This window comes from Ruegeria sp. AL2, assembly GCF_056540845.1.
In genome coordinates, this window is record NZ_JBQFXM010000001.1 from 728838 (window position 1) to 777233 (window position 48396).

Here is a 48396-nt window from a genome sequence, read left to right on the forward strand (position 1 = left end):
CTGAATGCGCGACACAGGGCCCTGCCCATCTGGCCCCCTGGCTGGCTATCGAAGCCCACTCGCTGCTTGAAGCTGAACCCCCGCGACATACCCGCCTGAGAGCGCTTGTCATGCGCGCTTTCACGTCGCGGGAAATTTCTGCATTGCAGCCTTCCATTGAATCGCTATGCCACAGTCTTATCGAGACGTTTCCGAATACACCTTTCGACCTGTTGAGTGCCTATTGCACGCAGGTCCCGGTGAGAACCATCTGCCGACTGCTGGGCGTTCCCGAAGACATGGCACCCAACCTGTTGCAGTGGTCGCATGACATGGTCGCCATGTATCAGGCCAACCGGACGCAGGCGACCGAGGATAAGGCGGCCAAGTCGTCTCAGGAGTTCACGGATTTCCTGTTGGGATACATTAACCAGCGACGCAATGATCCCCGTGACGATTTGATCACCCGGCTTATCAGCGCCGAGGAAGAAGGTGAAAAGCTGACCATCGACGAGTTGGTCGCAACATGCATCTTGCTGCTGAATGCAGGTCACGAAGCAACTGTGCATTCGCTGGCGAACGGTGTGAAAACTCTGTTGCAAACTTATACCAGCCCCGGCGTTCTGGCACCGGACCAGATCGACGCAACGATTGAAGAAATTCTGCGCTATGACCCGCCTTTGCACATGTTCACACGTTATGCATATGAAGACGTTGACATATTTGGGCATTCGTTCAGGCGCGGTGATCAGGTCGCACTATTGCTTGGCGCTGCAAACCGCGACCCTGCTGTCTGGGATGAACCCGAAAGGTTTGTTCCGACGCGCTCGATTGAGGTCAACACAAGTTTTGGCGGAGGCATCCACTTCTGCGTCGGCGCCCCTTTGGCAAGGTTGGAAATGCGCATAGCCCTGCCCATTCTGTTCAATAGCTGCCCGAACCTGCGGCTCGCTACAGAGCCAACCTATTCAGACAGCTATCACTTCCATGGTTTGGAACGGTTAATGGTTCAGGTCTGACCTGTATAAGGCGCGGCTCGATCCGGCGTTGGAAGCACCTGCCTTTTACGCCCCTTCAACCAATGCGTTGAGGGGAAGCATCGTTGTGGACTTGATTTCTTCCATCGACAAAAGCGCGGTCACGTTGTGCACTCGCACCTCCGATATCAGCGACTGGTAGAATTGATCATAGGCGCGCGCGTTCTTGACCCGAACCTTGAGTATATAATCAATGTCACCTGCCAGCCGATGCGCCTCTTGCACCTCGGGGTGATCACGCAACGCCTTAAGGAACTTGCGCTGCCACTCAGCCTCGTGTTCCGATGTGCGGATCAAAACAAAGAAAGTCGCTTCAAACCCGAGCGCTTCGGCATCCAGTAAAACCGTTTGCTGACCTATTATTCCTGCACTCTTGAGCTTGCGTATACGATTCCAGACAGGCGTCTTTGAACTGCCGACCCGAGCCGCTATTTCATCCAGTGACTGCCCTGCATCGCGTTGCAGCTCGGCCAGAATTTTCCGATCCGTATCATCTATCCGCACCGACATTCCAATTTCCCTTCCACATCGAAGCTTTCGTTCCATATTTTCGCATATATGGAACGTTTATCCTTATTTGAGCGCCCATATGGCGCTTTGGTGGGAATATTTCCTATATTGAGGGTCAAGTCAAACCACACCCGAGATGATCCGATGCAGGACGTTCGCACAACAGGCCCCAAAGGACATGTCGACTTTGTCGGCGCAGGTCCGGGCGACCCCGAGTTGCTGACGCTCAAGGCGCTGACCGCGTTTGAGCGGGCTGATGTTGTGCTGCATGACCGCCTTATCAGTGAACCCGTTCTGGACATAGCCGGTCAAAGCGCCGCCTTGGTTGATGTCGGCAAAGCCGGGTTCGGCCCATCCTGGAAGCAAAGTGATATTGACGCGCTTTTGGTCGAATATGCCCTGAATGGTAACCGCGTGGTCCGCCTGAAGTCCGGTGATCCCACTGTCTTTGGCCGTCTGGATGAAGAGATCGAGGCCGTCGAGGCGGCTGGCATTTCGTGGCAGATCGTTCCTGGTATCACAGCGGCCTCTGCCGCGGTGGCTGGCATTGGCCAAAGCCTGACTCAACGCGGTCGAAATTCCTCGGTGCGGTTCCTGACTGGGCACGACATGAAAGGTTTTGCCGATCATGACTGGAATGCCCTGGCACGGGCTGGTTCGGTTGCTGCGATCTATATGGGCAAGAAATCTGCCCGCTTTAGCCAGGGTCGCCTGATCATGCATGGCGCCGATCGCGCCACCCCTGTCACGCTGGTCGAAAACGCCTCGCGCCCGAACCAACGGATACTGTCCACCACACTGGATCAACTGCCCGCCGACCTGGCCGCCGCCGAATTGGACGGACCGGCCCTGACATTCTATGGCCTTGCCCCGCGCGAAGCGGCGCAGGCCGTAACCGAATTCAATAAGGAGCTTGCCTGATGGCCCGCGCTTTTACCCCCAAAGTCGTCACCGCAAATGATTTGCTGGTAGGTGACGTCATTTACCAGACCGAAGATGACAGTTGGACGCGTGATCTGTCCCAAGCGGAACTGATCACTGACGAAGCACATGCACAGGTGCGTCTGCTGGATGCGGCGCGTCAGGCAAATAAAGTCGTTGGCGCCTATCTGGCCGATGCCGTTGCTGGCAAGAACGGCCCCGAGCCCACCCATTTTCGGGAAGATTTCCGCCGGACTGGTCCGTCCAACTATGCCCACGGCAAACAGGAAACTTCCCCGCAGCCCCGGGCCTGACCTCTGGCCATATCTCTCCCCTTCAAGGCCCCTAGGTTCGGGGCTGCAAACAAGGACAGCTAGACATGTATCGCTACTCCGAGTTCGACACAGCATTTTTGGCAGAACGTAACGCGCAGTTCCGCGCCCAGGTCGAGCGTCGCATTGACGGCTCGTTGACCGAAGACGAATTCAAGCCGCTGCGCCTGATGAATGGGCTGTACCTGCAACTGCACGCCTACATGCTGCGCGTCGCCATTCCCTATGGCACGCTGAACAGTGCGCAGATGCGTCAACTGGCGCTGCTGGCCGAGAAGTGGGACAAAGGCTATGGCCATTTCACCACGCGTCAGAACATCCAGTACAACTGGCCAAAGCTGAGCGACGTGCCGGATATGCTGGACGCGCTGGCCGAGGTTGGCATGCACGCCATACAGACCTCGGGCAACACCATTCGCAACGTGACCGCCGACCACTTTGCTGGTGCCGCCGCGGATGAGGTCGCTGATCCCCGCCCTTACGCCGAATTGCTGCGCCAGTGGTCGACCGACCACCCGGAATTCCAGTTTATGCCGCGCAAATTCAAGATCGCCATCACTGGTAGTGAAAACGACCGCGCCGTGATCAAGGCGCATGACATCGGCCTGCAACTGGTTGAGCGTGACGGCGTTCTTGGCGCGCGCGTCATTGTTGGTGGTGGCCTTGGCCGTACGCCCATGATCGGCAAGGAACTGTCCGAGTTCGTCGCCTTTGACGACCTGCTGGCCTATCTGGAAGCCACCGTTTCCGTATGGAACCAGATTGGTCGCCGCGACAACAAGTACAAAGCACGTATTAAGATCACCGTGCACGAGCATGGCATCGACGCTATCCGCGCCAAGGTTAACGAACGCTTCCTGAAGGTCCGCCCGCAGTTCAAAGGCGCGGACATGAACCTGCTGGAAGAGATCAAGGGCCACTTTGCACCGCCTGCCTTCCGCCAAGCTTCGATCGCGTCGTTTGAAAGCTCCTATACCAACGATCCGGTTTTCCGCTCGTGGGTCGATACCAACATCGCGCCGCACAAGGACGCGGACCATGCGATTGTCACGATCTCGATCAAGAAGCATGGGGCAACGCCGGGCGATGCAACTGCCGAGCAAATGCGCGTGATGGCCGATCTGGCCGAAGAGTTCGCCTATGACGAGCTGCGCATCAGCCACGAGCAGAACGTGATCCTGCCGCATGTCCATAAATCGGACCTGCCCGCGATCCACGCCAAGCTGAAGGAATACGAACTGGCAACCGCCAATATCGGTCTGATCAGCGATATCATCGCCTGCCCCGGCATGGATTATTGCGCGCTGGCGACGGCGCGTTCGATCCCGGTTGCTCAGGAAATTGCGACGCGGTTCGAGGACCTGAAGCTCGAGCATGACATCGGCCACCTGAAGATCAAGATCTCAGGCTGCATCAACGCCTGCGGTCACCACCATGTCGGCCATATCGGCATTCTGGGTCTGGACCGCGCAGGCGTGGAAAACTACCAGATCACTTTGGGTGGCGATGCGACCGAAACTGCGGCAATTGGTGATCGCACCGGTCCGGGCTTTGCCTATGACGAAATCGTTCCTGCCGTTGAGCGCATTGTCGACACCTATCTGAACCAGCGTGCAAGCGCAGAGGAGACATTCCTGGAAACATATCGCCGGGTGGGCATGGCGCCGTTCAAAGACGCCCTCTACCCCGAGGCCCGAGCAAATGCCGCTTGACCTGATCCAGACGGAACTGGGCCGGGACAGACGCGAACTGACTGAACGTGTCGAAGACCTGAATGCCCGGTTCCGGCACCACAGCGCTCATGATGTCATGCATGGGGCAATTGAAGAGATCGATGAGCTTGCTCTGGTCTCGAGCTTTGGTGCGGAATCTGTCGTTCTTTTGCACATGGCGGCGGTGGTGAACAAGGCAACGCCCGTTCTTTTCGTGGACACGCAAATGCTGTTCACCGAAACGCTGGAGTACCAGCAGGAGGTGAGCGAGCGTCTAGGGCTTACCAACATTCGCATCATCCGGGCCGAGGATGCAGAAGTTGAGCGCGAAGACCCATACGGTGCGTTGCGCCTGCGCGACACGGACGCGTGCTGCAACCTGCGCAAGACCTTCCCGCTGCAAAAAGCACTGGTGGGGTTCGATGGCTGGATAACCGGACGCAAGCGATTCCAGGCCGGCACGCGCGCCGCACTGGAATTCTTCGAGGTCGAGGATGGTACAGGCCGGATCAAGGTCAACCCGCTCGCCCATTGGGCGCCCGAGGATGTGCGGGCCTATATGGAAGAAAACAACCTGCCCCGGCACCCGCTGGTGGCCAAAGGATACCCTTCGATCGGCTGTGCGCCCTGCACCTCGCCGGTCAAAGAGGGCGAAGACCCCCGCGCCGGACGCTGGCGCGACCAGAATAAGGAAGAATGCGGCATCCATTTTGTCGATGGCAAGATGATGCGCGTCGGAGAGAAAACATGAACGTAATCGTAACGGATGAGGGCTTTTCGCCCGATGACTGGACCGACGGCTTTGTCACTTTGGATGACGCCGCCAATGACGTGGTCGCGCTGGACGTGAGCTCGGAGACAGACCCGGACGAACTGTATGACCGGTTGGGCGGCACCAGGCTGGTTCGGGTAGACTTCCCCTCCTTCGCAGATGGTCGCGGCTTTACCATCGCCCGCACATTGCGCCTGAAGGGCTACAAAGGCCGGTTGCGCGCCAAAGGGCATGTGCTTGCCGATCAATACGCCATGGCGCGCCGCAGCGGCTTTGACGAAGTCGAGATCGACGGAGAACTGGCAGACCGCCAACCCGAAGATCAGTGGCTGGCCCGCGCGAACTGGAAAGAGAATAACTATCAGGCCCGCCTGCGCGGCTAATCCCGCACTTGCCAGCTTGTGACGCAAAGGGGGCAATCTGTCCCCTTTTCCTGACTTGGATCAAAGATTAAACGGAGATGTCGGTTTAGCAGACCGGCAGGTAAACGATGACAGAGATGAAGCCCGTGAGCGAAGCAACCGCAGTAAAAGTCCCCGTCCTTCCGGACGCGCAAACCGTAACCGACGTCAAACACTGGACCGACAGCCTGTTTTCTTTCAAGGTGTCGCGCCCGGCCTCGTTGCGGTTCCGCTCGGGCGAATTTGTGATGATTGGTCTGCTGGGTGACAACGGCAAGCCGTTGCTGCGCGCCTATTCCATCGCCTCGCCCTCGTGGGATGAAGAGCTGGAGTTTTATTCGATCAAAGTTCAGAACGGCCCGCTGACGTCGAAATTGCAACATATCAAACCGGGTGATCAGATCATCTTGCGTCCCAAACCGGTTGGCACATTGGTGCATGACGCCCTGCTGCCCGGCAAACGCCTGTGGTTTTTTGCAACCGGCACCGGCTTTGCACCTTTTGCCTCGCTGCTGCGTGAACCACAGACCTATGAGGATTATGACGAGGTCATCATCACCCACACCTGCCGCGAAGTGGCAGAGCTGGAATATGGCCGTCAGCTGATCGACAGCATTCGTCAGGACGAACTGTTGGCCGAACTGATCGGTGAAGGATTTGCCGACAAGATCCGCTATTACCCGACCACCACACGGGAGGAGAGCCCCAAGATGGGCCGCATCACCACCCTTCTTCAGGATGGCACCGTATTTTCCGATCTGGGTATTGATGGCGGCATCAAGCCTGAAACCGACCGTGCAATGGTCTGCGGTTCGCTGGCTTTCAACCTGGATATTAAAGAAATTCTCGAGGGGTTTGGTTTGCGTGAAGGCGCCAACTCGGAACCCAAGGAGTTCGTGATCGAAAAAGCCTTTGTCGGCTAAAGCAACCCTGCGTTCAGGGCTTTGCCGCCCTGAACGCGAAAAACACCGGCAGAAAACAAGTTTTTTCGCATTACCCTGTATTTATGCCGCTTGAAGTGCGGTCTCGCCCGGTTTAAATTCCGGGCTCGAAATTCTGCAATCATCAAAGGAATGAACCCATAGCTCGCAGACCTCACAACGCGCCGCCTCAACGTGAAACCGGCCCGCGCGTAAATGAAAGAATCCGTGCCCCCGAAATTCGGCTGATTGGTGCCGAAGGTGAAAACGTCGGGGTGGTTCATCCCGCCAAAGCCATGCAGATGGCCGCAGATGCAGGTCTTGATCTGGTCGAAATCTCGCCTAATGCGAACCCACCGGTCTGCAAGATCATGGATTTCGGCAAGTACAAGTACGAAACGCAAAAACGCGAAAACGAAGCGCGCAAAAAACAAAAAGTCATCGAAGTGAAAGAGGTCAAATTCCGACCGAACACCGATACGCATGACTATGACGTCAAAATGAAGAACGTCTTTAAGTTTCTGGAAAAGGGCGACAAAGTCAAAGTCACCCTGCGCTTTCGTGGCCGAGAAATGGCACACCAGAACCTGGGTCGCGAATTGCTGGAGCGTGTGGCCGAAGACATCAAAGAGGTCGGCAAGATCGAGAACATGCCGAAGATGGAAGGCCGTCAGATGGTCATGATGATCGGTCCGCTTCCGCATAAGTAATCTGCTTCAAAGACCAAAACGATCAAAGCCCCTTCGCTGCCGAAGGGGCTTTTTTTGTTCAGGTCGCGCGTCTGCTTCGTAACCAGTTGACCGCATCCCTGAAATCGAAAAGCAGGGAAATTACGTCAACGATCAGAAGCACCCAAAGAAACTTGGCAAAGGCAGTGCTCAGGGTCGCATCGGAAAACAACAAAAGCGCCACTACGACAACCAGTGGAACCCAGCACAGAATGTGCGGCAAAGCCATCGCGCCGCTCATCCCGCGCACAACCGCCATGACGGGTATGTTCAGCGCCATGCCGGTAATCGCTAGAACAGCGATGAGCATCCCTTGTGGCTGATCCAGGAAAGCAAGCGGAACCAGATTAACCGGCACCAATATTACGGCCACCCAGATCTGCACCCAAAGGGGAAGTGCACGGAAACTGCGCCAAATATCCAGCACTATTGATTTCGCCTTTTCAGATACTTCTCCCGCGACATTAACAAATAAGCTGCGGGCGAACAGTGCGCTCACGGTAATGTCAAAGCACAGCAGAAAGGGCGCGTTCCAGTTTGCTGACGAGCTCGCCTATCTGTTCCTCTTCAATAATAAAGGGCGGCGCCAGCAGGACATGATCGCCGTTCCGGCCATCCCGCGTGCCAGCCATAGGATAGCAAATCAACCCATCGGCCAGTGCTGCCTTTTTCACCTTACCTGCGATGCCACGTGATGGATCAAAAGGGGCCTTGCTGTCGCGGTCAGCGACCAGTTCAACACCACGGAACAACCCGCGCCCACGGATATCTCCCACGTTCGGGTGCTGTCCGAATGCTGCCTCAAGGGCAGATTGCAGTTTGTTGCCCATGACCCCGGCACGCGCTGGTAAATCCCGTTCGGTCAACTCACGGACTACCGCCAATGCGGCGGCTGTGGCGACCGGATGACCAACATAGGTGTGTCCATGCTGGAAAAACCCTGATCCGTCGCGGATCGCGTTATAGATTTTGCCGGTACACAGCATGGCTCCAATCGGTTGATATCCAGCCCCCAACCCCTTGGCGATACACAAAATATCCGGCGCGATGTCGTCATGATCGCAGGCAAACAGGTGACCGGTTCGGCCCATACCGCACATCACCTCATCCAAAATCAGCAACACACCATAGTGGTCGCAGATCTCGCGAATACGCTTGAAGTACCCTTCAACCGCAGGGACTGCGCCAAGGGTGGCCCCAACCACTGGTTCGGCCATAAATGCCATGACAGTATCAGGGCCCAGCCGCAGGATTTCGGATTCCAGCTCATTGGCCACACGCTGACCATAGTCAAAGCTGCTCTCGTCTTCCGGTTTTTCGGCATATTCGTAGCAGGCAGAGATATGCGTCATCTCGATCAGCATCGGGGCGAATTGTGCCCGTCTCCATGCGTTACCCCCTGCGGACAAAGCCCCCAAAGTGTTGCCGTGATAGCTTTGCTTTCGCGCGATAACGTGACGCCGTTCAGGCTGACCAATTTCAAGGAAATACTGGCGCGCCAGCTTGATCGCCGCTTCGGTCGCCTCGGACCCGCCCGAAACAAAATACACCCGGTCCAGATCCCCCGGCGCGTACCGGATCAACAATTCGGCCAAAGCCTCAGCCGGTTTTGATGTCATGAACCCTGTATGCGCAAAGGCAATCTGTTCCACCTGCTGCTGTACCGCTTGGATCACGGCCTGGTTCGAATGGCCCAGACAAGATACCGCCGCATCACCGCAATCCAGGTAACGCTTGCCCTTTGCGTCGATCAGATAACAGCCATCGCCGCCGACCGCGACAGGAAGGTCCGATTTCGTGTGACGTGGGAAAACATGACTCATTTCTGTGCCCTTCCAAGCAATTCGACTAATGCTGCAACCGAGGCCGCGTTATCTGCCCAAGGCCTGCCATCCGGCCCCGTCAGACTGTTTTCAAACCCAACCCGCACGTCACCACCGCGTCGCGCAGCCTCAGCCAGACAGGCATGTTCTTGCGTTCCAAAGGCGCACACCATCCAACGGGCCGGGCATTCTGGAAAGGCGTCGAGATCGGCAGGCACAGATTGCTGGCCATCGCTGTATCGCCCCAGAACAAGCAAACGATCTGTCTGATCCGCCTGTACGATGCCCAAAGCGAGCCACTGTTCCAGTAAACGTGCGTCCTCAGTATCGTACAAGATATGCTGAACCCGTGTGCCCTGATCCGCACATAGTGCATAGACCCTGGGCGCAAGGTTTAGATCGCGGGCGATTTCACGCACCGAGATCGATGCCCATTCAGGTCGCACCTTTTGCAAACAGTCCAGTTGCGATGCCACGTCGAACTGCCCGGCAGCTTCGGTCGTGATCTGTAGCTCCATTTTTGGAACCTCGCGCTGCAATTCCGCAAGCGTTTCCCGGTACAATCCGGCGTCCAGTGAATGCCGTCCGTCTGCATCCCGAATATGCAGATGCAACCCATCCGCACCTGCGGCATGGCAATCCCGCGCAGATATGACGATCTGATCAACCCTGAGTGGCAAGGCGGGATGATCCAACGCGTTCCGCCGGGCACCGTTTGGCGCAACTAGAACGTAGGGCCTGTCCGAGCTGTCAGTTGTTATTGATGTCATAGCACCACCCAAATCTTTGCCCTCAGTTAGATTCGCTGGATGACGTTTTCAATTTACACAAAAGAAAACATATGTTTCTTTTTGGTATGACACCCACCCTTACAGCCTTGACCAGCCAAATCCGACGCGAGATCGACGGAATGCCAGCGCAGATGCAAGTCGCGGCGAAATATATCATCGACCATCCCGGTGATTTCGGCCTGAACCCGGTCCGAGCGACAGCCGACCGGATCGGCATCAGCACCAGTGTTCTTGTTCGACTGGCGCAGCGTATGGGTTTCGACAGTTTTGACGCCTTTCGCCACCCATTTCGCCTTGCTCTCACAACCGACAGTGAAGACAGGATTGGTCAGGAATGGTTAACCACGTCACCCAGACAAGACCCTTTCAATGACGCACAGGCCAGATTTGCGCGCAATGAGATGAATGTTGTGTCCCGATCCCTGCGCCTGATGGAGCCGCAATTGGCCAAGCGTGCCGTTGAATACATGGTGTCTGCACGTCGTTGTTATGTGACCGCCACAAGGTCCAGTCATGCGCTGGCCTATTATTTTCACTACGCCGGCCGCATGGCCCATCCCGGATTACAGCTGATACCAAGACACATGGGCTCGGCTGTCGATGACCTGGTCGAGGCCACGTCCGAGGATTGTTTGTTTGCCATCACCGTCCATCCCTATTCCGCAGATACGATCCATTCAATGCGTTTTGCCCGCGACCGGGCCATGAAGATTGTGTTGCTGTCGGATAGCGAGGTGATTGCACCCGGCGTCAACCCGGATGTCGTTCTGCCCGTCAGCACCCGCACTTTACATCCGTTTTCTAGCTTTTCTGGCGCGATGGCGGTTCTGGAATGCCTGCTCGGACATCTCTTTGATGCAGGAGGAGACGCCGCACGGGATAGGGTCGAACAGTTTCAAAAAGCCCGGGAGGACACCGGCGCGTATTGGCGGCCCGGCGTATTGCCAAGGATGAGAAAACCCTAGAATATCAATAATACATTGGCCGCAAGTACGGTGTGATACGCCATATCGCGGACCTTGGCGGCGGTCAGTCGTTTCTTTTCGCCCGCGGCTGAGGTCTGGTCGGGATTTCCTTCAACAATCCGCCAACCCCCATTCCGGCAATATCGGCGCCTGTTGTTTCAATCCCGCATGCGACACGCGACAGCACCCAATCCGCCCCATTCAACGCCGGAGAGCGCGCGCATCCCGGCAAGCCGATCACAGGTCGGCCCTGCAAGTCCCCAAGAAACAGCAGGTTTCCCGGATCAACCGGCATACCAAAGCGATCAATCGTCCCGCCAGCCAGCCGAACGGCCGACGGTGCGACATCGTTGGGATCCGAGGTGGCCGATCCCGTCAATATCATCAGAAGATCGCCTTTCCCCATAGAAATCGCGCTGGTCAAGGAATCTGTTCGATGCGGAACAATCTGCACCTCCGCAAGCTCCATTCCCAATGCCTCGACCCGTCCCCGAATGGCCGCAATCCCCTTTTCGTTCGGTGGACCACCGGGAATTTCCGTTACAACAAGACCGGCTGTCCGATGAACAGGCCGCGCCAGACGCACAGCTCCTTGTGCCAGCCCGGCGGCGCGCTGAACATCAGCCTCTGGCACGGCATATGAGATGACCTTAATGGTCGCCACCATGCCGTTCGCACCCATTTGCTGGTACTGCGGAACGGTCGCAACGGTAATCATTGGATTGACCAGATTGAACAATTCAAGTGCACGAACATCGAGCACGGCAACCCCAGGCCCGTCGGCCAAAAGGTTTACCCGCCCGGTAAATGCCTCGGTAACCCGCAAGTTGGCTGATGCCGGATCAGGTGCCAGCGCAGACGCCAGCTTACGTGCCGCCTGATCTTCGTGGCAATCGCCGGAATCCAGTCGGGCAACAATGACCTCGCTTAGACCAGCCTTTTCCAGTTGCGCCACATGTTCCGAGCGCAATTCAAGCCCCTTGCGAAGCTTTCGCCCATCCGCTGTAACCGAATGCGCCAGAATGGCCCCCTCTGCCTGGGACACCGGCACAGGCCCAAATTTCATGCTTTCCCTCGCAGAACTGCAGTGATCTGCGCCAGTATCGCAACCGCGATTTCCGAGGGACCGGCGGCCCCGATATCCAGGCCAATGGGCCCATGAATGCCAGAGATTTGCGCATCGGTAAAACCCGCCGCTTTCATACGCTCAATGCGCTTGGCATGGGTGCGTGTTGACCCCAATGCACCGATATAGAACACATCGGCGGCCAACGCGGCTTGTAGCGCCGGATCGTCAAGTTTTGGGTCATGTGTCAGCAGGACAATAGCGGTCCGCGCGTCCAGTCCCAGCTTCGCAACGGCTTCATCCGGCCAATCCGTCAGGATCGTTTCACCGGGAAAACGTGCTCTGGACGCAAAGGCGTCACGCGGGTCGATAATGGTTGGATCATAGCCCGCAATCCGCGCCATCGGCACCAGAGCCTGCGCGATGTGAACCGCCCCAACGACCAGCAACCTCAGCGGTGGGTTATGTACTGCGACAAAGGTCTGGCCATCCTCTTCGAACCCTGACCGATCCATACGCAGCCTGTCGGCATAAGCATTGCGGCGCAACGCCCTGCGCCCGGTCTCGACATTGACTTCGTAGGCAACGGGCTCACGAGCGGCCCGAGCGGCAACCAGTTCCGCCAACATAGATTCGGGCAGGACTTCTCCTATGGGTTCGACAAGAATGCGTATAGTCCCCCCACAGGCCAAACCAACCGCGAAAGCATCGTCGTCACTGATCCCGAATTCAAGCAAACGCGCTTCGCCTTCATCAATGGCTTCAAGCGCCTCGACGATAACAGCACCTTCGACACATCCACCAGAAACGGAACCTTCTATCCGACCATCGCCACCAATCACCAATTGGGATCCCACCCGCCGCGGTGCACTGCCCCAGGTTTCGACAACTGTAGCGAGCGCCGCGCCGCGCCCGCTGCGGTGCCAGTCAAGCGCCGTTTCAGGACTGTTGTCGAATCGTTCCATCGGAACCTCCGGATGACCTATGACACCAACATAAGCGGGAATTGCGTGATGAAAAGCGCATCAGGCTTACCAAAAGGTCTATATTGAACCCCATAAGGCAACGCCATTGCCCGAGCCATATTCAACAAATCATAGCATTGATTGTTTGTGACCCGAGTTCTAGCCTGTGCAGGCAACCGACTTCAGGTCTGGCTTGCATACCATACAAATCATAGATCGGAGACATGCAGTTGAAACGTATTCTTGCATTGGGCGCGGCAGTTGGTCTTTTGACTTCAACCGCAGCGTGGGCTGACACATTCCAACGCTATGGAGAGGTTGAAGGCTGGAAAGTCTTCATCGACACTGAAAAGAAATCCTGCCTGATCGAGGCGGTGGATGATGCGGAAAACGTCGTTCAGATGGGCCTGACCGAAGATCGTGGCGTGGGATATGTCGGCATCTTCACCAAGGCTGAAACCGATATCAAACGTGGCGAGACGCAAGAAGTCGCCATCCTGCTGGGCGACAACATATATCTGGGTGAAGCGACCGGCATGAAAGGTAACATCACCAAAGGCTATTCCGGTGGTTATGTTCTGTCGGACAGCCCACAGTTCGCGGATGATCTGGCCAAGAAGAAGGTCATGATCGTGTTTCCCGAGACATCCTACGCCTTCACCGTCGATCTGACAGGCACTTACAAAGCCATGGAGATGGCCCGCAAGTGCAATGAAGAACAGCTGTCGTAAGCTGCTAGTCGGAAAGCGCGGCCATCAGCCGTGCTTTCTGCCCCTCATCGTCGGGTTGTGAAATCGCTGCGGCCAAGTCTTCGAGTGAGGCAATCGAATGCCCTGCGCGAAAACTGTCAACATGCGGTAGCATCGCGGCAACCCCTTGCGCCCTGGGCGCGAACCCGTCCCAACGCAACAAGGGATTCAACCAGATCAGGCGTTTTGAGGACAGGTGCAGACGCTCGATCTCTTTCCTGAGGAGCTCGGGATCACCCCGCTCGAGCCCGTCTGTGATCAACAGAACAACCGCCCCCTGCCCCATCACCCGGCGTGACCAGTCCCTATTGAATTGATGCAGGCACTCTCCGATACGCGTGCCGCCCTCCCAATCCTGCGCCTCGGCCCCTGCTGCGGCAAGTGCCGCGTCTACATCCCGTTGGTGCAGGTGGCGCGTTATGTTGGTGAGGCGTGTGCCGAATGTGAAGGCATGGACCTTGGCCCAACCCGCTCCCTTGGCGTTGGACACTGAATGCAGGAAATGCAGGATGATCCGACTGTACTGGCTCATCGAGCCGGAAATATCGCAAAGTGCGACAAGATTTGGCCAGCGTAGTTTGGGCTGTAGCCTGGCAATTTCGCGCAACTCACCCCCTTGCCGCATGGCCGCGCGCAATGTGCGGGCACGGTCGATGCGGTGCCCCAAATGACTTGTCTGCCCGCGGCGTGATTCAATTGGCTTTACCGGCAGTGTCATCCGCGCCAATACGCGCTTGGCCTGCGCGATTTCGGCCGTGCTCATCTGCTCGAAGTCCAGATTGCGCAGCCGTTCCTCGGATGAGGCGGTCTGGGTCGCGTCGATTTCGATCTCGGTTTCGCCTTCCTCTTGCCCGGCAGCGTCCGGCAAATCACGCTCAACCCCGTCCAGCAGTGCCTCAGCCGCGCGCTTTTCACCGGCGTCGGCCTTGCGCTCCTCCTGAACGCCCCGAATTGCAGGAAGCATCATCGCCATCATGTGTTCCATGTAACGCGGGTCTCGCCAGTACATTCGGAAGACTTGCGCAAAAATCACGCGGTGTTCCGGGCGGTTCACGAAACAGGCGTGTAAGGTCCAGTAGAAATCCTGTTTCTCGGAAAAACCTGCCGCCTGCACGGCACGAATAGCGTCGATCACGCGACCGGGTCCGATTGGCAGCCCAGCCTTTCTGAGTGCGCGGGCAAAATGGGTGATGTTGTGCGCCAGCTTTGGGTTGTCGGGTATATCCAGCGGAAGTTGTTCGGCCATCAGACGTTACGGGGGCTCTGCCCCCATACCCCCGGAGTATTTGGAAAAAGATGAAACATCAGACCGGTTCGAGCGTGGCCTTGGCCTCGTCGAGGATGCGTTTTGCCTCGGACCCCTGAAGTTTTTGAATGTCGTCCTGATATTTCAGGATTGCACCCAGCGTATCCCCGATCACCTCGGGGCTGAGGTTCATCACATCCAGCGCCAACAGGCATTTCGCCCAGTCAATGGTCTCAGCCACGCCGGGTTTCTTGAACAAATCCTCGGTGCGCAAACGCTGAACAAAGGCTACAACCTCGCGACTGAGTGATTCCGCAGCTTCAGGCGCACGGGCGTGCAGGATTTCGATCTCACGCTCGAAGTCGGGGTAATCTACCCAATGATAGAGGCAACGGCGCTTGAGAGCATCATGCACTTCCCGCGTCCGGTTCGAGGTGACAATCACGATGGGTGGTTCAGGTGCTTTTATAGTGCCAAGTTCGGGGATGGTGACCTGAAAGTCACTGAGCGCTTCGAGCAGAAACGCTTCAAACGGTTCATCGGTCCGGTCCAATTCGTCAATCAGCAGAACTGGCGCTCCGTTTTCGTCCGGGCGCATCGCCTGCAACAAGGGGCGTTCGATCAGGTATTCGTCCGAGAACAGTTCAGTCTGCAACGCGCCCCGGTCGGCCCCACCCGCGGCCTCGGCCGTTCGGATCGCGACCATCTGCGCCGGAAAGTTCCATTCGTAAACGGCAGAGGACGCATCCAGCCCTTCGTAGCACTGCAACCGGATCAGGCGCCGGTTCAACCCGGATGCCAGAGCCTTGGCGATCTCGGTCTTTCCAACCCCTGCTTCGCCTTCCAGGAACAACGGGCGTCCAAGCTTCAGCGACAGGAACACAACCGTCGCAAGGGCGCGACCGCAGACATAGCCCTGACGACCCAGCATCTGCTGCACGGCATCGATGGAATCTGGCTGTGTCATGGAACCCCTCTCTGCTTTAGGGATAAACAGGTCATGCAAGTGTCTGGGCGTCAAGGCCTCAACCTTGGACAGAGCTACGACGTTCAGGTCGGTTGACAAGATTTTTTTTGTGCCTTGCGCGGACGCAGTTGGTCTTTCGCAACAGCTATGCTAGCGGAAGGCCATGACCGACACCCTTACGCTCCGCCGCCCCGACGACTGGCATCTGCATCTGCGCGATGGCGCGATGCTACAGGCCGTCCTGCCCGAAACCGCGCGCCATTTCGCGCGTGCGATCATTATGCCGAACCTTGTACCGCCGGTTGTGCGCGGCGATCAGGCCGCCGCCTATCGAGACCGCATTATGGCGGCTCTGCCCGATGGTATGACGTTCGAGCCGTTGATGACCCTGTATCTGACCGAAGATACAGATGCCGCAGATGTCGCAGCGGCCCATGCCAGCGGTCTGATCAAAGCCGTCAAGCTGTATCCTGCCGGGGCTACCACCAACTCCGCCTCGGGTGTGCGCGACTTCGACAAAGTGCGCCCGGTGCTTGAGAAGATGGCCGAAATCGGCCTGCCCATGTGTGTGCATGGCGAGGTGACGGATTCCGAGATTGACATATTTGACCGCGAAGCCGTGTTCATCGACCGTGTTCTGGATCCGATCCGCAGATCGACTCCGGGCCTGCGTGTTGTGATGGAACATATCACCACGTCCAATGGTGTGGATTATGTCAAAGCCAACGCGGTTGATCTGGGTGCAACGATCACGGCGCATCACTTGATTATCAACCGCAACCATATCCTGGTTGGTGGCATCAAACCGCATTACTATTGCCTTCCTGTTGCCAAGCGCGAGGAACACCGTCTGGCCCTGCTATCCGCCGCAACATCGGGCGATGCGCGGTTTTTTCTGGGCACGGACAGTGCCCCGCACACGGATGCAAACAAGGAAATGGCTTGTGGCTGTGCGGGCTGTTTTACGGCGACCAACACCATGTCTCTGGTGGCTGAAATGTTTGACCGGGAAGGTGCATTGGAAAAGCTGGAAGGCTTCGTGTCGCTCAACGGGCCGGGTTTCTATCGCTTACCGGTGAACCAGGATATGATTACCCTGACCAAGGGTGAGCCCGTTTCGTATCCCTCAAAGATTGAAACAGGCGATGGACCAGTGACTGTGTTTGACCCGGGCTTTCCGTTGCACTGGTGCGTGGCTTAACCCGCCATACGTTCGGCCAGATCGCGGGCACGTCCCCCGGTGCGCAGCATCGACCAGATCGTGTCCGCCTCATCCGCACCGATCAGCTTGGTCGCTTTGTCGCGCACGCGATCCTCACGGTCCGACAACGACATTGGGTTCAGCAGATCATGCGTCGCTTCGCGGCGAATGCCATCTCGACGCAGCAGGGACAGATGCGCCTGCGTTTCTGACAGGCTGTCATCTGCCTCGACCGTGATGCGGTTGCGCAAAGACGTTATACGCGGGTCGACGCAGACCTTGTCGGTGAAACTACCTGGCAAAGCCGTATCATATCCCAGCGCCTGCATCGCGATCACTGTCCGATAGGAAAACTTGGCCCCCAGTCCGGTTGTCGGTGACAGTTGATTGCACACACTCATCCAGCGCGGATGAGTCTTAATCTGGATCTCGGCGACCTCTGGCTCCGCTATGTCCAACTCCCGCGCGGCTTCCAGAGCGGCGTGAAGACCGTGGCAACAGGCGTGAAACTTGTGGCTGACCGTTTCAAACAGCCATTCATCGCCCAACCCATCCAGAGCTGTTTGATCCGCTGCACCTTGATGCGTTGCCCCAAATCCATAAGGACCCTCCAGCGCGTCGGCGTTGGCCTGAAAACCGCGCTGTACCAGCAAGGCCGTCTCGACCCCTGCTGAAGCGGCAAGTCCGGCGTTATACGGCTTGCCCATGGTTCCGAACTGCGCCTTCAGCCCCGCCGCACGCGTCGCCGTCAGACCCAGAACCATTCGCATCTGGTTTGCGTCAAAACCCAGCAAACGGCCAACAGCGACTGCCGCCCCAAAGGCACCGGATGTCGCCGTCTGGTGAAACCCTGCCTGATAGTGACCGCGCCCCAGCCACAAGCCAATTCGGATTGAGGTTTCCATACCCACCAAAGCGGCTTCGAGAAAGTCGACAAGAATACGGTCATCCCATTCGGCCACCGCAAGGGCTGCAGGCAAAATGGCGACGGAAGGATGCCCGATATGGGCGAAATGCGTGTCATCGTAATCCAGCGCGTGAGACACCGTGCCATTCACCAACGCCGCACCACGTAGCGGCGCCGGGCCGCCGCCAAAGAGATGCGACTGAGGGTTCCCGCCCTCGGAAAGTATCATGTCGCGAACCGTGGTTGAGACGGGTTCGCGCGCGCCTGCCCGGCCCACAGCGACCCAGTCAAGAACAGATAGCGATGTGACGATTCGCGCCTGAGACGACGTAGAAATCGGCCCTGCCGCAAAAGCGGCCAATGATACTGTAAATTCCGTCATGCGCGTAGTCTAGCGTGCGCCTGACAAGGGTAAAGACCTAGCTGTAGAGTTCTTGCGCGCGCGCCTCGAACGCGCGCACGATCCGATGCATGGCTTCGTTGAAAACCACACCGATAATCCCTTGCAGGATGGCGTTCTTGAATTCGAAATCCACATGGAACGAGACGTTGCAGCCCCCATCAGGCGCGTCCTCGAACTGCCAGTCGGATTTCATGTATTTGAAGGGGCCGTCCAGGTATTCGGTGTCGATTTTCTTTTGATCCGCAAACAGGGTTACCTTGCTGCCAAATCGTTCCCGGAAAACCTTGAACGAGATGATCAGATCAGCCTCCATCACCTCAGCCTCTTCCATCGCATAGGTCTTGCGAATGCGGGCAGCAGCGCACCACGGCAGAAATTGGGGGTACTTGGCCACATCGGCAACCAGGTCGTACATCTGCTGGGCTGTATACGGCAGGTGGCGGGTTTCCGAATGGATAGGCATGAGGTCCGGTATTTGCAGGTGACAATGGCGCGTCATGTCGTATGTTGCGCGCCAAAGATCAAGGGGGCTGCGATGACTGACCGCGCATATGTGATAGATGAGATGATCTCGGCAAAGGCCATCGCCGCTCGAATCGAGGAGCTGTGTCGCGACATTTCGGCAGAGTTCAAAGAAACAGACAAGCTGGTGGTCGTGGGTCTGCTGCGCGGCAGCTTTGTTTTCATCGCCGACCTTGTGCGCGAACTTGACCTTCCGATCGAGGTGGATTTCCTTGAAGCATCATCTTACGGAGACGCGATGGAAAGCAGCAGGGAAGTTCGCATTCTCAAAGACTTACGCGGCGCAATTGAAGGGCGCGACGTGCTGGTTGTCGAGGATATCGTTGACACAGGCCATACGTTGAACCATGTCACCAAGTTGCTGCAAAGCCGTAACCCCGCGCGCCTGAAATCCATTGCCTTGCTGGACAAGCCGAGCCGCCGCGAAGTGGATTTTCGATCAGACTGGATCGGTTTTGAGATACCCGACGAATTTGTCGTGGGTTATGGAATTGACTATGCTCAACGCAATCGCAACCTGCCCTATATTGGCAAAGTCCGCTTTACGGACGAATAGCCCGAGCGGGCCTTTTCCGGCCTCGTACTCAGACCCGATTAAAAATTCATTATTTAGAATATCAATGGACAACCATCGCCTCGTCGCTTTACCTTTCAGGTAGTCACAGGAGGATTTTTGATGAAGCGTCTTATCTCGATAGCGGGCGTCTTTTTGGTGATCGTCTCCCTTGCAAGCGCGTCATATGCAAAAGACAACAAGGGCAAAGGACAAGGTGCCAACAAAACCAAAGTAGAGAAATCCATTAAGTCAAACGGCAAGGCTGTTCCGCCCGGTCAAATCAAACGATACACCCGAGGTCAGAAATTACCGGACGACCTGCGTTTTGACTATGTTGACGACCTCGACAACTGGAAGCTCAAACCGCTGAAGCCGGGGCAACGGTATATTCGGGTCGACGACGAAATAATCTCGATATCAGATGATACGAAGACTGTAATAGAAGCTGTTGGAATCGTTGGCGATCTGATGAATTGAAAGCCTCGGTCCTAGCAGTCGCGGCCTAACACAGCTTCGATGGCCCTCAGAAATATCCCGGTCCCAATCGGAATAAGCGCATCCGGGAAATCATAGTCCGGGTTGTGCAACTGGGGTTGGTCACTTCCCGACCCCAACCAGAACATGGCGGTTTTCGCGCTTTTTCCAAACTGGCCGAAATCTTCTGAAAACCGCTGTGGCTGATCGACCAATCTGCAAAAAACGCCCTGCTCCGTGCAGGCCTTGGACAGGATCGAAACTGCTTCCGGGTGATTGGCACAAGCCTCAAACACTTCGTCATAACTGATTTCGACCGCCAGCCCTTCGGCTTTGGCCGTTTCGTGGACCAACGATTCAGCGTCGCTGATCAGCTGCGCCATTCGCGCGTCCGTGACTGTGCGAAGCGTCACCCACAGCTCGGCCTGCCCCGGTGCTACTCCGACCGCGCGCTCACCCAACGTGGCATGTGTGACGGTGGTCAATGCGTAGTCGTCATTCAGATCCCCTCCGCCACCTAACGCGGTCAAAGCCGGCATCAGACTTGCCAGCGCACTGGCAGGTGACACCCCATCTTGCGGAGCAGCGGCATGCGACGTCTTTCCAGTCAAAACAATCTGCATCCCGCGTGAGGCACAGTTAGAAGGACCGTCACAAATTTCGACCGCGCCCAACTCCAGTCCTGGTAAGTTGTGCAAAGACAGTACGAGGTCGGGCGCAACCCCGGCGAACTGGGGATCAGCCCGGAAAGCGATTGCACCATGGCCGGTCTCTTCTGCTGGCTGGAAGATCAATACGACGCGGCCCTTCTTGGGGCGGTGATGTTTCAACCCGTCTGCTACGCCCAGAACCATAGTCATATGCCCGTCGTGGCCGCATAAATGACCTTTGCCCGCGACCTGTGATACATAGGAATGGTCCGCCAACTCCTGGATCGGCAACCCATCCAGTTCGCAGCGAATGCCCAGGGTGGGACCAGGTTGGCCACTTTCGAAAACGGCGGCAATCCCGTGCCCACCTATTCCGGTCAGGACATGGTCAGCGCCTGCGTCGCGCAGAAGTTCAGCCAACCGTGCTGCGGTACTCTCTTCCTGTCCCGAAAGTTCAGGTTGTTGATGCAGCTCGTGGCGCAGATAGGTCAGTCGCGCGATCTGATCAGGTGTCACGCGTGTTGCAGCTTTTCTAGACGCGCCGCGCGCAGCCGGGCAAAATCATCACCAGCGTGATAGGAAGACCGGGTCAACGGCGACGCAGATACCATCAGAAAGCCTTTGCCGTAAGCTGCCTTTTCGTATGACGCGAACTCGTCGGGTGTCACGAAACGATCAACACCGTGGTGTTTCGGTGTTGGTTGCAGATACTGGCCAATCGTCAGAAAATCGATATCCGCCGCGCGCATGTCATCCATGACCTGACGCACCTGCTGTTCGTTTTCGCCAAGCCCAACCATGATGCCAGACTTGGTAAAGATCGACGGATCAAGTTCTTTCACCCGCTGCAAAAGACGCAGTGAATGGAAGTACCGCGCGCCGGGGCGAACCTCGGGGTACAAACCCGGTACGGTTTCCAGATTATGATTGAAAACGTCCGGCTTTGCCTGAACCACAATTTCCAGAACGTCAGCATCGCATTTCAGAAAATCGGGCGTCAGAATCTCGATCGTGGTTTTGGGAGAGCGGTGCCGCACCGCGCGGATGGTCTGAGCAAAATGCTCGGCACCGCCATCACTCAGATCATCCCGATCAACGGAGGTGATAACCACATGGTTCAGGCCAAGTTTTTCGACCGCATGTGCCACCCGGCCGGGTTCAAAGGCGTCAAGGTCGTCTGGGCGGCCAGTAGCGATATTGCAGAATGTGCAGCCACGGGTACAGATCTCGCCCATGATCATCATGGTGGCGTGGCCCTGGCTCCAGCATTCGCCGACATTGGGGCATCCCGCCTCTTCGCAGACTGTGACCAGATTATTGTCGCGCATGATCCGGCGCGTATCTGCATAACCTTTGCCGCCGGGTGCCTTGACCCTGATCCAGTTCGGTTTCTTGGGCTGCGCATTATCCGGGCGGTGCGCTTTTTCCGGATGGCGCTGTTCGGGGATCTTCAGATCTCGCACGGGCAATATTCCTGACTTTAGGTCAATCTTGTCGCTCATAACATAAACAGATGTGCAGTGTTACACCAGCGGCGCATAGCCGCTATGCAACGCCGCCGCGCATGAGCGAAAACGAGATTGTAAAAATCCGTTTCACCGCATGTTTTCAATGAGTAATGAGAAGAGGTTATTAATTCAAAATGCGGCATATCGTCGATTGAAGGCAGTTTAGAACTGTTTTAAGTCACGGCAAAATCACAGGTGAATCACAGGAGCTTGAACATGAAATCCGGCGCAATACTGCCCAACGTGACCTTTCACACCCGTGTCCGCGATGACTCAATCGAAGGAACAAACCCATTCCGTTGGGAAGACAAGACCACCGCTGACTATTTTGCCGGAAAACGCGTGATCCTGTTCTCATTGCCCGGCGCGTTCACGCCCACCTGTTCGACATATCAACTGCCCGGCTTTGAAAACGGATATGGCGATTTCATTGCCCAGGGTGTCGATGAAATCTACTGCATGTCTGTCAACGACAGCTTTGTGATGAACAAATGGGCGCAAGATCAGGGCCTGACCAACGTCAAGGTCATTCCGGATGGATCGGGCGAATTCACCCGTAAAATGGGTATGTTGGTTGACAAGGACAATCTGGGCTTTGGCATGCGGTCATGGCGCTATGCTGCCATCGTAAACGACGGTGTTGTCGAAGCCTGGTTCGAAGAACCTGGCCTGATGGATAACTGCCCCGAAGATCCCTATGGCGTGTCTTCGCCCGAAAACCTGATGAAACATCTTCAGGCGATGGCAGAACCCGAACTGGCTTGAGTAATAACAAGACGAAAAAAGGCCCGTTTTAACGGGCCTTTTTTTGTACCTTCAGCCAATCATGCGGTCGCGTTCAACCTGATCCCGATAGTGACGTTTCAGCCGTTGTAACGCGATCCGCAGAACAATCTTTCCGGATCGTGCCGACCAACCCATGCGTTTTTCCGCCAGTTCCAACCCTTCGAGATAGCAACAACACCGCAGGGCAACATCACTTAGTCCGGGGCCAAGGTCAGACAGGGCCCGCGCCACGCGGTCCCGCGCATCCGATGATCCCTTTCCTCCGTGGCTTTCACTGTCATAACTGCTGCGGCCACCAGCCGTTAGAAACCGCTCCCAGTTCTGTGAAACCTGAGGACCAATCTGCGCCAACTCGAAATCTTCGCGCAACCGCTCTCCTGCGCTGACAAGCGATTCATCCAGAAAAGGCTTGCCATCGCGGTCGCGTCTGCGTGCAAGGGCAACCAACGGGCTTTCCGTGGCGCTATAGCGAATGCGCCTGATCCGGTCAGTCGCCCCACCCGATGTTTTTGCCTGAAACAACGACTGAGCTTCGGCAAATCCGACTTCGGTCCCCACCCGCGCCTTGTTTTCCGCTTTTGCGATCAGGTGGCTCAGTGCCGTTCGGCCAGCCGCAGAAATTCTATACCGTGAAATGCGACCGGGGTTATCGCAGGAAATCCAGCCCTTTAAGGCCAGAGCCTGAGCGATCTCGCAATCGACGACCGCGGTTCTGGTCGCTCCGGCGTTGCCGGTGTCACGAACGACTACCGCTTTGTCCATTTCTTCAGCCACGGCAAGAACCGAACCTGTCTCGCTCAGGCGGCGCAGAATGCGCAATGCCTCTCTTTCGAACGCCTCTTCCTGGGCAGCTTCATCCGCGATCACGACCGAGTCGCCTGCGTCGTCGGGCATGGAAAAATGTGTTTCTGCCAGCGACTGCAACGCCGCATCCACCAAAGGATCGTCACGGCGCATCTCGATACGCCGGATTTGCCGGAGGATGGTTGACGCATGGCAACCTGCCGATCTCGCGATATCGCGGATCGAGCGTCCGGTTTCGGTATGAGCAAGGTATCTTTGCGCCCCCTCTGGAACCCATGCCGGAATGGTGAAAGCCATGTTGTTTTCCATGATTATTTGCCCTCGTCGACAAAACAAAATGTCACTTTTCGCCCTCGGATAGCGGGTTAACCAAATCTAACTAGAGGTCCATTCGTTACTCGTTCGTTAACCGCACAAGGCACGAACCAGATTTGATTCAAAAAGATAAACAGTCGTGAAACCATCGTTCGGAGAGGCTGTTACGCAGGCAACACCCGCTTAGGTTGTGCATTAAATAGTCCGGTAAACCTTCAGACACAGGACACGTAAGATGCAGGACCTGATGACAATGATCTCAACGCTTCACCGCCCACGCATGTTGGCAAGAGCCGCCAATTTCGGAGCGAGAGAGTACAACCGGGACAGGCATTTGCAACGTATTCTGGGATACGGGTCATTGCCGGGTTCAGGTCAGGCCCTACTGCGACTGATGGAGATGGAAAAAGAGGTGAATGAACTGCGCAAAGAAGATGATGCCGCATACTCTCTGGTCCGGCATCTCGACATTCTTATCGCGCTGTTGGGTGAGGCGCGGCTGTATCAGGCCAACCGCGCCCCGGTCCTTCAATAATTAGGAAAACGCATCCGGCATGGAGGCCTTTTTCTCGGCGATATAGGCTTCCAGCGCTGCGGCTGTATCCGGCTCCATATGCGGTTGCTGATAATTCGCCAGCAGGTGTTCAACCCGCACAGAGGCCAGAGCCCGCGTATCACGCGCACCTTCTTCCTGCCAGGTTTCATATGGCTTGTAGTCCAGCAGATCGGACTTCCAGAACGATTCCTTGAAGTTCGCCTGCGTGTGGGCGCATCCTAGATAGTGCCCGCCGGGGCCAACTTCCCGGATCGCATCCATGGCCTGCGCGTTGTCATCATAGGCCACGCCCTTGGCCAGCGAATGCAAAACGCCCAACTGGTCGGCATCCATAACAAATTTCTCGAAGTCGGCCACCAGGCCACCTTCCAGCCAGCCGCAGGCATGCAGCATGAAGTTCACGCCAGCCAACAGACCCATGTTCAGCGAGTTCGCTGTCTCATAAGCCGCCTGCGCATCCGGAAGTTTCGAGCCGCAGAACGACCCTGCGGACCGATACGGCAAGTTCAGACGCCGCGCCAGCTGACCCGCGCCATAGGTGATATGCGAAGCTTCCGGCGTACCGAAGGTCGGCGCGCCAGAATTCATGTCGATCGAGGTCACGAATGCCCCAAAGATCGCGGGAGCACCAGGACGGACGATCTGGCTGTACGCCACACCGGCAAGAACCTCGGCCAGAACCTGGGTCAAAGTACCGGCCACCGAGACCGGCGCCATCGCACCGCCCACAATAAAGGGCGAGATGATGCAGGCCTGATTGTTGCGGGCATAGACTTCCAGCGAGCCCATCATCACATCGTCGAATGTCATCGGCGAGTTGATGTTGGTCAGCGACGTCATCACCGTGTTTTGCTGGACGAATTCCTTACCGAACAGGATTTCGCACATTTCAACCGAATCCTGCGCCCGGCTGGGATCGGTCACCGAGCCCATGAAAGGCTTGTCCGACAGGGTCATGTGCGCCTTCAGCATATCCAGATGGCGCTTGTTCACCGGAATGTCGGTCGGTTCACACACCGTACCGCCCGAATGGTGCAGCCACTTGGACATATAGGCAAGTTTCACGAACTTGTTGAAGTCGTCCATCGTCGCGTAACGACGGCCGCCTTGTGCATCGCGCACGAAAGGAGGGCCGTAAACCGGGGCCAGAACCATGTTCCGGCCACCAATCACGACCGACTTCTCGGGGTTGCGGGCATGTTGCGTGAACTCGCTGGGCGCTGTTTTAATCAGCTCACGAGCAAGGCCGCGCGGAATGCGCACGCGTTCACCGTCGATATCCGCACCCGCGTCGCGCCAGCGTTCCAGAGCGGCAGGGTTATCAACAAAGTTAACACCGATCTCTTCCAACACGGTTTCCGCGTTGTTTTCAATGATCTCCAGTGCCTCTTCGTTGAGGATTTCGAAGTTCGGAATGTTGCGTTCGATGTATTTCGCGGTCTCGATACGAACTGCAGTCCGCTCGGCACGGCGGGCAGCGCCACCGCCACCTCTCGCCCTGCGCCGGGTGTTTGCCTCAGTCATGAGAAGATCCCGTGTTGTTGGTTAGATTGAGCGTTTGATACAGGTTTGCCCGGACGCAAGCATAGGGATTGCGGCAAGTTGGGGGGAAAAGCGACATTGCCGCGCGGCAATCCGGCGAACCGGCCGCCAAGGGTGAAATCTGGAATTGGAAAGCGTACCCTTCTGCCCTGTCCAAGTGCGCCGACGGAGCCACCGGTGTAAACCCTCGAGTCAAAAATTTTTGCAGTGATCTTTTTTGATTCCCGCGCTGGAATCGGACCTCGCTCTTGCGAAATGTGCGGGCTTGCCCTAAGGCGCTGACATGACCCAGACATCCCACGACCGCCTTCTGATCATCGACTTCGGCAGCCAGGTTACGCAGCTTATTGCCCGCCGCCTGCGTGAGCTGAATGTCTATTGCGAAATTCACCCTTACCAGAATGTCACGATGGATTTCGTGCGGGAAATGGCCCCGCGCGCGGTGATTTTCTCGGGCGGGCCGGACAGTGTGACGCGCGAGGGCTCGCCCCGTGCTCCGCAAGAGATTTTTGACTATGGCGTGCCGATTCTGGGTATCTGTTATGGCCAGCAAATGATGATGCACCAGCTTGGCGGCAAGGTCGAAAGCGGCCATGGCACGGCCGAGTTTGGTCGGGCTTTTGTCACGCCAAAAGACAAACTGGCAATTCTGAACGGCTGGTTTGACGACGGGGATGAACAGGTCTGGATGAGCCACGGCGACCACGTCAGTGAAATCGCACCGGGGTTTCAGGTCTTCGGCACATCGCCTAACGCGCCCTTTGCGATCACAGCCGATCCGTCGCGTCACTTCTATGCCGTGCAATTCCACCCCGAGGTGCACCACACGCCGAAGGGCGCGAAGCTGTACGCGAACTTCGTCAAGCTGGCCGGTTTCAAGGGCGACTGGACCATGGGGGCCTATCGCGAAGAAATGATCCGCAAGATCCGCGAGCAGGTTGGCGACAAGAAGGTCATCTGCGGTTTGTCGGGCGGTGTTGACAGCTCGGTCGCGGCGATCCTGATCCACGAGGCGATTGGGAACCAGTTGACCTGCGTCTTCGTCGACCACGGGCTGTTGCGCAAGAACGAGGCGACAGAAGTCGTCGGCATGTTCCGCGACAACTACAACATCCAGTTGATCCACGCGGACGAATCCGAACTGTTCCTTGGCGAGCTTGAAGGGCAAAGCGACCCGGAAACCAAGCGCAAGATCATCGGTAAGCTGTTCATCGACGTCTTCCAAAAACACGCTGACACCATTGAAGGGGCCGAGTTCCTGGCGCAAGGGACGCTTTATCCGGATGTAATCGAATCGGTGTCATTTTCGGGCGGGCCTTCTGTAACCATCAAATCGCACCACAATGTCGGTGGCTTGCCGGAAAAGATGGGCCTGAAGCTGGTCGAGCCCCTGCGAGAGCTTTTCAAGGATGAGGTTCGCGCGCTTGGCCGCGAACTTGGCCTTCCACAGAGCTTCATCGGACGTCACCCTTTCCCCGGCCCTGGTCTGGCAATCCGCTGCCCCGGTGAAATCACCCGCGAAAAACTGGGCATCTTGCGTGAAGCTGATGCGATCTTTATCGACCAGATCCGTAAACACGGCCTCTATGACGACATCTGGCAGGCTTTTGTTGCCATCTTGCCAGTGCGGACCGTAGGTGTCATGGGCGACGGGCGCACCTATGACTACGCCTGCGCGCTGCGGGCCGTAACATCTGTCGATGGCATGACCGCGGACTACTACCCGTTCAGCCATGAATTCCTGGGCGAAACGGCAACGCGGATCATCAACGAAGTCAAAGGCATCAACCGGTGTACCTATGACATCACATCGAAACCCCCCGGCACCATCGAGTGGGAATGACCGGCGGGTGTCTGCGTAAAACTTAACTGATTGAGCGGCAAAACGCCCTACTCATTCAAGCCTTTGTACCGGGCAGTCACCTATGCGACCTTGAATCTGGCGCACCTTCGGCGTTTGATTAGCCGGACGAACCTAGTCTGCTTATCATAAGCGCTTGGCTTTGCGGTCTTTTGGCAGCGCGGCCCCGCGACGAACCTGAGGGACGCTCGAAATGAGCCATGCGCAGAAAGACGTAATCAAGGCCGGTCTATGGATGACCGGCGCGATCGCCTCATTCTCTTCCATGGCGGTTGCAGGGCGTGAACTGAGTTCTGCGCATGATACCTTTGAAATCATGATGTATCGCAGCATCGTTGGGTTCGTTGTTGTTGCAACTGTCCTGACTGTGACTCGCAACTGGCAGCAAGTTTCGACGGAACGGCTGGGATTGCACGCCTTACGAAACACCTTACATTTCACGGGGCAAAATCTCTGGTTCTACGCCGTGGCAGTGGCTCCCTTGGCGCAGGTATTCGCGCTGGAGTTCACACAGCCGCTTTGGGTAATCCTGCTCTCGCCGCTGTTTCTGAACGAACGGTTGACGCCGCTCAGGTTGATAGCGGCGCTTATCGGGTTTTCGGGCGTTCTGATCGTCACGCGCCCCGGCGCTGCCCCTTTGAGCCCCGGCCTTATGACAGCCGCCGCATCCGCAGTATTCTTTGCGTTTACAACGATTACCACCAAGAAGCTCACGCGATTTTCCAGCATTGGGTGTATTGTTTTCTGGCTGACTACAATGCAAGCAGTCCTTGGGGCCACAGCCGCTGGCATCGATGGTCAGATTGCGCTTCCGACAATGCAGACCGCTCCCTATCTGATTTTGGTTGGGCTGGCGGGTTTGCTGGCGCATTTCTGTATTACCAATGCCCTATCCATAGCCCCGGCAACCGTGGTCATTCCCTTTGATTTTGCACGTCTTCCGACAATCGCAGTAATCGGGATGCTCCTCTATCATGAACCCATCGACCATTGGGTACTGATCGGCGCTGCCGTCATCTTTACTGGCATTTTCCTGAACATCTGGTCCGAAAATCGTAACAGTTTGGCAACAGTTCAGAACTGTAGTGGCAACAAGTAACGCACCGTCACCAGTTGACCTTAAACTAACTGAAAAGAAAGTATCGCGCATTACACACGGGTAAGCGCTGGACTCACTCAATTCTTCGCCAGGCAAATACTCGAAAAAAGTTCGGGAGGACAGAATGAAAACAACACTACTCGCAACGTGCGCATTGTGCGTTGGAGCAACGGCTGGTTTTGCAGGCGGTCTGGACCGCAGCGGTCAGGGTATCAACCTGATCTTTGAAGAAGGCTCTGCAGTTCAGTTTCGGTTGGGGTATACCGACCCAAGCGTGACCGGCACGATGCCAGACATTTTTGGTACAAACGGCGGCCAACCCATTAGTTCAGGTGAAGTTGCGAACGACTTTTTTACACCGCACCTTGGGTTCAAAACGGCGCTTACCGAAAAGCTTGATTTCGCACTGATCTATGATCAACCCTACGGTGCCGATATTCAATATGCGGCCGCCTACCCGCTTTCGATCAACCCGGTTAATCCCACAGACCCCCGCGTGTTGCAGGCAACTGCTGACACTGATGCGATTACCGCTTTGCTACGGTACAAATTCGGCGGTGGATTCAGTGCGATCGGCGGTATTCGCGCGCAGCGCGTCGAGGCTTCGATTACTGTTCCCATTACCGCAGGCTATCAGGTGAATACTGACGCAGATACCGCATTCGGGTATGTCGTGGGCGTCGCCTGGGAAAAACCTGAGATCGCCGCGCGCGTATCTCTGACCTATAACTCCAAGATCAGCCACGATCTTTCACAGACAGAATCCAGTGCTTTGACCGGAGGGTTGCCTGTAAACACTTCGAGTGAGATTGAAACACCGCAGTCTGTGAATCTGGATTTTCAAACGGGCGTGGCGCCCAAGACATTGTTGTTTGGCTCGATCCGTTGGGTCGACTGGCCACAACTTGTGTATAATCCGCCAAACTATCCGCCGACCAGCAACCTGGTTGACTATGACGACGCCACGTTCACCTACTCGCTGGGTTTGGGTTATCAGTTCTCGGAAGAGTTTTCTGGTGCTGTGACACTGGGCTACGAAACTTCCCAAGGTACGCCGGTTTCGAACCTCGGTCCGACAGATGGGTTCTGGAGCATCGGTCTGGGTGGCACGTATTCGCTTGAGAAGGCAAAAATCTCGGGCGGTGTTCGTTATACCGACATCGGGGATGCCACCGCGAATGGTGCTGGTCCCGCGGCACGTGGTACGTTCACAGGCAACAGCGCCTGGAGCGTTGGTTTCCAGATCACATACGCTCTGAACTGATCTGAGTAATCTTATGTAACTGTAAAGCCCCGCAGTTTCTGCGGGGCTTTTTCGCATGAACCGGGTCGCCGTTGGTTAACATCAATGAAACAGTGCCCGCATGAACGAACAAAAACACCTCTCTCTCCGCGCCTGGGCCGAGCTTTTGCTCCTTGGACTGATCTGGGGCGCCTCCTTTGTTTCCATCCGGGTCGCTCTGGACACGCTTCCCGTGATGACCTCGGTTTTGCATCGCACATTCTGGGCCATGCTGGTTTTGTGGCTGGTAACTTGGATCAGGCGGATCAAGGTGCCGCGCGCGCCCCGTATCTGGGGCACTTTTCTGGTCATGGGGCTGTTGAACAACGTCATCCCCTTCAGCCTGATGGCTTGGGGGCAGCTTTACATTGACACGGGTCTGACGGCGATCCTGAACGCGGCGACTGCGATCTTCGGCGTTTTGATAGCAGCACTGTTTTTTCGCGACGAGCGATTGACAAAAACCCGGCTACTGGGTGTCTGCCTGGGCTTTCTTGGTGTCTCAATCGCGATTGGATTGCTGAACTTCTTGAGTTTCAGCCTGCAAAGCACCGCTCAGATTGCAGTGTTGGCCGGAACAGTTTCCTACGCATGTGCCGCGGCTTGGGCGAGGCAGACATTATCGCACCTTCCCCCGGTGATTGCCGCCGCCGGTATGCTGACGGCTTCGACAGTGCTGGTATTGCCAATAACATTAGCAGTTGATGGAGTACCCAGCTTGGCGCTACCCGCAATAACCTGGGTGGCCATCGGGTACTATGCGATTGTCGCAACGGCCGGCGCATATCTGCTTTACTACCGGGTTTTGGCAATGGCCGGCAGTGGCAATCTGATGCTGGTCACACTTGTCATACCTCCGGTCGCTATTGTTCTGGGTGCATTGCTGCGCGAAGAGTCCCTGCCCCCTAACGCCTTTCTGGGCTTTGCCGTTCTGGCGATTGGCCTTTTGGTTCTGAATCGTTCGCCCCGGCCCAATTGACGCCGTGCGCTGCCCGATTTAGCTAGGGCAAAAAAGGACAGCGCAAAATGATCTACACCTCAGCCAATGACTGGCGCACGGCAAGCCGAAAGAAAGTGCTGTTCTTTGGCATGTCGGGGTTGGGCAAGACCTACGTATCCAACATCCTCAGAGATTCCGGGAACTGGTTCCACTACTCGATCGATTACCGGATCGGCACGCGCTATATGGGCGAGTACATCACCGACAATGCCAAGGCCGAGGCCATGAAAGTTCCGTTCTTGCGTGAACTGCTGTTGTCGGATTCGATCTATATCGGTTCGAATATTTCATTCGCCAACCTGACACCTGTTGCCGCTTATCTGGGCAAGCCGGGAAACCCCGATCTGGGCGGCTTGGACATGCCGGAATACCGCCGCAGGCAGGAACAGTTTCGCTTGGCCGAAATTCATGCGCTGCTGGACACCGAATACTTCATCGACCGCGCCGAGCGTCTGTACAAATATCCTCACTTTATCTGCGATACGGGCGGATCCATCTGCGAGTGGGTAGATCCCGAAGACCCAAGGGATCAGGTTTTGTCCGAACTCGCGCGGCACACCCTCATGATCTGGCTGAAGGGTGACGAGGGTCACACAGCCGACCTTGTGCGCCGTTTCGACAAGGCCCCAAAACCCATGTCCTATCAGGCTGATTTCCTGACACGTTCCTGGACCGAGTATCTGGATCAACACGGCTGTGCAGAGGCCGAGGTCAACCCCGATGATTTTGTCCGCTGGACCTATGCGCAAGCCCTGGCCCATCGTCAGCCCCGATACGAGGCGATGGCAAAGAACTGGGGCGTGACGATTGATGCCAACGACATCGGCAAGATCCGCGATGCGGCCGATTTCGATGAGTTGATCGAACGCACCCTTGAGGCCAGACGCAATAACGCCTAACTACCAGTTTTCCCTAATCTCTTCGAAGTCAGACACATGCCCATCAAAATTCCCTCTGATCTGCCCGCCTTTGACGTCCTGAACAAAGAGGGCGTTATGGTCATGTCCGAGGATCAGGCAATGCGTCAGGATATTCGCCCCCTGCGCATCGGGCTGCTAAATCTGATGCCGAAGAAGATCCAGACGGAAAACCAGTTTGCGCGCCTGATCGGTGCAACCCCGTTGCAGATCGAACTGTCATTGATCCGTATGACGGAACATCAGACAAAAACCACTGCCGCCGAGCATATGTCCGAGTTCTATCAGCCTTTTCAGGAGGTCAAGGACCAGAAATTTGACGGCCTGATCATTACTGGCGCGCCGATCGAGCATCTGGAATTTGGTGATGTCACCTATTGGGATGAAATCAGCGAGATCTTCGACTGGACCCAAACCAACGTTCATTCAACCTTTGGTGTTTGCTGGGGCGGGATGGCGATGATCAACCATTTTCACGGTGTCCGAAAACACATGCTGGATGCCAAGGCCTTTGGCTGTTTCCGCCACCGCAACCTGAACCCTGCATCACCTTTTTTGCGTGGGTTCTCTGACGATTGCGTTATCCCGGTCAGCCGCTGGACGGAAATGAAACAAGATGAGATCGACGCCGCGCAGGGTTTGACGACCCTTCTGGGCAGCGATGATGTGGGTCCCTGTCTGGTCGAAGATCCCAGCCACCGCGCGCTGTATATCTTCAATCATTTTGAGTATGACAGCGACACGCTGAAACAGGAGTATGACCGCGACGTCGCCAATGACACGCCCATCAACGTGCCGATCAACTACTATCCGGATGATGACCCATCCAAGACACCTCAAAACCGTTGGCGCAGTCACGCGCATCTTCTTTACGGAAACTGGATAAACGAAATCTATCAGACGACGCCTTTTGATATGAGCAAAATTGGCCACTAAGACCTTGATATCCTTTAGCCTCATCATTCTGGGCCTTGTCGCTGTGACTGCGTGGCGCAGCGCCCGGAATGAAGCACAGGCAGAAGCGGCTTTCCCACCCGAAGGCCAGATTCTTGATGTCGACGGAATCGCGGTTCATGCGGTTGTCATAGGGAATGGGCCAGATGTGGTCCTTCTTCACGGCTCAAGCGGCAACACCCGCGACATGACCTTTGCGCTGGCACCTATTCTGGCGGAAAGCTACCGCGTCATCGTTTTTGACCGGCCTGGCCTGGGGTTTTCAGAAAGTTTCAACCCAGACGGTGAAATGATCACGGAGCAAGCGGATATCCTGCAAAAAGCTGCTGCCCAGCTTGGGGCGGACAAGCCTGTCGTGGCGGGCCAAAGCTACGGTGGTTCAGTGGCACTAGCATGGGCAGTCACCAGGCCCGACGACCTCTCAGCACTTGTTCTGATCGCACCCGCCGCCATTCCGTGGGAAACGCCGCTGGATGGGTTTAACCAATTAGCGTCTACCACGCTCGGCAATACGCTCGCCCTGCCTCTGATTTCTTCCTTTGTGCCCGATTGGTACGTAACGCGGGCATTGGACAGTGTATTTGCGCCCCAATCGGCCCCCGCTGGATATGCTGAACATTTTGGGCCCGGCCTGACCATTCGGCGCAGTTCCATGCATGCAAATGCCAAGCAACGGGCCAACCTATTGGATGAGATAACCCAATTGCAGCCGCGATACGGTGAGATTTCAGTGCCAACCGAAATCGTTCACGGCACCGCCGATGACACTGTCGGCCTTGAATGGCATTCGCAACGTCTGATCCAGCAAATCCCGCAGGCCGAACTGGTCGCGTTACCGGGGATCGGTCACATGCCGCAGGTTGTCGCAGCGCCCGAAGTTGCTGCCGCAATTGATCGTGCAGCGCAGCGTGCAGGTTTGCGTTAATCCAAGCTCTAATCCATAGTCGGATATGGGTTTTATCGCGAGGTGACATATGGCTCGGACCGAAAAAGGTTCTATCGAGAAGTATTTTCAGGATAGCGCGCCCAAAGCTATGCGGGATGAGATCGAGAATTCGAAGAAAGGCGATATCCTGAACCCGACCTACCCATATAGCGAGAAGATGAAACCCAAGGACTATGAAGAGCAGATGGAACTGCTCCAGATCGAGCTGGTCAAAATGCAGTCTTGGGTCAAGGACACGGCGCAACGGATCGCCATCATCTTCGAAGGCCGCGATGCTGCCGGTAAGGGCGGAACGATCAAACGGTTTCGCGAAAACCTGAACCCGCGCGGCGCGCGCAATGTGGCGCTCAGCAAACCCTCGGAAACTGAACGCAGTCAATGGTACTTTCAGCGCTACATCCCGCACCTGCCTGCAGCCGGCGAGATCGTGTTCTTTGACCGCAGCTGGTACAATCGCGGCGTGGTCGAAAACGTCTTTGGTTTCTGCACCCGGGAAGAGCGCGAGCGGTTCTTTCGTCAGGTTCTGCCGCTTGAAACGGGTCTGGTCAATGATGGCATCAAACTCTTCAAGTTCTGGCTCAATGTCGGGCGCGCTGAGCAACTAAACCGTTTTCTGGCCCGTGAAACCGACCCGTTAAAGCAATGGAAACTCAGCCCGATTGACGTGGCAGGGTTGGACAAGTGGGACGAATACACACAGTCGATTTCGGAAACTCTTACCCGGTCACACTCAGACATATCTCCTTGGACAATAGTCCGGTCCGACGACAAGAAACGCGCCCGTCTTGCAGCAATTCAATCGGTCCTGCACACGCTGGACTATGATGAGAAGGACGCAAAAAGCATTGGTAACATTGATCCCCTGATCTGCGGTGGTCCGGATGTCTGGGAAGCGTAGGTTGCGTTTTCGCCCTGCCCGGCCAAGGCTTTCAAGGGCAAGTGTTGGACGACCGGGTGTATTTGATCTATCCCCTTGTCTTCCAATACCTAATCGAAGAACCTGAGGCCGGGATGTCGAAACGCGGTTATCATCACGGAAACCTAAAGCAAGCTCTGATCGAGGCAGCCTTGTCCCTGATCGAAGAAAAGGGGCCGACAGGTTTTACGTTATCTGAAGCCGCCAAAACCGCTGGCGTAACACCAGCCGCAGTCTATCGCCATTTTGAAGGGCGCGAAGACCTTATCGCCGAAGCCGCACGGCAGGGATTCGAGATGTTCGCGGACCTGATGCAATACGCTTATGACACAGGCCAACCCTCTGCCCTATCCGCCTTCGAAGCAACCGGGCGGGCCTATCTGGCTTTTGCCCGGAAGAACCCCGGCCACTACATCGCCATGTTTGAAAGCGGAATTTCGTTGAATCGCACCCCAGAATTATCCATGGCCGCCAATCGGGCCAAATCGGTTCTCGAGAAAGCAGCCGCTGACTTGTCGCAACATATTCCACCAGAAAAGCGCCCGCCCGCGTCGATGTTCAGCGCGCACATCTGGGCGATGAGCCATGGCGTGGTCGAATTATACGCGCGCAATACCGGGGCGACGTCTCCCTTCCCCCCGGAAGACCTGCTGGAAAGCGGCATTGGTATCTATCTGCGAGGGCTGGGTCTGATCCCTCAGGACGACTGACACCTTTCAAAAAGTTCGACTGCTTTGCGGTAAGCTCAGCCCGGACGTTACGTTGATAAGATTCATCTCGCCCATTCCCTTTATGTCGACACGTCCCAGGTCCGAGACCTGAAACTCGTCAATCAGGGCGTATTTCATCTCTTCCGGCGCAACGATTTTCATAGGATTGGCGAATATTTGCAGTCGGGACGCGATATTTACCGCCGGACCGAAAACGTCGTAGACGTATTTTTGAATGCCCACGACAGACCCGACTGCGGCCCCCATGCCCAAACCGATCCGGGCCTGCCATTTGTGCGGATGGCTTTCGTTACGGCGTTCGAGATAACGCAGGAAACGTACCGCGCAATGAGCCACTGCAGTCGCGTGATCGGGTGTCGGGTCAGGCATGCCTGAGACCGCAAGATATGCGTCACCTATTGTTTTGATCCTTTCACACCCGAATTGTTCAACGATCCTGTCAAACGCCGTGAAAATGTCGTTCAACTCACTCAGGGTCACTGTCGGGTCGGTCTTGGCCGCGAAATCGGTGAAACCCACAAAGTCCAGCATGACCACAGACACCTGCTTGTAGAGCTGCGGAGTGACAACACCGAATGTCTTGAATTCTTCATAAACCGCCCGTGGCATCAAGTTCAAAAGCAGGCGTTCAACCCGTTCTTTCTCGCGTTCCAGTTCTCGTGTGTTGCGTTCGACCATGGTGGAATAGCTGTCGATCATGCTTTCCAGCTCGCGAATGCGCGTGATGTTCTGGCACTCGACAATCAGAACCTGCTCGGACAATCCGCTTGCCAACGAAACTGCGACCGCAAAGATCAAGGTCCGCCGCTTTGGTTTGATCTGCAACTCAACCGAATATCTCAGGCCCGATTGCTTGACGTCTTCCAGTTCTTTGGGATCAAGGGCAGGCAGAATGTCCGTAAGAGTACTGCCGTTCTCGGGGGTTCCAAACCACTCTGCGAAAGGTCCGTTATGAAACACGAACTGAAGATCCGAGGCGCGCACCACGGCAATGCCGACACCGATGGCGCGTAACAGCTGTTCGTTTATCGCATGAATGCTCATGCCGCGTTTCGGGCGACGATAATTGAACGCTTCCCTTCAATTGCAGCCAGCGCGGTTTTGATATCCTGATCGGACATACCATGCACGCTCAGCGCTTCGCCAAACAGCTCAGCCATCACATCAAATTCGTCGTGTGAAATACCCAGATGCCTGTGAACGGCTTCGATCCTGTCATCACTGAATGACGCCGGTCCGCCAATCAGGGACGATACGAATTTCGTCTGATGATCAATCAGCCGAGGCATGTCGATATCTTCAAAATAATGGCCTATATCATCCGAATCCAACGCCATTTCATAGAAGGTCATCACGACACGGCTGATCGTTTTGAAGCCACCGTATTTGTCATAAAGCGTTTGTGTCACACGAAAACCCAAGCGATACAGAACAAAAACACTATAACTCTATATCAAATTGATATTTTTGTTAATGTTTATAGTGTTTTTTATTTTCCGGCTTAACGGGTGTTCTTTTAAGGGAAAGCAATAGCGACCAGGGTATACGATCCTGGGCTTTCGGAAATCTGGCGTGGTTCACGAAACTGCGTTGCACAGCCAAGACGCCGGGGCAGACATAGTTCTCTGTTAGAAGGAGTAATGGCGGAGGGGATGGGTCTGAAATCGAACGTTCTCCACCCTCTAAGCTATTGTTTTAATTTAGATGACTGATGATTTGAATCGCCATTCGATTCAGTCGCGACTGGCAGCGAAACTCGCGCAAAGGCGCCAACACATCCCACGTTCGGATTTTTCGCGGCCACAACCAGGCCCAAGCATTTTTGGCCTTCCTGAGCGGGGTGCCAAAATGTAAGCGAGGCCCATCACGCTGAAATGGCAGCAATTTTTTATGCGCCGCGGTGGAGCCTGGCAAGATGAATTCGACCTTCTCACTCCTTATCGTCTTCCTGACCCAGCTCTTCATGCCCCGACACAACGCACAGCTGAGGCTGCTCAGGGCCCAAATCCAGATCCTGCGAACCCGCATCCCGACGCAGAGGATTATCCTGTCTCCGGAAGAGAAAGCCGAACTGCTGCGCATCGGAGCGGAGTGTAGGCATGATATCGACGGGCTACTGGAGGTCGCCAAGCCTTTGACCTATAAGCGCTGGCTGGCCCAGATGCGCAGTGGACGCCCCTTCAAGGCCGTGGGCAGACCGCGCCTGACACAGGAGTTGCGCGACGTCGTCATTCGCATCGGGTCGGAAAACCTTCTGTGGGGCTACAAGCGGATCGCCGGGGAACTGAAAAAGCTGGGGCTCTACGCCGGCACCAACTCGGTAAAGCGCATCCTGAATGATGCTGGTATCCACCCGAGCCCTGAGAAGCGCAAGAAAAAGCCAGCCCTGCCATGGACCACCTTCGTCCAGGCACATATGGAAAGCATGGTTGCTTGTGACTTCTTCACCAAGACCGTGCTCACCGCCCGTGGGCCGCTGACAGCCTATGTGCTGATTTTCATCCACATCGGCAGTCGCCGGGTTTATTGTAGCGTCCCGACCTATGCCCCGGACTCGGCATGGGTGACCCAGCAGGCACGCAACACGCTTATGTGGTGTGCAGAGCATGGGATCGCGCCGGGTTTCCTCATCCGCGATGCCGACACCAAGTTCAGCGCCAGCTTCGATACCGTTTGGGCATCTGAAGGTGCCAGGGTGATCCAGATCCCGCACAGGGCGCCAGACGCCAATGCCTTCGCCGAATCTTTCATCGGCACCGTGAAGCGTGAATGTCTGGATTTCTTCGTCTGCTTCAGCCGCTCGCAGCTCGATTACATCCTGCGGGCTTGGGTGCGCCATTACAACACCGAGCGTCCGCACCGTGGACGGGGTATCGGGAACAATGTGCTGCAAGTCGATTTCCGGCCCGTCCGTGACGGCCCGATCCGCCGCAACCGCCAGCTCGGCGGCATCGTCACATCCTACACCCGCGACGCGGCGTGAGTGCTCCCTATCCTGCCGAGATTATGGCGGGAAAATACCACCGCGCCGCCACTGACTGCAGCATGCTACAACGGACTGGAGCAAGCAAAGCTGCAAGTGCGGTTGGCCCCCTCCGCGATTTTGTCGAATTTGGGTGCTACATTCCGGGGAGCTGACGCCTTCTCTTCAGAGCTGCACCCAGAAACACTGACGACGGCATGCGGTCGGCTTCGGCCCAGCGCGAGACAAAAATTTCAACCGCCGGCGCAAAGGCCTTTGCGATTAACCGATCCTCGTCTCCGGGCGTAGATGCCGGCACACTCTCCATTGGTCTCAGCAGCAGTTCCGCAAACTCTTCGTGCGGCAGCTCCTTGGCACCGTCCTTGTTACCAGACGAAGCGATCAACTCTTCCTCTAGTAACTCGCCAGAAAGACCCTGCCAGCGAACCTGATGAACGGCCACCACGTCCTCGTGATCTTCGGCTTCCGTTTGGGCCTCCGCGTACAGTCCGTCGAAAATCAGCCGATCGTTAGCCAGCTCTGAGAGATCACGCACAAAACCGGCTTCGAAGTCCATAGGAACAAGCGACGGGTCAGCGATTGCCTTTGCGTGGTCGGCCGTCAGGCGCACAATGCTGCGACGGCCGAATTCTGGCCAGCGACCGATATCCTCTTCGCCGAGCTCAATCTCAAGCGTCTTTCCGCCATGCATCTCGGCCCTCACGTCGTATCCGGCGATTGGTGCCATCCCTTTGACAAAGCTGACCATATGCCGAAAGTCGAAGCCGCCCGAAACGCGTGTCTGGTGAGCGGATGCAAATTGCAGAATATCGTCCTCGGCCGCCCGCGCCTTCTGTGCTTCGCGTATGGCTTCAGCGATCTCCTCTTCCGTCTGGTCCATCTTCATGCTTGTCGCACGCTCGAGGATGCTTTCCATGTCGATGTAAGACATCAGCTCTCCGAGCACTTCCGCAGCCAATGCATCCTTCATCTCGCCGGCAACGCTTGCCATATCCTGTGCAATCGTACTGACGCGATCCAACAACAAAGTGATCGCGCTGTTGTCGAACCCATCATCCGACTGCAAATTGATAACTTGAACGCGCCGTGTCTGACCATAGCGGTACAAGCGGCCGATCCGTTGAACCAAACGTGCCGGGTTCCAGGGCAAGTCGTAATTCACCATGATATGACAGGCGTCTTGCAGGTTTAGGCCTTCGCCCCCTGCTTCAGTCGATAACATGACCTGAGCCTCTCGGCTGTTGAAGGCGCGGACATTCCTTATTTTTTCATCCAGCGACATCGAGCCGTTGATCGCGGCAACCTGCACCCCAGGACATGCGTGCGCAATCGCCTCTGCTAGGTAACTCTGGGTGGCCCTGTACTCAGTAAACACCAAAAGATTTTGTTCCTGTGCTAAAAGCGGCGAAACCACGTCATTTAGAAACGTCTGCAACTTCGCATCCGATAGCCGAGCCACGCGGATGAGTTTCAGAACGGCCTGAACCTCGCGTGCTTCATCGGCGAAAAAGGCGCCAACCTCACCGATTGGCCCAGTTTCCGAAAGGTTGTCATCCCCTTCGAGTTGCTCGTCTGAAGGTATCACCGGCGCCGATGCGGCATCGAAGCCTTGCAGCCGCTCCAAGCGACGTTCTAGTGCTCGCTCGATTGCCGCAACGGAAGATGAAGCGAGTTTGCGATACGTCGTCATGACAAAGCCGATGGCTCGGCCGATCATTCTATCCTTCGCGTCGGCACTGGCGCGATACCCCTCGCTCAAATACCTACGAAGTGCCTTGTCGGCAGTGCGCATTTCGGGCGATGGAATTACCATGTGGCGAAGCGTGTCGTGACCGCGAAAAATCAGATTGCCTTCTGCATCCGTGACGCGGGTCGCCGACCAGAACGATGTTGCGCGCAGCGCGCCCCATGGCGACCATATTCGCGAGGCCGACTTGTCCAGCCTCGTCCACGAAGAGCCAGTCCAGAGACTGTTCGAGTTCCGGGCGCGAGAAGAAGAACGCAGTTCCGCCGACGACATGGGCCTCTGTCAGCGCAGGGTCATCGTTGGACGTGGCGCGGGTGATGCCGGTGAATCCCTCGGGATAGCCGTCGTCTTCACCGCTCACCTTGTGAGCGAGCTCGGCGTTCTCCAGCGTGATGTCCGGGTCGTCGTCCTCCAGCGCAAGAAGACACCCCATCAGCACATTGCGAATGGCCTCGTGGCTGTTCGAGGCCACGCCGACGCGGTACCCTTGCCGTACGAGAGACAGGATCGCCCGCGCCGTGACATAGGTCTTGCCCGTGCCCGGCGGCCCCTGGATCGGCAGCACTGTGCCGTCCATCGCGCCCACCGCCGCGATCGTCCCGGCCACGGGATCGGCTCCCTCCAGCAGGTCGGGTTGGGGCCTCCGTGCTTGCGGGCATTCCACTCGCCTTCGCCCTCGGCCTTGATGCCGGTGCTATCGACAAGCAGGTTCAGCGGGCCCGCACCGCCACGGTAGGGGATGCTCACGTTCAGCGTCTTTTGGCGACGACACAGCGTGCTGAAGTCCGGCACGGTCCAATCCAACCCGACAAGTTTCAGCAGGCTCTGCACGAACCCCGTCGACTGTCGCAAAGCCATGCCGAACAGCACTTTCATTGTCAGGCAGGTCTGGATCGCTGCATCGCTGAAGCTCGGATGCCGCCCACACTTCCCGGTCGGCGGAGGCTTCCACACCATTTCAGGATCGAACCAGATAGTCAGCGATCCTCGTCGCTTCAGCGTTTCATTGTAAGCCGACCAGTTCGTGGTCTTGTACTTCGTAGGGGCCCAACTGCTCATGCCCTCACGCTATCATGCTGGATTTACACAGTGAATCCCTTACGCGATTTACGCAACAAGGCCCCTTCAGAAGACAAGCCTTGTTCACAAATGTTCCAAAATCTGTCCGATTTTACAGCTTCAGGCCAGTTAGGCCCATAATGACGGCGGCCACGGAGTTTCCCGGGACCCCTAATGTCAGGGTTGGGATCAATGTCGCCGCGACGTCAGCATTATTGGCACATTCCGCCGCCGCGATACCTTCCCCTATACTCACCAGACCTCAACCCAATCGAACAAAAATGGGCAAAGGTAAAAGCCTTAAGACGGAAAACAGGACAATCACCAGAACAACTCTTCAAGCACAAAATTTGAATCAATTTATGTCGGGTTAGCTATATCGGCGCGGGTTTTTGAGGCTCGGGCAGCGGCGCAGCGCAATTGAAAGGCTTCCTCAAAAGGGTTTACCTTACCAAATCGATCCGTGCGGAAAGGGTCGATATCAAAAGCGGGTTGTTGCCCTAAGATCAAATCGCTGATCGCGTCGCCTATTCCGGCGGAAAGCGTGATGCCGTGACCGCAAGCGCCCGCCGCGGCATAAAAGCCAGAGATCTCTGGAACAGGTCCAAGCAGCATTTTTCCATCCGGTGTATATGAAGATAGTCCGGCCATGTAATGGGAAAATTCGGCATGTTCGATTGCTGGGAAGAATTGCGCAAGGCCCTGATAGGCATCTGCAAGGACATCCCAATGCTCTTCGCCTTTTGTGGGCGAAAATGTGGCGGGGTCGTCTGGCAGCGCGCGAGCGTCAAATGTTGCGGAACGGGTTTCTTGCACGCCAAGGACCAATCCCCCAACTTCGGGGCGTGTATAGGCGCCAATATCGGCAAGGATCGTTATCGGGTGTTCTAGGCCATAGATATCCGAGGGTTCGGTCATCCAATAATGGCTGCGTACCGGGGCCATGGGCAAGGGAAAACCCGCGTGTTGCGAAAATACGGCCGCCCAAGCGCCACAGGCATCAATAACGGTGCGACAGGCAATCCTATCGGTATCGGTCAAGACACCCACAACCCTTCCTTTGTCGCGCAGAACATCTTTCACATTGGTGCGCGGCCGGATCACGACCCCACGCGCTCGCGCGGCCCGAATATAGAACATCGTCAGAAGATAAGGATCAATATAGCCATCGGTAGGCATAAAGGCCGCCTTTAGAATGGTATCGGTATTCAACCACGGCACCATTTCGCCAATTTCGGCAATGCTGGGCCATTGCACCGGAATATCCCATTTCAGCGCATCCCTGGCCGTGGTCTGCAACTCCGCCACACGCGCTTGTGACACGGCAATACGCAACGAGCCGACCTGATGAAAATCCGCGTTTTCGCCCAGCTCGTCTTCAAGTTTACGTATGGTTTCAATGGTTTGCTTTGCCATTGGTGTATTTGCCGGCTTGGTTGATGCTTGCAAAAGCAATCCTGCCGCCCGGCTTGATGCTGCGCTTGCAAGCTCATTGCGCTCTAGCAACAGGATTTTTCCAGCGCCTTTGCAGGCCAAGTGATAGGCGATTGACGCGCCAATCACACCGCCGCCAACAATGATATGATCAAAAACGTCCATTAGAACCTCGAAAGGGGAGAGAATAGGTCTGTGCGGGGATGAAGCAGCGGTGCAAGAAGGCGTTCGGGCGCGCCGGTCATAGCACCTGAACCCTGGCTTGTGACAGCGCATCACGCATTTTTGCACTTGGCAGAGCATTGGATATAAGAATGTCGATTTCCGCCAAGGCACATACCGGATAGGCGGCACGCCGCCCGAGCTTTGACGCATCGGCCAATATGACGGTTCTTTTTGCCTTGCGTGTCATCGCCCGTGCAATTTCGGCTTCGTCAAAACTAAAATCGCAAACCCCACTTTTTGGACAGATGGTTCCGGCCGTGATGATCGCGTAATCGGCGTTGAAACGGTTGATTTCCGTGACCGTCGCGCTGCCAATGGTTTCGCTATTATCGCCTTCAACCCAGCCTCCAAGCATGAAAACCTTGGGCCCGTCAGGTTTTGCGGCCAGAAGCCCGGCAATCTTCAGGGAATTCGTGACGATTTTTAACGAGTTTTTCCTGACCAACGCTTCGGCGGCAATAAGTGTTGTCGAGCCCGTGTCCAAAAAGACCATCTGATCGCCCTGCAACCATGCGGAAAGCTTATCGGCGATGGCCCGCTTTTCCGCCAAATTGGCCTTCATGCGCGCGTAGAACGGGCCTTCATCATTCTGGGGGACTTGTTTTGCGCCCCCATGGATTTTCAAAAGCTTTCCGGCATCTTCCAGCACCGATAGATCGCGGCGTATAGTCTCGGGCGAGGCACCGAGCTCATGGGCCAATGTCTCTACGCTGACCTCTCCCAATGTGGCCACCATGGCGGATATGTGTTTCCGCCGCTCGGTTGCGCGTGCGGTCAAATTCCTGTCCGAACAGATATCAAAAACACGCTCGCCCCCTTCTGCAAAAAACGGTAGTAAGTTGACCGAATACGTGTTATTGACTCGAAATATACCGAAAAATATGACCGAAACAAGTAATTTCTGGGTTCACCGCAACGGTAGTGGGAATGCTTAAGCGTGAAGAAATGCCCGAGGACTGTTTTGATATTGCCATCATAGGGGCGGGCATTATCGGGGCGGCGATTGCCCGTGGCTTGGCTTTGGAAGGGGCGCGCGTGGCTGTCCTTGAAAAAGCTATGGACCCTTTGGACGGGGCCTCGAAGGGCAATAGCGCCATTTTGCATACGGGTTTTGACGCGCCGGTTGGATCGCTCGAACAGCAATGTGTTGCCCGGGGGCGCGAGATTTATCTGACGATACGTGAAGATCTTGGCCTTCCCCTGCATGAAACCGGCGCGATGGTTTTGGCCTGGAGCGATCAAGAGGCCGAAAAATTATCTGGTCTTTTGCAACAAGCCCATGAAAACGGTGTCGATGATGCAGCATGGATCGATCGCAACGATATTTTGGCGCGCGAACCGGCCTTATCCGATCGGGTCATCGCCGGGTTCGAGGTACCTGGCGAGCATATAATAGACCCTTGGACAACCCCTTATGCTTATCTGACGCAAGCCTTGGCCCATGGTGCATCATTTATTCCAGGCGCCGAAATCATGTCGGCAAGGCGCGACAATGACATATGGTCGCTGAATACCTTGCGCGGGTGCATCAAGGCGAAAGCGGTGGTGAATGCCGCCGGTTTATATGGCGATATCGTCGAAGAAAGGCTTTTGGGCACGGCGACGTTCAAGATCAAACCCCGCAAAGGCCAGTTTGTCATTTTCGACAAGGCCGCCGCGCGTCATTTGCGCTCGATCATTCTTCCGGTGCCGAATGACCGGACCAAGGGGGTTGTTCTGTGCCGCACGATTTTTGGCAATATCCTTGTGGGGCCAACAGCCGAAGAACAAGACAGCCGCGAGGATGCCTCGGCCGAACGAGAGACGCTTCTTAGCTTGCGGGCGCAGGCGATTGATATCCTGCCAGCTTTGGCCGATAGCGAAGTGACAAGTGTCTATGCGGGCATCCGTCCCGCGACGGAACGTAAGGAATATCGTATCATCGCGCGGCCTGATATGGGCTATGTCAATATTGGCGGCATCCGCTCGACCGGTCTGAGTGCGGCACTGGGGCTGGCGGAACATATTATCAAAACCCATGGTGACGCTTTGGGCGCACAACATTTTGCAAACCCACCGGTTTCTATGCCTGAAAAAATCGCCTTGCAACATTTGTCCGATTATCATCAGCGGGATTGGCAACGGCCCGGTAATGGCGGGATCATTTGCCATTGCGAAAAAGTAACCCATCGCGATATCCAAAACGCCCTTGCTGGCCCTTTGGCCCCTCGCAGCTTTGCCGGATTGAAGCGCCGGACCCGTGTATGCATGGGAACTTGCCAAGGCTTCTATTGCATGGCCGCAGTTGCGGCGGCCACAGGTGATGTGCTTGATGTTCCTGTATGCGTAGAAGGCCAAAATCCCCATGACCGTTGAGCGTAAAGAGCTGTGTGATGTTGCAATCGTGGGGGGCGGCCCCGCCGGTTTGACACTGGCGGCTGAATTGCGGCATCTTGGTGTCGAGCGGGTGATCGTCCTTGAACGCGAGGCCGAGGCCGGGGGTATTCCCCGCCATTGTGGCCATTATCCGTTCGGGATCACCGAATATAACCGCCTTCTGAAGGGCCCTGATTATGCGCGGTGCAAAGTCGAAGATGCCGAACGTAAAGGGGTCGATCTGCGCACCGGCACAACCGTGACCGCGCTTCACCCGGGCGGCACGCTCGAGCTAAGCAGCCATGCAGGAACCGCAACGATCACAGCGCGGCGCGTTGTTCTGTGTACGGGCGCGCGTGAAGCAAGCCGCCCTCAGCGGTTCATTTCAGGAAGCCGCCCCCAAGGGGTTATCACCACCGGCGCGCTTCAGGCTTTCAGCTATATTGAAGGTCTTGTCCCCTTCAAAAAACCCGCGATTCTGGGGACCGAGCTTGTGTCTTTTTCTGCATTGCTGACCTGCCGACATGCGGGCATTCAGCCCGTCGCGATGATCGAGGAAAACCCGCGAATCACAGCGCGGGCATTCAGCCGCCTTTTGCCTGCTGTCTTGGGTGTTCCCATTCTGTCCCAGACCAAATTGACGCGGATTTTGGGCAAAAACCGTGTCGAGGGCATAGAAATCGAGCGCGCCGATGGCCGTAAAAAGGTTTTGGATGCCGATGGTGTCATTTGCACAGGCCGGTTCCGCCCCGAAGCAAGCTTGATGCGCAATGGCCATCTTGCGATTGACCCGAAAACGGGCGGGCCCTTGATCGATCAATTCATGACGACCTCTGATCCCAGCTATTTATGTGCGGGCAATCTGCTTAGACCCATTGAAACCCATGGATGGTGCGCTGAAGAGGGACGGCAAGCCGCGCGGATTATTGTTCAGGCGCTTGGGCAACCGGACAGGGCCGAGCCCCGGCGCCAAACGCCAATTCGGATCACGAGCCCGGCAATACGCTATGTTCTGCCTCAGCACCTGTCCACAGCTTGTCTCGGGGCGCATATGCCCAATCTACAACTTCGCCTGAACCGCCCCGCGCGTGGGCGGCTTGTGATTTCGGCGGATGGCAAAACCATCTGGTCGCGATCCATAAATTCCGTGCCCGAGCGCCGGATTCTCGTGCCGATTGCCCCCCTTCTGGCGCATGGCGCGACCACAAGCATCACTATCGGGCTGGAGGAACAGGATTGAGAATAGGCGCGATTGATCAGGGCACTACAAGCACCCGCATTCTGGTTCACGACAGCACAGGAAAAACCCATATTGCCAAGGCGATTGGGCATCGTCAGATATTGCCAAAACCTGGCTGGGTTGAACATGATCCGGAAGAGTTGATCCGGAATATTCAAGCTTGTCTTGACGCGGCCGGGCCACTGGACGCGGTCGGGATCGACAATCAGGGGGAAAGCTGCCTTGCTTGGGATGCCATCACCAAAGAGGCCCTAAGCCCCGTCATTGTCTGGCAGGATGAACGGACGAATGATGTGGTGGCCCGGCTGAAGGCCGACGGCGCCCAAGACCTTACACTTTCCAGATCCGGATTGCCGCTTGATAGTTATTTCTCGGCAAGCAAACTGGGCTGGATCCTTGAAAACGAACCAAAGGCGCAAAAGGCCCATAGGCGTGGTAGCTTGCGGTTGGGAACTAGTGATGCATTTTTCGTTGATCGTCTGGCCGGGCGTTGCATCACCGATGTTTCGACGGCCTCCCGCACCGCATTGATGAATCTTGAGACCTGCGATTGGGATCCGGATCTTTGCGCGCTTTTTGGCGTCCCGATCGATACTTTGCCCAAGATTGTTTCGAATACCGGTGATTTTGGACAGATCCAAGGCAGCGAAACCACGACCCCTCTGACCGCGTTGATCGTGGATCAACAGGCGGCGCTTTACGGCGCTGGCTGTCGCCTGCCGGGCAAAGGAAAAGTGACTTTTGGCACCGGTGCTTTTGCGCTGATGTTAACCGGCGACACAATCTGTCGGGAACACAGCAAAGGCCTATTGCCGACCATTGCCTGGCGCAAACAAGGGCAAGCGGTAAATTATGCCGTTGATGGCGGCGTCTTTGCGGCTGGAGCCGCCGTTAATTGGGCCCGCGGATTGGGATTGTTCAACCAATTCGACGAAATCAACGCCTTCGATAAACCAAGTGCCATTTCCCGTGGCCTTGCCTTTGTTCCGGCACTTGCCGGGCTTGGCTGCCCCCATTGGAACAGGCGTGCACGTGGAACATGGCTTGGGCTTGGGCTTGACGATGGGCCCAAGGATTTGATGCAAGCCTTGCTGGAAGGAATCGCCTTTCGCGCCGCTGAGGTGATGCGCGCAATGACAGAAACCACGGCTGCCCGCAGCATGTTTTCAATCGATGGGGGTTTGACGGCCAATCCCTATTTTTGTCACGTTTTGGTAAATGCATTCCAGCAATCCCTGCGCCTTCAGAAGAATGCCGAAGTGACCGCGCTGGGCACCGCATGTCTTGCCGGTGAGGTCATCGGCATACAAAACGTCCCGGCGCAACTAAACCGCCAAATCAACCCCGACAGAACTCAAAACCACCAAAATACCTTCGCCAAAGCGATTGCCCTCGCGCAGGAATGGGGAAGGGAGTGATTTGGCAAAGAACGTATTTCAACTTCATGCTAGGGTCAGGATTCATAACCAATAGATGACGGTTGCGGCCAGAGCGATGGCTGAGAGGAAGACCTTGGGACAGCGATCATAGCGTGTCGCC

At 56.2% G+C, this 48396-nt stretch carries 47 protein-coding genes and 4 pseudogenes (1 of these 51 cut by a window edge); 29 read left to right on the forward strand and 22 right to left on the reverse strand.

All coding sequences use genetic code 11. The features are described 5' to 3' along the window. Positions 1-998, forward strand: partial view of a cytochrome P450 gene (locus ACR0ID_RS03665; protein WP_480472513.1) — the 3' portion only. The gene continues 184 nt to the left of window position 1, outside the view; only the last 998 of its 1182 coding nucleotides appear in the window; its start codon lies off the left edge, out of view; the stop codon is at positions 996-998. A gap of 45 nt (positions 999-1043) precedes the next feature. Here ACR0ID_RS03665 and ACR0ID_RS03670 read toward each other — a convergent pair whose 3' ends face one another. After that, positions 1044-1526 (reverse strand): Lrp/AsnC family transcriptional regulator, encoded by a 483-nt coding sequence (locus ACR0ID_RS03670; protein ID WP_480472511.1) that lies wholly within the window; start codon positions 1524-1526, stop codon positions 1044-1046. A 174-nt stretch (positions 1527-1700) separates the two neighbouring features. Here ACR0ID_RS03670 and cobA point away from each other — a divergent pair. The 7 genes and pseudogenes from cobA to infC form a co-directional block, all read left to right on the forward strand. Then, a pseudogene (gene cobA / locus ACR0ID_RS03675) lies at positions 1701-2447 on the forward strand (uroporphyrinogen-III C-methyltransferase); the annotation flags it as partial. Continuing rightward, positions 2447-2761 carry a DUF2849 domain-containing protein gene (locus ACR0ID_RS03680; protein ID WP_480472509.1) on the forward strand — a complete coding sequence of 105 codons (315 nt, stop codon included), beginning with the start codon at positions 2447-2449 and terminating at the stop codon, positions 2759-2761. The pseudogene cobA and the gene ACR0ID_RS03680, both read left to right, overlap by 1 nt. A gap of 65 nt (positions 2762-2826) precedes the next feature. Continuing rightward, positions 2827-4491: a nitrite/sulfite reductase gene (locus ACR0ID_RS03685; protein WP_480603790.1), complete on the forward strand. Its 1665-nt coding sequence runs from the start codon at positions 2827-2829 to the stop codon at positions 4489-4491. After that, the gene (locus ACR0ID_RS03690) at positions 4481-5242 is read left to right on the forward strand and encodes a phosphoadenylyl-sulfate reductase (protein ID WP_480553372.1); all 762 of its coding nucleotides are present in this window, start codon (positions 4481-4483) and stop codon (positions 5240-5242) included. Before ACR0ID_RS03685 ends, ACR0ID_RS03690 begins: the two co-directional genes overlap by 11 nt. Further along, on the forward strand, positions 5239-5646 hold the full coding sequence (locus tag ACR0ID_RS03695; protein ID WP_480472503.1) for a DUF934 domain-containing protein: 408 nt from the start codon (positions 5239-5241) through the stop codon (positions 5644-5646). Before ACR0ID_RS03690 ends, ACR0ID_RS03695 begins: the two co-directional genes overlap by 4 nt. 107 nt (positions 5647-5753) lie before the next feature. Continuing rightward, positions 5754-6587: a ferredoxin--NADP reductase gene (locus ACR0ID_RS03700; protein WP_209504075.1), complete on the forward strand. Its 834-nt coding sequence runs from the start codon at positions 5754-5756 to the stop codon at positions 6585-6587. Between the two features lie 245 nt (positions 6588-6832). After that, positions 6833-7294, forward strand: coding sequence for a translation initiation factor IF-3 (gene infC / locus ACR0ID_RS03705; RefSeq protein ID WP_480481680.1), 462 nt, complete (start codon positions 6833-6835; stop codon positions 7292-7294). A 58-nt stretch (positions 7295-7352) separates the two neighbouring features. Here the strand turns inward: infC and ACR0ID_RS03710 are convergent, their stop codons facing one another. From ACR0ID_RS03710 to ACR0ID_RS03720, 3 genes are all read right to left on the reverse strand, one after another. Further along, positions 7353-7739, reverse strand: a complete 387-nt coding sequence (locus tag ACR0ID_RS03710) for a hypothetical protein (protein WP_480603794.1) — start codon at positions 7737-7739, stop codon at positions 7353-7355. A 79-nt stretch (positions 7740-7818) separates the two neighbouring features. After that, entirely contained in the window at positions 7819-9135 is a 1317-nt protein-coding gene (locus ACR0ID_RS03715; protein ID WP_480603796.1) for an aspartate aminotransferase family protein, read from the reverse strand. After that, positions 9132-9905 carry a beta-keto acid cleavage family enzyme gene (locus tag ACR0ID_RS03720; protein ID WP_480603797.1) on the reverse strand — a complete coding sequence of 258 codons (774 nt, stop codon included), beginning with the start codon at positions 9903-9905 and terminating at the stop codon, positions 9132-9134. The genes ACR0ID_RS03715 and ACR0ID_RS03720 overlap by 4 nt, the downstream gene beginning before the upstream one ends. 71 nt (positions 9906-9976) lie before the next feature. On the opposite strand from ACR0ID_RS03720, the gene ACR0ID_RS03725 reads away from it, so the two are divergent. Continuing rightward, positions 9977-10891 (forward strand): MurR/RpiR family transcriptional regulator, encoded by a 915-nt coding sequence (locus ACR0ID_RS03725; RefSeq protein ID WP_480603799.1) that lies wholly within the window; start codon positions 9977-9979, stop codon positions 10889-10891. 64 nt (positions 10892-10955) lie between these two features. On the opposite strand, the gene ACR0ID_RS03730 is transcribed toward ACR0ID_RS03725, so the two are convergent. Both ACR0ID_RS03730 and ACR0ID_RS03735 read right to left on the reverse strand, forming a co-directional pair. Beyond that, complete coding sequence (locus ACR0ID_RS03730; RefSeq protein WP_480603802.1) at positions 10956-11957, reverse strand: molybdopterin-binding protein; 1002 nt, start codon at positions 11955-11957, stop codon at positions 10956-10958. Further along, positions 11954-12922, reverse strand: a complete 969-nt coding sequence (locus ACR0ID_RS03735) for an XdhC family protein (RefSeq protein WP_480516848.1) — start codon at positions 12920-12922, stop codon at positions 11954-11956. The genes ACR0ID_RS03730 and ACR0ID_RS03735 overlap by 4 nt, the downstream gene beginning before the upstream one ends. Before the next feature lie 224 nt (positions 12923-13146). Between ACR0ID_RS03735 and ACR0ID_RS03740 the strand changes: the two genes are divergently transcribed. Then, positions 13147-13653 (forward strand): hypothetical protein, encoded by a 507-nt coding sequence (locus tag ACR0ID_RS03740; protein ID WP_480472487.1) that lies wholly within the window; start codon positions 13147-13149, stop codon positions 13651-13653. A 4-nt stretch (positions 13654-13657) separates the two neighbouring features. Here ACR0ID_RS03740 and ACR0ID_RS03745 read toward each other — a convergent pair whose 3' ends face one another. After that, positions 13658-14917 (reverse strand): vWA domain-containing protein, encoded by a 1260-nt coding sequence (locus ACR0ID_RS03745; protein ID WP_480553363.1) that lies wholly within the window; start codon positions 14915-14917, stop codon positions 13658-13660. A 58-nt stretch (positions 14918-14975) separates the two neighbouring features. Further along, a complete protein-coding gene (locus tag ACR0ID_RS03750; protein ID WP_480603806.1) occupies positions 14976-15884 on the reverse strand; it encodes an AAA family ATPase in 909 nt (302 codons plus the stop codon). Positions 15885-16047: 163 nt separating this feature from the next. Here ACR0ID_RS03750 and pyrC point away from each other — a divergent pair, with 163 nt between their 5' ends. Beyond that, entirely contained in the window at positions 16048-17085 is a 1038-nt protein-coding gene (gene pyrC / locus ACR0ID_RS03755) for a dihydroorotase (RefSeq protein WP_480603809.1), read from the forward strand. Here pyrC and ACR0ID_RS03760 read toward each other — a convergent pair. Together ACR0ID_RS03760 and ACR0ID_RS03765 are read right to left on the reverse strand one after the other, a co-directional pair. Beyond that, on the reverse strand, positions 17082-18374 hold the full coding sequence (locus ACR0ID_RS03760) for an MmgE/PrpD family protein (protein ID WP_480603812.1): 1293 nt from the start codon (positions 18372-18374) through the stop codon (positions 17082-17084). The two genes, pyrC and ACR0ID_RS03760, sit on opposite strands and share 4 nt — an antisense overlap. Positions 18375-18411: 37 nt before the next feature. Then, complete coding sequence (locus ACR0ID_RS03765; RefSeq protein WP_480553360.1) at positions 18412-18858, reverse strand: type II toxin-antitoxin system RatA family toxin; 447 nt, start codon at positions 18856-18858, stop codon at positions 18412-18414. Positions 18859-18930: 72 nt separating this feature from the next. On the opposite strand from ACR0ID_RS03765, the gene hpt reads away from it, so the two are divergent. Together hpt and ACR0ID_RS03775 are read left to right on the forward strand one after the other, a co-directional pair. Then, positions 18931-19473 carry a hypoxanthine phosphoribosyltransferase gene (gene hpt, locus ACR0ID_RS03770; RefSeq protein ID WP_480516838.1) on the forward strand — a complete coding sequence of 181 codons (543 nt, stop codon included), beginning with the start codon at positions 18931-18933 and terminating at the stop codon, positions 19471-19473. A 120-nt stretch (positions 19474-19593) separates the two neighbouring features. Next, positions 19594-19950: a hypothetical protein gene (locus ACR0ID_RS03775; RefSeq protein ID WP_480553359.1), complete on the forward strand. Its 357-nt coding sequence runs from the start codon at positions 19594-19596 to the stop codon at positions 19948-19950. Between the two features lie 11 nt (positions 19951-19961). Here ACR0ID_RS03775 and ACR0ID_RS03780 read toward each other — a convergent pair whose 3' ends face one another. Beyond that, positions 19962-21113 carry an amidohydrolase gene (locus tag ACR0ID_RS03780; RefSeq protein WP_480603816.1) on the reverse strand — a complete coding sequence of 384 codons (1152 nt, stop codon included), beginning with the start codon at positions 21111-21113 and terminating at the stop codon, positions 19962-19964. Then, a complete protein-coding gene (gene lipA / locus ACR0ID_RS03785) occupies positions 21110-22060 on the reverse strand; it encodes a lipoyl synthase (protein WP_480472469.1) in 951 nt (316 codons plus the stop codon). The genes ACR0ID_RS03780 and lipA overlap by 4 nt, the downstream gene beginning before the upstream one ends. A gap of 261 nt (positions 22061-22321) precedes the next feature. On the opposite strand from lipA, the gene ACR0ID_RS03790 reads away from it, so the two are divergent. Beyond that, positions 22322-22870: a redoxin family protein gene (locus ACR0ID_RS03790; RefSeq protein WP_480603819.1), complete on the forward strand. Its 549-nt coding sequence runs from the start codon at positions 22322-22324 to the stop codon at positions 22868-22870. Positions 22871-22921: 51 nt separating this feature from the next. On the opposite strand, the gene ACR0ID_RS03795 is transcribed toward ACR0ID_RS03790, so the two are convergent. After that, positions 22922-24004 (reverse strand): DUF6456 domain-containing protein, encoded by a 1083-nt coding sequence (locus ACR0ID_RS03795; RefSeq protein ID WP_480603821.1) that lies wholly within the window; start codon positions 24002-24004, stop codon positions 22922-22924. Between the two features lie 241 nt (positions 24005-24245). On the opposite strand from ACR0ID_RS03795, the gene ACR0ID_RS03800 reads away from it, so the two are divergent. Then, positions 24246-24545: a DUF6477 family protein gene (locus ACR0ID_RS03800; RefSeq protein WP_480472463.1), complete on the forward strand. Its 300-nt coding sequence runs from the start codon at positions 24246-24248 to the stop codon at positions 24543-24545. Here ACR0ID_RS03800 and ACR0ID_RS03805 read toward each other — a convergent pair whose 3' ends face one another. Continuing rightward, positions 24546-26090, reverse strand: coding sequence for a trimethylamine methyltransferase family protein (locus tag ACR0ID_RS03805; protein WP_480472461.1), 1545 nt, complete (start codon positions 26088-26090; stop codon positions 24546-24548). It lies immediately after the preceding gene. 301 nt (positions 26091-26391) lie between these two features. Here ACR0ID_RS03805 and guaA point away from each other — a divergent pair, with 301 nt between their 5' ends. The 9 genes from guaA (at position 26392) to ACR0ID_RS03850 (ending at position 35793) form a co-directional block, all read left to right on the forward strand. Next, complete coding sequence (gene guaA, locus ACR0ID_RS03810) at positions 26392-27951, forward strand: glutamine-hydrolyzing GMP synthase (RefSeq protein ID WP_480603824.1); 1560 nt, start codon at positions 26392-26394, stop codon at positions 27949-27951. A 211-nt stretch (positions 27952-28162) separates the two neighbouring features. Further along, positions 28163-29068, forward strand: coding sequence for a DMT family transporter (locus tag ACR0ID_RS03815; protein WP_480603826.1), 906 nt, complete (start codon positions 28163-28165; stop codon positions 29066-29068). A 124-nt stretch (positions 29069-29192) separates the two neighbouring features. Beyond that, complete coding sequence (locus ACR0ID_RS03820; RefSeq protein ID WP_480603829.1) at positions 29193-30332, forward strand: OmpP1/FadL family transporter; 1140 nt, start codon at positions 29193-29195, stop codon at positions 30330-30332. Between the two features lie 100 nt (positions 30333-30432). Further along, positions 30433-31329, forward strand: a complete 897-nt coding sequence (locus ACR0ID_RS03825) for a DMT family transporter (protein WP_480603832.1) — start codon at positions 30433-30435, stop codon at positions 31327-31329. Between the two features lie 47 nt (positions 31330-31376). Beyond that, positions 31377-32249, forward strand: a complete 873-nt coding sequence (locus ACR0ID_RS03830) for an ATPase (protein ID WP_480516818.1) — start codon at positions 31377-31379, stop codon at positions 32247-32249. A 36-nt stretch (positions 32250-32285) separates the two neighbouring features. Next, positions 32286-33203, forward strand: coding sequence for a homoserine O-acetyltransferase MetA (gene metA / locus ACR0ID_RS03835; protein WP_480603834.1), 918 nt, complete (start codon positions 32286-32288; stop codon positions 33201-33203). Beyond that, positions 33193-34146 (forward strand): alpha/beta fold hydrolase, encoded by a 954-nt coding sequence (locus ACR0ID_RS03840; protein WP_480603836.1) that lies wholly within the window; start codon positions 33193-33195, stop codon positions 34144-34146. The genes metA and ACR0ID_RS03840 overlap by 11 nt, the downstream gene beginning before the upstream one ends. Before the next feature lie 49 nt (positions 34147-34195). Then, positions 34196-35065 carry a polyphosphate kinase 2 gene (gene ppk2 / locus ACR0ID_RS03845; protein WP_480603839.1) on the forward strand — a complete coding sequence of 290 codons (870 nt, stop codon included), beginning with the start codon at positions 34196-34198 and terminating at the stop codon, positions 35063-35065. Positions 35066-35178: 113 nt separating this feature from the next. Then, complete coding sequence (locus tag ACR0ID_RS03850; RefSeq protein ID WP_480476721.1) at positions 35179-35793, forward strand: TetR/AcrR family transcriptional regulator; 615 nt, start codon at positions 35179-35181, stop codon at positions 35791-35793. 6 nt (positions 35794-35799) lie between these two features. Here ACR0ID_RS03850 and ACR0ID_RS03855 read toward each other — a convergent pair whose 3' ends face one another. Together ACR0ID_RS03855 and ACR0ID_RS03860 are read right to left on the reverse strand one after the other, a co-directional pair. Beyond that, positions 35800-36858, reverse strand: coding sequence for an adenylate/guanylate cyclase domain-containing protein (locus ACR0ID_RS03855; RefSeq protein WP_480472441.1), 1059 nt, complete (start codon positions 36856-36858; stop codon positions 35800-35802). After that, complete coding sequence (locus ACR0ID_RS03860) at positions 36855-37223, reverse strand: group I truncated hemoglobin (RefSeq protein ID WP_480493317.1); 369 nt, start codon at positions 37221-37223, stop codon at positions 36855-36857. The genes ACR0ID_RS03855 and ACR0ID_RS03860 overlap by 4 nt, the downstream gene beginning before the upstream one ends. Positions 37224-37729: 506 nt before the next feature. Here ACR0ID_RS03860 and ACR0ID_RS03865 point away from each other — a divergent pair. Then, positions 37730-38797: an integrase core domain-containing protein gene (locus ACR0ID_RS03865; protein WP_480603843.1), complete on the forward strand. Its 1068-nt coding sequence runs from the start codon at positions 37730-37732 to the stop codon at positions 38795-38797. A gap of 136 nt (positions 38798-38933) precedes the next feature. On the opposite strand, the gene ACR0ID_RS03870 is transcribed toward ACR0ID_RS03865, so the two are convergent. The 4 genes and pseudogenes from ACR0ID_RS03870 to ACR0ID_RS03885 all read right to left on the reverse strand — a co-directional run. After that, positions 38934-40514, reverse strand: coding sequence for a C-terminal helicase domain-containing protein (locus tag ACR0ID_RS03870; protein ID WP_480603845.1), 1581 nt, complete (start codon positions 40512-40514; stop codon positions 38934-38936). 46 nt (positions 40515-40560) lie between these two features. Beyond that, a complete protein-coding gene (locus ACR0ID_RS03875; protein WP_480603889.1) occupies positions 40561-41151 on the reverse strand; it encodes an AAA domain-containing protein in 591 nt (196 codons plus the stop codon). A gap of 8 nt (positions 41152-41159) precedes the next feature. After that, positions 41160-41603 (reverse strand): annotated as a pseudogene (locus tag ACR0ID_RS03880) (IS5 family transposase); the annotation flags it as partial. 133 nt (positions 41604-41736) lie between these two features. Beyond that, positions 41737-41847 (reverse strand): annotated as a pseudogene (locus ACR0ID_RS03885) (tripartite tricarboxylate transporter permease); the annotation flags it as partial. On the opposite strand from ACR0ID_RS03885, the pseudogene ACR0ID_RS03890 reads away from it, so the two are divergent. Next, a pseudogene (locus ACR0ID_RS03890) lies at positions 41841-41924 on the forward strand (transposase); the annotation flags it as partial. The pseudogenes ACR0ID_RS03885 and ACR0ID_RS03890 overlap by 7 nt on opposite strands. A 39-nt stretch (positions 41925-41963) precedes the next feature. Here the strand turns inward: ACR0ID_RS03890 and ACR0ID_RS03895 are convergent. Continuing rightward, a complete protein-coding gene (locus ACR0ID_RS03895; RefSeq protein ID WP_480519630.1) occupies positions 41964-43202 on the reverse strand; it encodes an NAD(P)/FAD-dependent oxidoreductase in 1239 nt (412 codons plus the stop codon). Between the two features lie 76 nt (positions 43203-43278). After that, complete coding sequence (locus ACR0ID_RS03900; protein ID WP_480487289.1) at positions 43279-44040, reverse strand: DeoR/GlpR family DNA-binding transcription regulator; 762 nt, start codon at positions 44038-44040, stop codon at positions 43279-43281. A gap of 149 nt (positions 44041-44189) precedes the next feature. On the opposite strand from ACR0ID_RS03900, the gene ACR0ID_RS03905 reads away from it, so the two are divergent. Genes ACR0ID_RS03905 through ACR0ID_RS03915 form a run of 3 tightly spaced genes read left to right on the forward strand, consistent with a single transcriptional unit; the run spans position 44190 to position 48275 of the window. Next, complete coding sequence (locus tag ACR0ID_RS03905; RefSeq protein WP_480603848.1) at positions 44190-45617, forward strand: FAD-dependent oxidoreductase; 1428 nt, start codon at positions 44190-44192, stop codon at positions 45615-45617. Further along, complete coding sequence (locus tag ACR0ID_RS03910; RefSeq protein ID WP_480484921.1) at positions 45607-46857, forward strand: NAD(P)/FAD-dependent oxidoreductase; 1251 nt, start codon at positions 45607-45609, stop codon at positions 46855-46857. The genes ACR0ID_RS03905 and ACR0ID_RS03910 overlap by 11 nt, the downstream gene beginning before the upstream one ends. Further along, the gene (locus ACR0ID_RS03915; protein ID WP_480484920.1) at positions 46854-48275 is read left to right on the forward strand and encodes an FGGY family carbohydrate kinase; all 1422 of its coding nucleotides are present in this window, start codon (positions 46854-46856) and stop codon (positions 48273-48275) included. The genes ACR0ID_RS03910 and ACR0ID_RS03915 overlap by 4 nt, the downstream gene beginning before the upstream one ends. Positions 48276-48396 lie beyond the last annotated feature (121 nt).

Coding starts and splice junctions, on each gene's coding strand:
- ACR0ID_RS03670 (WP_480472511.1), bottom strand. CDS start 1,526: ATGTCGGTGCGGATAGATGATACGGATCGGAAAATTCTGGCCGAGCTG.
- ACR0ID_RS03680 (WP_480472509.1), top strand. CDS start 2,447: ATGGCCCGCGCTTTTACCCCCAAAGTCGTCACCGCAAATGATTTGCTG.
- ACR0ID_RS03685 (WP_480603790.1), top strand. CDS start 2,827: ATGTATCGCTACTCCGAGTTCGACACAGCATTTTTGGCAGAACGTAAC.
- ACR0ID_RS03690 (WP_480553372.1), top strand. CDS start 4,481: ATGCCGCTTGACCTGATCCAGACGGAACTGGGCCGGGACAGACGCGAA.
- ACR0ID_RS03695 (WP_480472503.1), top strand. CDS start 5,239: ATGAACGTAATCGTAACGGATGAGGGCTTTTCGCCCGATGACTGGACC.
- ACR0ID_RS03700 (WP_209504075.1), top strand. CDS start 5,754: ATGACAGAGATGAAGCCCGTGAGCGAAGCAACCGCAGTAAAAGTCCCC.
- ACR0ID_RS03715 (WP_480603796.1), bottom strand. CDS start 9,135: ATGAGTCATGTTTTCCCACGTCACACGAAATCGGACCTTCCTGTCGCG.
- ACR0ID_RS03720 (WP_480603797.1), bottom strand. CDS start 9,905: ATGACATCAATAACAACTGACAGCTCGGACAGGCCCTACGTTCTAGTT.
- ACR0ID_RS03725 (WP_480603799.1), top strand. CDS start 9,977: ATGTTTCTTTTTGGTATGACACCCACCCTTACAGCCTTGACCAGCCAA.
- ACR0ID_RS03730 (WP_480603802.1), bottom strand. CDS start 11,957: ATGAAATTTGGGCCTGTGCCGGTGTCCCAGGCAGAGGGGGCCATTCTG.
- ACR0ID_RS03735 (WP_480516848.1), bottom strand. CDS start 12,922: ATGGAACGATTCGACAACAGTCCTGAAACGGCGCTTGACTGGCACCGC.
- ACR0ID_RS03740 (WP_480472487.1), top strand. CDS start 13,147: ATGCAGTTGAAACGTATTCTTGCATTGGGCGCGGCAGTTGGTCTTTTG.
- ACR0ID_RS03745 (WP_480553363.1), bottom strand. CDS start 14,917: ATGGCCGAACAACTTCCGCTGGATATACCCGACAACCCAAAGCTGGCG.
- ACR0ID_RS03750 (WP_480603806.1), bottom strand. CDS start 15,884: ATGACACAGCCAGATTCCATCGATGCCGTGCAGCAGATGCTGGGTCGT.
- pyrC (WP_480603809.1), top strand. CDS start 16,048: ATGACCGACACCCTTACGCTCCGCCGCCCCGACGACTGGCATCTGCAT.
- ACR0ID_RS03760 (WP_480603812.1), bottom strand. CDS start 18,374: ATGACGGAATTTACAGTATCATTGGCCGCTTTTGCGGCAGGGCCGATT.
- ACR0ID_RS03765 (WP_480553360.1), bottom strand. CDS start 18,858: ATGCCTATCCATTCGGAAACCCGCCACCTGCCGTATACAGCCCAGCAG.
- hpt (WP_480516838.1), top strand. CDS start 18,931: ATGACTGACCGCGCATATGTGATAGATGAGATGATCTCGGCAAAGGCC.
- ACR0ID_RS03775 (WP_480553359.1), top strand. CDS start 19,594: ATGAAGCGTCTTATCTCGATAGCGGGCGTCTTTTTGGTGATCGTCTCC.
- ACR0ID_RS03790 (WP_480603819.1), top strand. CDS start 22,322: ATGAAATCCGGCGCAATACTGCCCAACGTGACCTTTCACACCCGTGTC.
- ACR0ID_RS03795 (WP_480603821.1), bottom strand. CDS start 24,004: ATGGAAAACAACATGGCTTTCACCATTCCGGCATGGGTTCCAGAGGGG.
- ACR0ID_RS03800 (WP_480472463.1), top strand. CDS start 24,246: ATGCAGGACCTGATGACAATGATCTCAACGCTTCACCGCCCACGCATG.
- ACR0ID_RS03805 (WP_480472461.1), bottom strand. CDS start 26,090: ATGACTGAGGCAAACACCCGGCGCAGGGCGAGAGGTGGCGGTGGCGCT.
- guaA (WP_480603824.1), top strand. CDS start 26,392: ATGACCCAGACATCCCACGACCGCCTTCTGATCATCGACTTCGGCAGC.
- ACR0ID_RS03815 (WP_480603826.1), top strand. CDS start 28,163: ATGAGCCATGCGCAGAAAGACGTAATCAAGGCCGGTCTATGGATGACC.
- ACR0ID_RS03820 (WP_480603829.1), top strand. CDS start 29,193: ATGAAAACAACACTACTCGCAACGTGCGCATTGTGCGTTGGAGCAACG.
- ACR0ID_RS03825 (WP_480603832.1), top strand. CDS start 30,433: ATGAACGAACAAAAACACCTCTCTCTCCGCGCCTGGGCCGAGCTTTTG.
- ACR0ID_RS03830 (WP_480516818.1), top strand. CDS start 31,377: ATGATCTACACCTCAGCCAATGACTGGCGCACGGCAAGCCGAAAGAAA.
- metA (WP_480603834.1), top strand. CDS start 32,286: ATGCCCATCAAAATTCCCTCTGATCTGCCCGCCTTTGACGTCCTGAAC.
- ppk2 (WP_480603839.1), top strand. CDS start 34,196: ATGGCTCGGACCGAAAAAGGTTCTATCGAGAAGTATTTTCAGGATAGC.
- ACR0ID_RS03850 (WP_480476721.1), top strand. CDS start 35,179: ATGTCGAAACGCGGTTATCATCACGGAAACCTAAAGCAAGCTCTGATC.
- ACR0ID_RS03855 (WP_480472441.1), bottom strand. CDS start 36,858: ATGAGCATTCATGCGATAAACGAACAGCTGTTACGCGCCATCGGTGTC.
- ACR0ID_RS03865 (WP_480603843.1), top strand. CDS start 37,730: ATGAATTCGACCTTCTCACTCCTTATCGTCTTCCTGACCCAGCTCTTC.
- ACR0ID_RS03870 (WP_480603845.1), bottom strand. CDS start 40,514: ATGATCGGCCGAGCCATCGGCTTTGTCATGACGACGTATCGCAAACTC.
- ACR0ID_RS03895 (WP_480519630.1), bottom strand. CDS start 43,202: ATGGACGTTTTTGATCATATCATTGTTGGCGGCGGTGTGATTGGCGCG.
- ACR0ID_RS03905 (WP_480603848.1), top strand. CDS start 44,190: ATGCTTAAGCGTGAAGAAATGCCCGAGGACTGTTTTGATATTGCCATC.
- ACR0ID_RS03910 (WP_480484921.1), top strand. CDS start 45,607: ATGACCGTTGAGCGTAAAGAGCTGTGTGATGTTGCAATCGTGGGGGGC.